Origin of the sequence: Shewanella xiamenensis, from assembly GCF_014647135.1 — a bacterium.
Classification (GTDB): Bacteria; Pseudomonadota; Gammaproteobacteria; order Enterobacterales; family Shewanellaceae; genus Shewanella; species Shewanella xiamenensis.
Window position 1 is genome coordinate 1 of sequence record NZ_BMOP01000015.1, and the last position, 57,671, is coordinate 57,671.

Annotated in this window: 45 protein-coding genes (1 of these 45 running past the window's edge); 16 read left to right on the top strand and 29 right to left on the bottom strand. The window is 45.7% G+C overall.

Going from position 1 to position 57,671, the window contains the following annotated elements; translation table 11 throughout:
- The first annotated feature begins 446 nt into the window (after positions 1 to 446).
- Complete coding sequence (locus IEY09_RS13400) at positions 447 to 1,259, top strand: hypothetical protein (RefSeq protein WP_188871431.1); 813 nt, start codon at positions 447 to 449, stop codon at positions 1,257 to 1,259.
- Positions 1,260 to 1,542: 283 nt separating this feature from the next.
- Here IEY09_RS13400 and dnaJ read toward each other — a convergent pair whose 3' ends face one another.
- Positions 1,543 to 2,676, bottom strand: coding sequence for a molecular chaperone DnaJ (gene dnaJ, locus IEY09_RS13405; protein WP_047533953.1), 1,134 nt, complete (start codon positions 2,674 to 2,676; stop codon positions 1,543 to 1,545).
- A 109-nt stretch (positions 2,677 to 2,785) separates the two neighbouring features.
- A complete protein-coding gene (dnaK, locus tag IEY09_RS13410; protein WP_047533951.1) occupies positions 2,786 to 4,705 on the bottom strand; it encodes a molecular chaperone DnaK in 1,920 nt (639 codons plus the stop codon).
- A 308-nt stretch (positions 4,706 to 5,013) separates the two neighbouring features.
- On the opposite strand from dnaK, the gene IEY09_RS13415 reads away from it, so the two are divergent.
- From IEY09_RS13415 to IEY09_RS13425, 3 genes are all read left to right on the top strand, one after another.
- Positions 5,014 to 5,934, top strand: coding sequence for a DMT family transporter (locus IEY09_RS13415; RefSeq protein WP_047533950.1), 921 nt, complete (start codon positions 5,014 to 5,016; stop codon positions 5,932 to 5,934).
- Positions 5,935 to 6,057: 123 nt separating this feature from the next.
- Complete coding sequence (gene ybaK, locus IEY09_RS13420) at positions 6,058 to 6,534, top strand: Cys-tRNA(Pro) deacylase (protein WP_047533948.1); 477 nt, start codon at positions 6,058 to 6,060, stop codon at positions 6,532 to 6,534.
- Between the two features lie 110 nt (positions 6,535 to 6,644).
- The gene (locus IEY09_RS13425) at positions 6,645 to 6,947 is read left to right on the top strand and encodes a hypothetical protein (protein ID WP_037414983.1); all 303 of its coding nucleotides are present in this window, start codon (positions 6,645 to 6,647) and stop codon (positions 6,945 to 6,947) included.
- A 57-nt stretch (positions 6,948 to 7,004) separates the two neighbouring features.
- Here IEY09_RS13425 and IEY09_RS13430 read toward each other — a convergent pair whose 3' ends face one another.
- From IEY09_RS13430 to IEY09_RS13450, 5 genes are all read right to left on the bottom strand, one after another.
- A complete protein-coding gene (locus tag IEY09_RS13430; RefSeq protein WP_188871433.1) occupies positions 7,005 to 8,282 on the bottom strand; it encodes a glutamate-5-semialdehyde dehydrogenase in 1,278 nt (425 codons plus the stop codon).
- 12 nt (positions 8,283 to 8,294) lie between these two features.
- Positions 8,295 to 9,413: a glutamate 5-kinase gene (gene proB / locus IEY09_RS13435; RefSeq protein WP_188871435.1), complete on the bottom strand. Its 1,119-nt coding sequence runs from the start codon at positions 9,411 to 9,413 to the stop codon at positions 8,295 to 8,297.
- A gap of 177 nt (positions 9,414 to 9,590) precedes the next feature.
- Positions 9,591 to 10,880 (bottom strand): NCS2 family permease, encoded by a 1,290-nt coding sequence (locus tag IEY09_RS13440; protein ID WP_037414991.1) that lies wholly within the window; start codon positions 10,878 to 10,880, stop codon positions 9,591 to 9,593.
- Between the two features lie 408 nt (positions 10,881 to 11,288).
- Positions 11,289 to 13,463 carry a TonB-dependent siderophore receptor gene (locus IEY09_RS13445; protein WP_188871437.1) on the bottom strand — a complete coding sequence of 725 codons (2,175 nt, stop codon included), beginning with the start codon at positions 13,461 to 13,463 and terminating at the stop codon, positions 11,289 to 11,291.
- A 919-nt stretch (positions 13,464 to 14,382) separates the two neighbouring features.
- Positions 14,383 to 15,921 (bottom strand): M17 family metallopeptidase, encoded by a 1,539-nt coding sequence (locus IEY09_RS13450; RefSeq protein ID WP_188871439.1) that lies wholly within the window; start codon positions 15,919 to 15,921, stop codon positions 14,383 to 14,385.
- 218 nt (positions 15,922 to 16,139) lie between these two features.
- Here IEY09_RS13450 and IEY09_RS13455 point away from each other — a divergent pair, with 218 nt between their 5' ends.
- Positions 16,140 to 17,603 carry an aminoacyl-histidine dipeptidase gene (locus IEY09_RS13455; protein ID WP_188871441.1) on the top strand — a complete coding sequence of 488 codons (1,464 nt, stop codon included), beginning with the start codon at positions 16,140 to 16,142 and terminating at the stop codon, positions 17,601 to 17,603.
- A gap of 169 nt (positions 17,604 to 17,772) precedes the next feature.
- Here IEY09_RS13455 and dinB read toward each other — a convergent pair whose 3' ends face one another.
- The 17 genes from dinB to IEY09_RS13540 form a co-directional block, all read right to left on the bottom strand.
- Positions 17,773 to 18,852: a DNA polymerase IV gene (dinB, locus tag IEY09_RS13460; RefSeq protein WP_188871443.1), complete on the bottom strand. Its 1,080-nt coding sequence runs from the start codon at positions 18,850 to 18,852 to the stop codon at positions 17,773 to 17,775.
- A gap of 172 nt (positions 18,853 to 19,024) precedes the next feature.
- Positions 19,025 to 21,028 (bottom strand): methyl-accepting chemotaxis protein, encoded by a 2,004-nt coding sequence (locus IEY09_RS13465; protein ID WP_188871445.1) that lies wholly within the window; start codon positions 21,026 to 21,028, stop codon positions 19,025 to 19,027.
- 299 nt (positions 21,029 to 21,327) lie between these two features.
- Positions 21,328 to 21,795: a bacterioferritin gene (gene bfr / locus IEY09_RS13470; protein ID WP_011071356.1), complete on the bottom strand. Its 468-nt coding sequence runs from the start codon at positions 21,793 to 21,795 to the stop codon at positions 21,328 to 21,330.
- Positions 21,796 to 21,804: 9 nt separating this feature from the next.
- Entirely contained in the window at positions 21,805 to 22,278 is a 474-nt protein-coding gene (bfr, locus tag IEY09_RS13475; protein ID WP_099456871.1) for a bacterioferritin, read from the bottom strand.
- Positions 22,279 to 22,516: 238 nt separating this feature from the next.
- On the bottom strand, positions 22,517 to 22,741 hold the full coding sequence (nqrM, locus tag IEY09_RS13480; protein WP_011071354.1) for a (Na+)-NQR maturation NqrM: 225 nt from the start codon (positions 22,739 to 22,741) through the stop codon (positions 22,517 to 22,519).
- 11 nt (positions 22,742 to 22,752) lie between these two features.
- Positions 22,753 to 23,811, bottom strand: a complete 1,059-nt coding sequence (locus IEY09_RS13485; RefSeq protein WP_037415060.1) for an FAD:protein FMN transferase — start codon at positions 23,809 to 23,811, stop codon at positions 22,753 to 22,755.
- A gap of 98 nt (positions 23,812 to 23,909) precedes the next feature.
- The gene (nqrF, locus tag IEY09_RS13490; protein WP_037427058.1) at positions 23,910 to 25,166 is read right to left on the bottom strand and encodes an NADH:ubiquinone reductase (Na(+)-transporting) subunit F; all 1,257 of its coding nucleotides are present in this window, start codon (positions 25,164 to 25,166) and stop codon (positions 23,910 to 23,912) included.
- A 46-nt stretch (positions 25,167 to 25,212) separates the two neighbouring features.
- A complete protein-coding gene (nqrE, locus tag IEY09_RS13495) occupies positions 25,213 to 25,821 on the bottom strand; it encodes an NADH:ubiquinone reductase (Na(+)-transporting) subunit E (protein WP_006080469.1) in 609 nt (202 codons plus the stop codon).
- Between the two features lie 5 nt (positions 25,822 to 25,826).
- Positions 25,827 to 26,459: an NADH:ubiquinone reductase (Na(+)-transporting) subunit D gene (locus IEY09_RS13500; protein WP_037415013.1), complete on the bottom strand. Its 633-nt coding sequence runs from the start codon at positions 26,457 to 26,459 to the stop codon at positions 25,827 to 25,829.
- Entirely contained in the window at positions 26,459 to 27,247 is a 789-nt protein-coding gene (locus IEY09_RS13505) for a Na(+)-translocating NADH-quinone reductase subunit C (RefSeq protein ID WP_037415022.1), read from the bottom strand. The genes IEY09_RS13500 and IEY09_RS13505 overlap by 1 nt, the downstream gene beginning before the upstream one ends.
- Positions 27,240 to 28,439 (bottom strand): NADH:ubiquinone reductase (Na(+)-transporting) subunit B, encoded by a 1,200-nt coding sequence (locus IEY09_RS13510; protein ID WP_099456873.1) that lies wholly within the window; start codon positions 28,437 to 28,439, stop codon positions 27,240 to 27,242. The genes IEY09_RS13505 and IEY09_RS13510 overlap by 8 nt, the downstream gene beginning before the upstream one ends.
- Entirely contained in the window at positions 28,439 to 29,773 is a 1,335-nt protein-coding gene (locus tag IEY09_RS13515) for a Na(+)-translocating NADH-quinone reductase subunit A (RefSeq protein ID WP_037415063.1), read from the bottom strand. Before IEY09_RS13515 ends, IEY09_RS13510 begins: the two co-directional genes overlap by 1 nt.
- A gap of 403 nt (positions 29,774 to 30,176) precedes the next feature.
- On the bottom strand, positions 30,177 to 32,228 hold the full coding sequence (locus IEY09_RS13520; protein WP_188871447.1) for a TonB-dependent receptor domain-containing protein: 2,052 nt from the start codon (positions 32,226 to 32,228) through the stop codon (positions 30,177 to 30,179).
- A gap of 130 nt (positions 32,229 to 32,358) precedes the next feature.
- Positions 32,359 to 32,868 (bottom strand): S-ribosylhomocysteine lyase, encoded by a 510-nt coding sequence (gene luxS, locus IEY09_RS13525; RefSeq protein ID WP_037415025.1) that lies wholly within the window; start codon positions 32,866 to 32,868, stop codon positions 32,359 to 32,361.
- 155 nt (positions 32,869 to 33,023) lie between these two features.
- Positions 33,024 to 34,130, bottom strand: a complete 1,107-nt coding sequence (locus IEY09_RS13530) for a TRAP transporter substrate-binding protein (protein WP_188871449.1) — start codon at positions 34,128 to 34,130, stop codon at positions 33,024 to 33,026.
- Between the two features lie 212 nt (positions 34,131 to 34,342).
- Entirely contained in the window at positions 34,343 to 34,663 is a 321-nt protein-coding gene (locus IEY09_RS13535; RefSeq protein WP_188871451.1) for a BolA family protein, read from the bottom strand.
- Between the two features lie 134 nt (positions 34,664 to 34,797).
- Complete coding sequence (locus tag IEY09_RS13540; RefSeq protein ID WP_188871453.1) at positions 34,798 to 35,460, bottom strand: alpha-ketoglutarate-dependent dioxygenase AlkB family protein; 663 nt, start codon at positions 35,458 to 35,460, stop codon at positions 34,798 to 34,800.
- 259 nt (positions 35,461 to 35,719) lie between these two features.
- Between IEY09_RS13540 and IEY09_RS13545 the strand changes: the two genes are divergently transcribed.
- Together IEY09_RS13545 and IEY09_RS13550 are read left to right on the top strand one after the other, a co-directional pair.
- Positions 35,720 to 36,853: a methyltransferase gene (locus IEY09_RS13545; protein WP_188871505.1), complete on the top strand. Its 1,134-nt coding sequence runs from the start codon at positions 35,720 to 35,722 to the stop codon at positions 36,851 to 36,853.
- 211 nt (positions 36,854 to 37,064) lie between these two features.
- The gene (locus tag IEY09_RS13550) at positions 37,065 to 40,217 is read left to right on the top strand and encodes a DUF2339 domain-containing protein (protein ID WP_188871455.1); all 3,153 of its coding nucleotides are present in this window, start codon (positions 37,065 to 37,067) and stop codon (positions 40,215 to 40,217) included.
- Positions 40,218 to 40,295: 78 nt separating this feature from the next.
- Here the strand turns inward: IEY09_RS13550 and IEY09_RS13555 are convergent, their stop codons facing one another.
- Positions 40,296 to 41,588: an O-acetylhomoserine aminocarboxypropyltransferase/cysteine synthase family protein gene (locus IEY09_RS13555; protein ID WP_188871457.1), complete on the bottom strand. Its 1,293-nt coding sequence runs from the start codon at positions 41,586 to 41,588 to the stop codon at positions 40,296 to 40,298.
- 593 nt (positions 41,589 to 42,181) lie between these two features.
- On the opposite strand from IEY09_RS13555, the gene IEY09_RS13560 reads away from it, so the two are divergent.
- Positions 42,182 to 42,580, top strand: coding sequence for a GreA/GreB family elongation factor (locus tag IEY09_RS13560; RefSeq protein WP_188871459.1), 399 nt, complete (start codon positions 42,182 to 42,184; stop codon positions 42,578 to 42,580).
- Between the two features lie 531 nt (positions 42,581 to 43,111).
- On the opposite strand, the gene IEY09_RS13565 is transcribed toward IEY09_RS13560, so the two are convergent.
- Entirely contained in the window at positions 43,112 to 43,891 is a 780-nt protein-coding gene (locus tag IEY09_RS13565; protein ID WP_188871461.1) for an AraC family transcriptional regulator, read from the bottom strand.
- Between the two features lie 186 nt (positions 43,892 to 44,077).
- On the opposite strand from IEY09_RS13565, the gene IEY09_RS13570 reads away from it, so the two are divergent.
- Together IEY09_RS13570 and IEY09_RS13575 are read left to right on the top strand one after the other, a co-directional pair.
- Positions 44,078 to 44,968, top strand: coding sequence for a DMT family transporter (locus IEY09_RS13570; protein ID WP_188871462.1), 891 nt, complete (start codon positions 44,078 to 44,080; stop codon positions 44,966 to 44,968).
- Positions 44,969 to 45,102: 134 nt separating this feature from the next.
- On the top strand, positions 45,103 to 46,734 hold the full coding sequence (locus IEY09_RS13575) for a methyl-accepting chemotaxis protein (protein WP_188871463.1): 1,632 nt from the start codon (positions 45,103 to 45,105) through the stop codon (positions 46,732 to 46,734).
- Between the two features lie 94 nt (positions 46,735 to 46,828).
- Here the strand turns inward: IEY09_RS13575 and IEY09_RS13580 are convergent, their stop codons facing one another.
- Entirely contained in the window at positions 46,829 to 47,668 is an 840-nt protein-coding gene (locus IEY09_RS13580; protein WP_037415047.1) for an FAD:protein FMN transferase, read from the bottom strand.
- A 562-nt stretch (positions 47,669 to 48,230) separates the two neighbouring features.
- On the opposite strand from IEY09_RS13580, the gene IEY09_RS13585 reads away from it, so the two are divergent.
- The 3 genes from IEY09_RS13585 (at position 48,231) to IEY09_RS13595 (ending at position 51,230) form a co-directional block, all read left to right on the top strand.
- Positions 48,231 to 49,568 (top strand): Na+/H+ antiporter NhaC family protein, encoded by a 1,338-nt coding sequence (locus IEY09_RS13585; protein WP_188871464.1) that lies wholly within the window; start codon positions 48,231 to 48,233, stop codon positions 49,566 to 49,568.
- A 190-nt stretch (positions 49,569 to 49,758) separates the two neighbouring features.
- On the top strand, positions 49,759 to 50,454 hold the full coding sequence (locus IEY09_RS13590; protein WP_037415052.1) for a hypothetical protein: 696 nt from the start codon (positions 49,759 to 49,761) through the stop codon (positions 50,452 to 50,454).
- Between the two features lie 11 nt (positions 50,455 to 50,465).
- Positions 50,466 to 51,230, top strand: coding sequence for a 23S rRNA pseudouridine(2604) synthase RluF (locus IEY09_RS13595; RefSeq protein ID WP_188871465.1), 765 nt, complete (start codon positions 50,466 to 50,468; stop codon positions 51,228 to 51,230).
- Positions 51,231 to 51,880: 650 nt separating this feature from the next.
- On the opposite strand, the gene IEY09_RS13600 is transcribed toward IEY09_RS13595, so the two are convergent.
- Positions 51,881 to 52,501 carry a LysE family translocator gene (locus IEY09_RS13600; RefSeq protein WP_037427088.1) on the bottom strand — a complete coding sequence of 207 codons (621 nt, stop codon included), beginning with the start codon at positions 52,499 to 52,501 and terminating at the stop codon, positions 51,881 to 51,883.
- 86 nt (positions 52,502 to 52,587) lie between these two features.
- Entirely contained in the window at positions 52,588 to 54,138 is a 1,551-nt protein-coding gene (locus IEY09_RS13605; protein WP_229777918.1) for a S10 family peptidase, read from the bottom strand.
- Between the two features lie 203 nt (positions 54,139 to 54,341).
- On the opposite strand from IEY09_RS13605, the gene IEY09_RS13610 reads away from it, so the two are divergent.
- The 3 genes from IEY09_RS13610 to ccoG all read left to right on the top strand — a co-directional run.
- Positions 54,342 to 54,887 (top strand): thioredoxin family protein, encoded by a 546-nt coding sequence (locus tag IEY09_RS13610; protein ID WP_037427092.1) that lies wholly within the window; start codon positions 54,342 to 54,344, stop codon positions 54,885 to 54,887.
- A 503-nt stretch (positions 54,888 to 55,390) separates the two neighbouring features.
- The gene (locus IEY09_RS13615; RefSeq protein WP_188871467.1) at positions 55,391 to 56,857 is read left to right on the top strand and encodes a sigma-54 interaction domain-containing protein; all 1,467 of its coding nucleotides are present in this window, start codon (positions 55,391 to 55,393) and stop codon (positions 56,855 to 56,857) included.
- Between the two features lie 159 nt (positions 56,858 to 57,016).
- Positions 57,017 to 57,671, top strand: the 5' end (the start) of a protein-coding gene (ccoG, locus tag IEY09_RS13620) for a cytochrome c oxidase accessory protein CcoG (protein WP_055647028.1). 779 nt of this gene lie beyond the right edge of the window; 655 of the gene's 1,434 nt are visible here — the first part of the coding sequence; its start codon is at positions 57,017 to 57,019; its stop codon lies off the right edge, out of view.

Here is a 57,671-nt window from a genome sequence, read left to right on the forward strand (position 1 = left end):
TATCTAAACCGATTGTAGTAATCTTCATAGGTGGACCCGTCCTCTTTCTGATGAGTTTTAGCGACTACATCGTGGCCCATTGCGAGGCCGATTTAAAGTGGATGGGTCCATTCCATTATCCATGACCGGACTCACGCAATTTATTCCAACGCCATTCAGCAACTTCGCAGGGGAAGGTGAACACCCGTGATTGCAGCGTTAGCCATTAATCCCAAAAGAGTTCAGCCAGTCCAATCTTTGCACTTAAATATGGGCTGTTGCAGAAAAAATTTAAAACAAGCATTTCTCTTCTTTAGGTTTAACGCACAACCTCAGTTTGATTTGGCATTAAAGAATAATAAAATCTCTTTACATTCAATAGATAGGAAATATAGCATTATATTAATCAATAAGTTAAACGGTAGGCTTTATCGAGTATGCCGTTCAATAAGCGGTTAGGCTCATATATGGAATTAGATATAACCTTTGCCTGTAAATGCAGTGCGTTTCTTGATGAAGTTGTGTATTGCGATGGCCCAGATATTTCAGCCGCTACTGACGAAGAAAGTCTTCGCGAGTATTGGAAAACATTTATTTGTGATGGTTGTGGCCAAGAATATGATGCTCATATAGTATCCAAGATGTCAGAAACAAACGTTTTTATACCTAATATTATTGATTTAACATTTGATATTCTTGACCACTTAGAACAGGAAGAAGTCACCGCAGAAATTGAAAGTACGCAACAGCTCGATATATATAGAAAGGTTTCTGCTGACGTCATTGCACTGCTTCGTTACCCGCATCACCAAGAGCATAAAGCAACCCTCAATAACATGCTTTTCGCACAAGTAGTAACAGCAATTGAAGCCTATCTCGCAAGCTCCTTCATCTCAACAGTTGTTAATTCCGACCAACTAATCAGAAGGTTAGTAGAAACGGATCCTGAGCTTGCAAAGAGGCAGTTTTCATTGAAGGAAATTTTCACACAATGGGAAGACCTTAAATTCCTAGTTGCACGCTACCTCAAAGACCTTATCTTTCATGATATAAAGAAAATAAAGCCGATGTACTTTTCTGTGCTAGACATTGATTTTGGTAATGTCGCATGGCTTTTCAAGGCAATCCTCATTAGACATGATTGCATACATAGAAATGGCTTCGATAAAGATGGAAATCAGCATCAAATTGAGTCAGATACAATCATCGAATTAGTAAAGCAGTGTACGCATCTTGTTTCTCAGATTGAGGAGCACCTGAGTGCTAGGAAAGAAGTCTAACTAAAAGACCGGACAGGCATAACATTTATCAGGTATACGCAGGACTTAAAAGGAATTAAGCACTGTCATGGAAGTGACCGTTGACGGCATGGATGCCGTCGTCGAGCCCTCAGGGATGAGTTCATGGCGAGTCACTGAAATGACAGTGCTTAATTGATTGCAGCGGACAGAGTTTGAAATTTGAGCATGCAATCAAGCATAAAAAAGCCCCGCTAGTGCTAAACACTGCGAGGCTTTATTTATCTAGTGCGCAGCTAACATAACAGCTGCGCCACCCACCTAATTAGCTATTTAGGTCTTGGAAAAACTTCTTCACGCCATCGAAAAAGCCTTCAGCTTTTGGGCTGTGCTTCTTTGATTCGCCGGTTAATGTCGCTTCAAACTCGCGCAGTAGTTCTTTCTGACGCTCGTTTAGATTGACTGGCGTTTCCATCACCACTTTGCAGAGCAAGTCGCCAACGGCATGGCTGCGAACCGATTTAACCCCTTTGCCACGTAAACGGAACATACGGCCCGTTTGAGTTTCGGCTGGGATCTTCAGGCTGACTTTGCCATCCAGTGTTGGCACTTCAATCTCACCACCGAGCGCCGCTTTACTGAATGAAATTGGCACTTCGCAGTAGAGGTTGTTGCCATCACGAACAAAGATGGCATGTTCACGCACACTGACCTGAACGTATAAATCGCCCGCTGGGGCGCCAAACTCGCCCGCTTCACCTTCACCCGCTAAACGAATACGGTCGCCAGTGTCGACACCTGCTGGGATCTTAACTGACAATGTCTTCGTTTTTTCGACACGGCCATCGCCATGGCACTTAGTACAAGGATCTTTAATGATCTTGCCGCGACCATGGCAGGTTGGACAAGGCTGTTGCACGGTAAAGAAACCCTGGCGCATTTGCACTTGGCCTTGACCATGACAGGTTGTACAGGTGGTCGCCGACGTGCCTTTTTTCGCACCGCTGCCGTCACACACATCACAGCTGGCTAAGGTTGGAATACGCAGTTCTTTGGTGAGGCCTTTTACGGCTTCTTCCAGTGATAACTCTAGGTTGTAACGTAAATCTGAGCCGCGGGCTGCTTGGCGTTGACCGCCACGACGTCCACCGCCGAAAATATCGCCAAAGACATCACCGAAAATATCACCGAAATCTCCCGCGCCGCCGTAGCCACCACCACCGCCGCGATTGGGATCCACACCCGCATGACCAAATTGGTCATAGGCCGCTTTTTTGTTAGCATCGGTAAGGATTTCGTAGGCTTCTTTGACTTCTTTGAAGCTCGCTTCGGCAGTTTTATCGCCAGGGTTGCGGTCGGGGTGAAACTTCATCGCCAAACGCTTGTAGGCTTTTTTAATTTCACGTTCGCTGGCGTCACGACCAACGCCTAATACTTCGTAATAATCTCGCTTTGACATAATCTCATGCTTCTCAGCTTAAGTTGAACGAACGGGCGTTAGGGTTTCCCCGTAACGCCCGCCTAGAAATTAACTATTTGAAATCAATCAATTTGATTGAAAGCAAATGTTATTTCTTGTCGTCTTTCACTTCTTCAAATTCAGCATCGACAACGTCATCGGCAGTCGCGTTAGACTGTTTAGCAGCACCTTCTTGTGCGCCACCTTGAGTTTGAGCTTTAGCCTGAGCGATTTCCATCAGCTTAGCAGACGCTTCAATCAGCGCTTGAGTCGCTTTTTCAATGGCTTCTTTGTCGTTGCCTTTTACAGCAGTTTCAACCGCGCTCATTGCCGCTTCAATCTTAGCTTTGTCTTCGCTTGGCAGTGCATCGCCCGCTTCTTCAACTTGTTTCTTAGTTGCGTGAACTAAGCCGTCAGCTTGGTTGCGAGATTGCACTAACTCTTCAAACTTCTTGTCTTCTTCAGCGTGGGCTTCAGCATCACGTACCATTTGCGCCACTTCTTCTTCGCTTAAGCCTGAAGAAGCTTTGATGGTGATGTTTTGTTTCTTACCGGTTTTCTTGTCGGTGGCAGAAACATGCAGAATACCGTCAGCGTCGATATCGAACATCACTTCGATTTGTGGCATGCCACGTGGTGCTGGCTCAATACCGTCTAAGTTAAATTGACCTAATGACTTGTTCGCGCTCGCTTGCTTACGCTCACCTTGCAGTACGTGAATGGTTACTGCACTTTGGTTGTCATCGGCTGTTGAGAACACTTGCTGTGCCTTAGTCGGAATAGTAGTGTTTTTCTCAATCAGCTTGGTCATTACGCTGCCCATGGTTTCGATACCCAGAGACAGTGGTGTTACGTCTAACAGCAGAACGTCTTTCACGTCGCCTGACAGTACGCCCGCTTGAATCGCAGCACCTACGGCTACGGCTTCGTCTGGGTTTACGTCTTTACGAGGTTCTTTACCGAAGAAGTTAGAAACCGCTTCTTGAACCTTAGGCATACGGGTTTGACCGCCCACTAAAATCACTTCGTTAATGTCTGATACTGATAAGTCAGCGTCAGCCAGTGCCACTTTTAATGGCTCTAAGGTACGAATGATTAAGTCTTCAACCAGTGACTCTAACTTAGCACGGGTGATTTTCACCACTAAGTGCTTAGGACCTGTTGCATCGGCAGTGATGTATGGCAGGTTCACTTCAGTTTGGTTGGTGCTTGAAAGCTCAATCTTCGCCTTTTCAGCCGCTTCTTTCAGACGTTGCATTGCTAATGGATCTTTACGCAGATCTAAGCCTTGCTCTTTCTTGAATTCGTCAGCTAAGTAGTTGATTAAACGGTTGTCAAAGTCTTCACCACCTAAGTGAGTGTCACCGTTAGTCGCTAATACTTCGAAGGTTTGGTCGCCGTCGTTGCTGTCGATTTCGATGATAGAGATATCGAATGTACCACCACCTAAGTCGTACACTGCAACGATGTTGTCGCCTTGCTTCTTGTCGATACCGTAGGCCAGAGCAGCAGCCGTTGGTTCGTTGATAATACGTTTAACTTCAAGACCTGCGATGCGGCCAGCATCTTTAGTGGCTTGACGTTGTGAATCGTTAAAGTATGCAGGAACGGTAATTACCGCTTCTGTCACTTCTTCACCTAAGAAGTCTTCTGCTGTTTTCTTCATCTTTTTCAAGATTTCAGCAGAAACTTGTGGTGGAGCCATTTTGTTGCCACGTGATTCAACCCAAGCATCACCGTTGTCGGCTTGGATGATTTTGAATGGCATGATGTTCACGTCACGTTGAACTTCGTCATCTTTAAAGCGACGACCGATCAAACGCTTGATCGCGAAGAATGTGTTATTTGGGTTTGTTACAGCTTGGCGTTTTGCTGGCTGGCCCACAATAGTCTCATCGTCGGTGTAGGCGATGATAGACGGGGTTGTGCGATCGCCTTCAGCATTTTCTAATACGCGTGCTTTGCCACCATCGAGGACAGCTACACAAGAGTTTGTTGTGCCTAAGTCGATACCAATAATTTTACCCATGAGGTCCTCCGAAAAATTTCTGTCAAACTAAATTAATAAGTTGGTTTTGATATGGGGCCGGACGCATTTTTTTCAAGTCCACGGTGCCTATTAACTATCATCACCGCTGGCCACTTTCTTTGCCTTAACACCTATATTGGGACAGGGAATTTAATTACAAGGGCCATACAAAAAATTTTCTGATTTATCTTTTCGAAAAACTCAGCTGTATAAAATATTCAAAACGGTAAAATCCGCTTGCATATCAACAATAGCTGTTATTCAATCTGCGCACATTGAGTGGCGGTTTAAGTGCATAAGGTAAGAGTGTGAAATCTTCAAATTTGGCGTATGTGTACGGCATGGGTGCGGTATTCCTCTGGTCGACGGTGGCAACCGCCTTTAAAATTGCCCTTGGATTTTACACACCACTACAACTGGTATTTGTGGCGGTACTCACCTCTATCGTCGCTCTAGGCGCCATTCTCGCTTGGCAAAAAAAGCTACCGCTACTTAAAGCGCAGCTGTTGCGTCGCCCGACTTTTTATCTGATCACTGGGCTGATTAATCCCTTTCTTTATTATGTGGTGCTGTTTAAAGCCTATTCACTATTACCCGCCCAGCAGGCACTGTCACTTAATTACACGTGGGCGGTATTGCTACCGCTGTTAGCTGCGCCACTGCTAAAACAACATTTGCGTAAGAGCGATATGATTGCGGCACTGATTGCCTACTCTGGGGTATTTATTATTGCCACCGGCGGCGATATCAGCGGTTTTCGCTTCGATAGCCCCCTTGGCATTGGGCTGGCGCTGACTAGCACCCTGCTCTGGTGCCTATATTGGATTGTGAACACCAAAGATCAAGGCGACCCCGTCGTCAGCCTACTGTTGAGCTTTTTAATCGGTTTACCCTTTATTACCATCACGCTGTTACTTACCGATACGCTCCCTAGCTTTAGCATTAAAGCCGTAATGGCGGGGATGTATGTCGGCTTATTTGAAATGGGGATTACCTTTGTACTCTGGTTAATGGCGCTTAAAACTGCGACTCGTACCGCCAATATCAGCACCTTAGTATTTTTATCGCCGGTGATGTCCATTGGTTTTATTGCTTGGATTTTGCAAGAAACCATCGCCACCGCAACCTACATTGGCCTAGGCTTTATTTTAAGCGGCATGATGTTGCAGCAATTATTCCCGCGCTATCTGGAGCGCAAAACCAAACTCAATACCAAACTTGCGGACTAAGCAACGGATAAGGTGCCTTACTCGGGTATAGATAATTTATGCCCGAGCTAACATTTTAAACGCCAATAAAGAGCTACTATGGCGGACTTTTATTGCCCCAGAAATTGACGCAAGGAGTAAAGCATGACACCTGCCGTACAAATGGCAAAGAAAGCCAAAATCCCCTTTGAAATCTTAGAATACAGCCACGACCCACACTGCGCCGCCTACGGCGAAGAAGCCGCCAATGTGTTAGGCCTCGCTCCCGCGCAGGTATTTAAAACCTTACTGGTCGCGATCGATAAAGCTCATCCGCCGCTTGCAGTTGCGCTCGTTCCAGTTGATCATCAACTCAATTTAAAAGCCGTAGCCAAATGTTTAGGCCAGAAAAAACTGCAAATGGCCGATGCGGATTTAGCGCAAAAGTCTTCCGGCTATTTGGTTGGAGGGATCAGCCCGTTAGCGCAAAAGAAGCAACTGCCAACGCTGATTGATGAAAGTGCGAAGCAATTTGACAAAATCTATGTCAGTGCTGGTCGCCGTGGGCTTGAGATATGTCTCGCTGCAAATGACTTAGCGAAGTTGTGCCGCGGATCATTTGCCGATATTAAAACCCTATAACTTAAACTCGGTCTAGAAAATTCTTTTACACGCTATCCATAAAATCATTGAAAAGCCCCCCTTAACCGTCTATAAATTAAACAATCGGTTAAGTGACTAAGGATAGTCATATGGAAAAATCAACCCATTGGAATCAAGAAGATGGCATAACCCCTATCGGTTGGGTTGCCATGCTGGTGTGTATCGCCCTTTTTATCTACGAGCATTTTTGGGGGAATGGTTTTACCACCATGGTTGTGATGCTCTATTGCAGTTTTTTACTTCCGTCGGTATTACTGACTCGCAAAGTGCAAGAGAAGTATTTTCTCTATACCTTGGAATATATCCGGCCCTTTCGAAAATTCACCACAGTGATGTCAATCGCTTTTGTATGTTTATGGCTGATTGCCACCTATACCCCACTTATCCACTAAGATAAAGATTTACCACTAAAAAGCCGCTTTCAGCGGCTTTTTAGTGTACCAATCAGGCTATGAACGACTCGTATAATCGCCCCACGCTAACCACTTATAGGTGGTTAGCGCCTCAAGCCCCATTGGACCACGGGCATGGAGCTTTTGCGTACTTACAGCCACCTCGGCACCTAGGCCAAATTGGCCGCCATCGGTAAAGCGGGTACTGGCATTTACATACACAGCGGCCGAATTAACCTCATTCATAAAATACGTTGCAGCATGGATATCATCGGTCAGAATCGCCTCAGAGTGCCCACTGGAATAGGTACGGATATGGGCAATTGCTGCATCAATATCACTCACCACTTTAATGCCTAAGGTCAAAGATAACCATTCGGTCGCAAAGCTTTGCTCCGTTGCCGGGGAAATATCAAACCCCAACCCATCGAGCAGTGTATAGCTTTGTTCGCACACCGAAAAACGCACACCTAAACGATGTAAGTATTCGGCAATTTGTGGCACAAAGCGCTCGGCAACAGCGTTATCCACCAGCAAGGTATCCAGAGCGTTGCATACCGTTGGGCGCTGCACTTTTGCGTTGGCAATCACCTCAAGAGCCCGCTCAAGATCGGCATGTTTATCGACATACAGATGGCAGATCCCAATGCCACCTAAAATCACCGGAATTGTAGCTTGCTCGGCACAAAGGCGCTGTAAGGCTTGCCCGCCACGGGGAACAATCATATCGACATATTGGTCGAGCTTGAGTAGCCCTGTGACTAAGGCCCTATCGGAAGAATCAATCAATTGCACCGCATCGACAGGCAACCCTTGGCTTGCAATCGCTCCACGGATCACTTCACTAATCAGTTTGTTGGATTCGAGAGTCTCTTTTCCGCCACGTAAAATCACCGTATTACCGGTTTTAAGTGCCAACACCGCAATATCGACCGTCACATTCGGCCGTGCCTCATAGATAACCCCAATCACGCCAAGCGGTACGCGGCGGCGCGTGAGCCTTAAGCCATTGTCCAACACTCGGCTACCGAACTCTTCGCCAACGGGATCGGCAAGGCGAACCACATCGCTAATGTCACCGATAATCCCCGCTAGGCGCGACTCGGTTAGTAATAGACGGTCGATCATCGCATCACTCAAGCCATCAGCCTTTGCGGCTACAACGTCTTTGGCGTTCGCCGCAAGAATAGCCTGAGTGTTCTGCGTCAGGGCCTCGGCAATCACCTCGAGTAAATCCGCTTTCTGTGCGGCGCTAAGATTTGCTAAGGCATAGCTGGCTTGCTTAGCTTGACTACCCAGTTGTTGTAAATATTGCGCTTGATTAGTTTGACTCAAAACAGACCTCGCTTATAAGACGACCATGTCGTTGCGGTGCACTATTGCGTCACCATAATCGTAACCGAGTACAGACTCGATTTCGTCGGAATGTTTACCCGCAATCAACCCTAGCGCCTCACCACAGTAACGGGTTATGCCTCTGGCAATAATTTTGCCATTTTGGTCAACTAATTGCAGAGTTGCACCCCGTTCAAACTCTCCTTTGACGCCAATAATGCCCTTAGATAACAGGCTACGACCTTTTTCGGTCACTGCTTTAACCGCCCCAGCATCGAGTACCAGTGAACCTTGGGCCGCAGGCCCCGCTAAAATCCACTGTTTGCGGCTTTCTAATGGGTTTTCGATGGCGCTAAAATGGGTGCCAATGGATTCTTTGGCAACAACTTTCTTAATCACATCAGGATGATGACCTGAGGCAATCACCACTTCAATTCCCGCGCGGCGAGCTATATCGGCCGCTTCGAGCTTAGTCGACATCCCCCCGGTGCCTAACCCCGAGACCGAACCACCCGCTAACAGGCGCAAACTGTCATCAATTTTCTCAACCTGCGAAATCAGTTTGGCATTGGGATTGGTGCGTGGATCGGCATCGAATAAGCCCTTTTGATCCGTCAACAAAATCAACAGATCAGCATCACACAGCAATGCTGCGCGCGCTGACAAGTTGTCGTTGTCACCCACTTTGATTTCGTTAGTTGCAACCGCATCATTTTCATTGATGATGGGGATAATATTGTGTGCCAGCAAGGCATTAAGCGTATCGCGGGCATTCAAATAGCGCTCTCTATCGTGTAGGTCTGCACGGGTCAGCAGCAATTGCCCCACATGCAAACCGTAGATGCTAAAGAGTTGCGCCCAAGCAAGAATAAGCTGACTCTGCCCGACAGCGGCTAATAACTGTTTGTTAGCCATAGTATCGGGCAATACCGGGTATTGGAGATGTTCGCGTCCTGCGGCAATTGCCCCAGAAGTACATAATACGACTTCGACCCCTGATCTCATCAGTGCGGCCATTTGACGAGCAAGCTCAACCATATGGGCTTTATCTAGCTGTTTACTGCCAGAAGTCAGCACACTCGTCCCCAACTTCACCACCACGCGGCGATACGCTATCTCACTTAAGTTCATTATTCATTTGTAGAAAATAACCGGACAATCCTTATACCTAATCCGCTAGATAATTGGTAGTCAGAGGGCTGGATGCGGGTAGAAATTTTCAATTCTGCTTGGGATCGCGCATTAAAAAGGGCCATCGATTAGATGACCCTCAAAAAATATCCCTTAAACGGCAACTCGTTCTAAGTATCAGCCGTAAATAAATTTCGCAATAAACATCGCAGCGAGCACCAGCACACCGATATTTAAATCGCTAAACCGACCCGTTAACAGTTTGATGGCCGCATAGGAAATAATTCCCAGTGCAATCCCCGTCGCAATCGAGAAGGTCAGCGGCATCAGGATACACACTACGACTACTGGCGCAGCCTCAGTTAAGTCTTCCCATTCAACGTGAACCAACCCTGACATCATCAGAATAGCCACATAGAACAGCGTACCTGCCGTGGCATAGGCGGGGATCATCCCTGCTAAAGGCGATAAAAATAATGCCAAGATAAACAGCAAACCAACCACGACCGCCGTTAAGCCAGTTCGACCGCCCGCACTCACCCCAGCGGTACTTTCGATATAACTGGTGGTGGTAGAAGTCCCTAAGGCTGCACCTGCAATCGTCGCTAAACTGTCAGCGGTTAAGGCACGATTTAATCGAGGTAAACGGCCCTTTTCATCGAGAAAGCCACCACGCTGAGCAACCGCAACCAAGGTGCCTGAAGTATCAAATAAATCCACAAATAAGAAGGCAAACACCACTGAGAGCATCGTTACTTCAAACACTTGGGATAAATCCATCGCCATAAACGTGGGCGCAATTGAAGGCGGCATAGAGACGATGCCGTTGTAATGTACATCGCCAAATACCAATCCAAGCCCAGTAATGATCAGGATACTTAAAATCACCGCTGACTTCATGCCACGCTGCACCATAGCGATAATGAGGAAGAAGCCCAATACAGCCATCACCGCCGGAAACGCAGTAATATCGCCCATGGTCACTAATGTTGCAGGGCTTGCCACCACAATACCTGCACTCTTAAGGCCGATCAGCGCTAAGAACAGACCAATACCCGCAGCAATACCAATACGCAGCGACATAGGAATACTGTTAACAATCCACTCGCGAATACGCACTAAAGATAGGATCAGAAAGCAGATCCCCGATAAGAAAACCGCACCGAGTGCCGTTTCCCAGCTGTAGCCCATCTCACCCACCACAGTGTAGGTAAAAAAGGCATTGAGTCCCATACCTGGGGCGAGCGCGATAGGATAATTCGCCATCAGCCCCATCACGATACAACCTACGGCCGCAGCTAAACAGGTAGCCACAAACACGGCGCCATGATCCATACCCGCATCGGCTAACATCATGGGATTCACAAAAATGATGTAGGCCATCGTCATAAATGTTGTCAAACCTGCTATCGCTTCCTGCTTGAGGCTCGTTTGATTTTGTTTCAGTTTGAACAGCTTTTCTAACATGGAACTGGGTTCCTTTTATTTTTAAGTAGGTAGGGTCTAAAAATGTAAACACTATGTAGCAGTGTTTTTCGCAGGGGATTATAGGGAGTTTGTGCTGGTCAGGCCAGAAAATTGATAGGGATTTTATTGATAGAAATCGCTAAACAGAACAAAAAACCACCGCACTTAATTTATATTAAAGCTCACTATAAATAGGGATTAGCATACCAGTCTTGATCTAGGAAAACTCAAACGTCGTTCAGGATTAACAGAACATTGTTTTTAAAGCGAAATAATCACAAAACAGTACAATGGTTTTCCCATACAGGCATATTAGGCTGCATCTGCGCAGCCAATGGGATTGAAGTCGATAGCAAAAAGCCAGCGCCCTTAAGGGCACCGGCTTTTTGAGTTCAACGGGAAAAATGCTTAAAAGCGATAGTTAAAGCTGACGGTAAAGTTACGTGGAGCACCGTAGTGATACACACTGTAAGCTTCTGGCAAATAATTAGAGGTTGACATATAAGCGTAATATTTCTCATCCAGCAAATTCTCTACGTTAAACTGCAAATCCATGTTTTCAGCCAGATCGTAGCGCGCCATTAGATTCACCAAAGAATAGGCATCCTGCGTGATAGTGACATTGCCACCTGTAGAATAACTGTCACTTTGCCAATTCACCCCACCACCTATGGTTAACTCAGGCAATAAGTCCACAAATTGATAGGTGGTAAACAGTTTAAATTGCTTCTGCGGACTGGTAGTTGCGACTCGCTTACCCTCTGCATCTTCGGCATTAAATTGCGAGTAACCCGCAGAGATATTCCAGCCATCGGCAGGCTCACCAACGACTTCTAACTCAAAACCCTTACTCTTAGTGCCTTGTGCAGCCTCATAGTAATTCACGGGTTGACCACCGATAACAATCGTTCCGGCTAAGGTTGCCAAGTTATCTTGGTCAATTTGGAACAAGGCCACTGTGGTATGTAAGCGATCGTCAAGATAGGAACTCTTCAAACCTAATTCGTAGGCTTTGCCCTCTAATGGGTCTAAGTATTCTTGATTGGCATCGAAATAATTCTGCGGATTAAAAATCCCGGTATAGCTGGCGTAAATCCGGTGCTCTTTATTGATATCGTATAAAGCGCCAACATAGGGCACAAACACACCATCATCGCCAAAGTTAGTATCGGTACCATAGCTCACGCCTTCACGGTTCCAGCTTGAAATACGTCCACCGGCAATCAGTTTAAAATCATCGGTAATGGTCAAGCGGGTCGCCGCGTAGAAACCTTTTTGCTCGGTATCCATATTGAGCTGACGGTTCGCGTTGCTCGACCATTCAGGCTCAGCAAACTGATTTTGTTGCCATTCGTAGAAGTTATCGACCACTTGTGAGTCCCAACCCGTCATATTGTCACGGATAGGCTCATAGGTATCAGCGTAGGATTTTTGCTTACTATACAAAGCCCCCGTCACAAACTCATGGGTTTGACCAAAGAGGTCATAGTCGCCCTTAAGCTGCACATCAAAGTTATTCGAGTTACTTTCACCATGGCTGTGATAACGCTGACCACTAAGCCCCGCCCCCGTGTCTTTATCGAGTAAACCCGACATGTAAATCATCTTAGTGGTGGTTTCGTATTCCATGCGGTTGTAGTTAGCCACCAATTGCCAGCCATTGCTAAAGTAATGATTTAGGTTAGCAAAGTAGTTAATGTTTTTAGTTTCCCAGCGGCTCCAATCGGCGGCTGTAGTGGTCGATGTATCCCAATCTGTGGCAGAACCATCGCTAAAGACGGCGGGCAACGCGCCCCACATCGCCCCTTTAGGATCGTTGTGGTTATAGCTACCACCGACACGCAGTAAAGTGTTGGCGGTGATATCGCTATCGACAACACCATAGAGAATGGTTTTACGGTCTTGATATAGATCTTGATAGGAATCGCTATTCACATACTTAGCGACCAAACGGCCACGCACACTGCCGTCGTCATTCAGACCATTAGACACATCCGCGGTGACTTGTTTTTTATCCCAACTTCCAGTTGCGACATCCACATAACCTTTAAGATCAGAACTGTCAGCATGCTTACGCACTAAGTTAATCGAGGCAGAAGGATCGCCAGCGCCGGTTAATAATCCGGTAGCACCACGAACGACTTCAACGCGCTCGTAGATAGACACATCTGATACCGTTTCGCCAGCATCGCCGCCTAAACTCCAAGATAAAGGCACGCCATCAATTTGATAATTTTGCACGGTAAAACCGCGGGCCGAAAAACCGTTACGCACATTGTCGGTTTTTGAAGATGATAAACCCACAGTGTTGTTGACCACATCGACCACAGTATTTAACGCCTGATCTTCAATTCGATCTGCCGTCATGATGCTGACCGACTGAGGCGTTTCTCGTAATGTGAGTCCTAGACCTGTCGCGGTATCAATATTGCGACTCACAGTGTATTTACCCATCACTGTGATTTTTTCGATATTTTGATCTTGTGCCTCTGTTTTAGAAGAGGTTTGTTCTTCGGCCATCAATACCAAAGGATTCAAAGCTAGGGTTACTGCAGCAGCAAGTGGAAGTAGATTAAAACGCATAGTCGTTCAGCAAGTTTCGTCAAGGCGCGCATACGGTAACACCATTGATAACGATTTGCATTTGTATTTATGTGGCAAATGTAACAAATTCATCATTCTTAAGTCGTACAAAAAGATGAATAGATTAATGACAAGGTTTTATGTTTTAAAAACAACTAATTAAATTAACTATTGCGAAGAGTACTCATCGCAAGATGGCCGCAAAAAATTTTACGTTTATGGGAAGGAATGAGAGTCATTGCGTCATAACGACAGAAAAAAGCTAAAAAAAAGCCTGCTCAATGAGCAGGCAAGACATGTTTCAAGCGTCCCTTTCGGGGAAGTACATTACCGCGCTAGCGGGAAAAACCTGGCATACCCATGCAAAAACACCGATATGCTACTTGAGTCTAAACACGCCCAAAAAAGGCGATACAAAGGTTGATGGATGATGGAAACTAGATTTAAAGGGATAGTTAGCCCTTAAAGCTCATAGCGAATAAACCGCCACGCAAAACATCAGTGTTAAACCAAGTATTTTGCCAATAAAAATGGTTGTTGCCTGTATAAGACATAGTCAATTACTCCTAAGTAAAGTTGAGATTAAGTACTCTAGTAAAGCTTGGCTCGGTTCCTTGGAACTAGAGATTCTCAAATCCGTTGAGACGACTTGTCACTCGGGTCCTTGGAGAAGGGTATCCATCCTGGATAGACTAGAGGGGAAAGGCTTAATGCCCTGTCCACGAAAACCATTATATGTTTTCGTAGTTTTATTACAAGCTTTTTTTGTATTTATTTTGATTAAGGCTTTTTAATGTAATTAAATTACACAAACTATCAAAAATATTGGCGACCTGCATCACATAAAAACAGAAATAACCCTGTAACCACCTAATAAATAAGATATTACAGAATTATTTCTATTTGTTACGTTATTTCGTTAACGATTGATCAGATATTGATACAAACTAACCAAGGGGCTGGCTGTGGGTTTACCGTAGAGCGGATCGCCCTCAGTTGCACTGCCAGCAATATCTAAGTGTGTATAAGCTAAAGGAATAGCGGCATTAACACCGTGTTCAAACAGACCTGACGCCTTAAGTAGAAAGGCTGCAGGATATTGATGCCCGCGGGCAGTTACTGAAGACGGCGCATTGTTTGAAGATAAAATATCAGCCGCCCCAGACACTTCGCGGATCTTGGCAAAATCCTCACGGCGTAATGTGGAAACCTCAAAGGGTTCGCCCCAGTGGCTCGCTTGTGACGCAAGTGTCTGCGCGCACAGTGCACCACTGGCGACCGCATTTTCAACCGCCGCGGGATAATTACCGTAGCAGCGCACCACATGTCCCGTGAGCGTCGCAACCGAAAACAGCTCAGGCTTAACAGCCGTTACCGCTTTAATACGCAGATGACTGAGCAAATCAGCCAGCACTAAACGACCTTCAGCGTCGGTATTACCAATGCGTACCCGCACGCCCCCATGGCTGGTGATAATTTCATCGGTGACAAAGGCTTCGCTGCCAATGCTATTACGAACTAAACCCAGTTCGGCAATCACCCGGATCCCTTTAGGCTTAAGCATAGACAAGGTTTTAAATAACCCAGCAACAGCAGCGGCGCCGCCTTTATCGCGGCTCATGCCTGCCATTGCGCCGCCGACTTTCAGATCGGCACCGCCCGTATCGTAGACCACGCCTTTGCCAGCAAATAAGAAGGTACGAGTAATCTCACCTTCGGGCAGATATTCGAGTTTCACCACCCGCGGTTGATGCCGACCAACCGCAAAGGAAGAACGCGCCACCGCACTTAACAGCGGATAATCTCGCTCGAGAATATCCCGATCTTCCACCACTGCGGTTTTAATCACACTGCCTTTAAAGGCTTGCAAACAATATTCAGCAAAGGCCTTCGCCGACATACGCTCAGGTTCAGTGCCACATAAATCCCGCGCTAATACGCGGCCTGCTTCTAATGCGTTGAGCAAATGACTCTTTTCAGATGATAACGACAATAAACCTATCGCTTCAAAGGCCGGCGTTAAGCCTGTCGCCTCACGTAACTCTAAGGTTTGCCATAATTCTTGACCACAGGCCAACGCCGCGACTTCGGTCGCAAAACCAAACTTAGGGGTTGCTGATGGAACAACATAAAGCAGCGGACGCTTAGCCCCCGCGTCTTTGGCGATAGCAATCGCGGCTCTTGCCGCATCGCCATAAATACGCACATCGGCATAATCATCAGTCACTTGAGTGACGGGCGCTATGATTAAACGGCCACCGGCTAAACCGGGGGCAAACAGTAACGTCGGGCTCTTACCAACCCGCTTATCGACCTTAGCACCGTGCTCGGCCAACAAACTGATCTCATCAATTCCGATAGAAACGAGATCAGGTGTGACCACCACAACCGCATCCCAACCTTCGCCATCAAAAATGGAATTTTCTGCTTGTACATCAATAAAGTTAACTTGAAACATGACCCATCCTTTTTCATTATTGTGCCAGCATTATTCCCGCTATAACGCTTAATTACCAATCAAAAAATCGCTTTGCCACTATCGAAAATACAGAGGGTGGCAACTTTCGCTGCCACAAACGCACACGGAGTTATCGAGATGATTAATCGCCCGAGCAGAATGTGTTAGGATTAGCCAAAATTTGCCCCATACCCACAAGACCTGATGAGGGACCTTCTGTGACAGCGTTAAGTCAGTTATACCCACAGCCTTTATGGCAATGGTTCGAACAAATCTGTGCGATTCCCCACCCTTCCAAATATGAACAAGCACTCAGCCAACACATCCAAGCCTGGGCTAAGAGTAAGCAACTCGATGTCGTGGAAGATGCTGTCGGTAATTTAATCATTCGCAAACCCGCAACGGCCGGAATGGAAGATCGCAAAGTCGTCGTGATCCAAGCCCATATCGATATGGTGCCGCAAAAGAATGCCGACAAAGTGCATGACTTTACCAAAGATCCTATCGAAGCCTATGTTGACGGTGACTGGGTAAAAGCCAAAGGCACTACCTTAGGCGCCGACAATGGTATTGGCATGGCGTCGGCCTTAGCGATTTTAGGTAGCGACGACATCAAACACGGCCCACTCGAAGTACTGCTCACCATTGACGAAGAAGCGGGCATGACAGGCGCCTTCGGCCTGCAAGCGGGTATGCTGGATGCTGAAATCCTGATCAACACCGACTCAGAGCAAGAAGGTGAAATCTACATGGGCTGCGCTGGCGGCGTCGATGCCCAGATCACTCTACCTATGGTATGGCAAGCCTCGGAGCAAAGTTACGCATCATTTAGCCTGCATTTATCGGGCTTAAAAGGCGGTCACTCCGGGGTTAACATTCATTTAGGTCGTGGTAACGCCAACAAGCTTCTCGCGCGTTTTCTGTTTGAAAGTGCCGATGAGTTAGCCCTAGAGTTAACCCAATTTACCGGTGGTTCACTGCGCAATGCTATCCCCCGTGAAGCCAATATCAGCTTTATGTTACCTCCAGAAAATGTCGATGCACTGAATGAAAAAGTACGTGCTTTTGAAGCCTTAGTCCGCGCCGAGCTGGCAATTGCCGATCCAGACATGCGTTTAGTCTTGAGCGAAATCCCAACACCAAAACGCGTGATGAGCGAAAACAGCCAAAATACGCTGATCGACCTGCTGCATGTATGCCCTAATGGCGTGATGCGTATGAGCGATGAAGTCGTGGGCGTAACTGAAACCTCACTCAACGTTGGCGTGATTAGCACTAACGATGAAGAAGTTAGCATTCTGTGCTTAATTCGCTCGCTCATCGATTCAGGCCGCAGCCAAGTTGAAGGCATGCTCAATGCACTGACCAACCTCGCAGGCGCTGAAATTGAATTCAGTGGCGCTTACCCAGGTTGGAAGCCAGATAACAGCTCACCCGTAATGGCAATTGTGCGTAAAACCTACGAGTCTATCTACCATAAAGAACCAGTTATCATGGTGATCCACGCGGGTCTTGAATGCGGTCTGTTCAAGAAGCCTTATCCAGAAATGGACATGGTGTCGATTGGCCCTACCATCCGTTATCCGCACGGCCCAGATGAAATGGTCAATATCACCACCGTTGGTCAGTACTGGGATCTACTATTAGCCGTGCTAGAGCGCATTCCCGCTAAAGGTGAATAGTCGCTACAGATGAATAGTCACTAAGCAGACTTAAATGACAAAGGCCGCAGAGAGTTCACCAATGCGGTCTTTTTGTACCTTTTATTTATGCACTGCGTAAGGCTTATTATCGCGTTAACTAAGTTAGGTTTGATTAGCGCTGAGCGAGATCCGCCCAGTAAGATTGATATTAAAATACCAAATCCAACTGCTTAGTCTCGCGAGCCATGATTGGCTGAAGCGTATCTTTACTCTCGGCGAGTCCAACAGAAATCCCGAGTAATCGAATTCCACGGCCCTCTTGCCTTGCCATTGCTTGGCTCAGTAACTCATAAAACATCACTATGGATACCTCGTCACTGCGATGCTCGATTGTGGTCTGTTTAAAGTCACTGAATTTAAGCTTCACCACCTGCTTATGGATTTGTCGATCCTTGGCACTACGACTTAGGCGAGTTGATAACTCATGTATTAATCCCGGCATTACCTGCTGGCACTGCTCGAGGCTGTAAATATCCTGCGCCAACGTAGTTTCAATGCCGACGGATTTACGCTCGCGACTCACTGATAACCCACGCTCATCAATCCCATGGGATCTTTCAATTAATACAGCACCAAATTTGCCAAAACGAGTAATAAGGTCTTGTTTTGGGTAAGTTTGTATATCACCACAAGTATTTAACCCCAAAGAGGAAAGTTTTTCTGCGGTGACTTTCCCCACACCGGGGATCTTGCGTAGGGATAAAGTTTTAATAAACTCAGGAACCTTATCGGGCGAAATAACATACAAACCATTAGGTTTATTTAAGTCAGAGGCCACCTTGGCGAGGAATTTAACAGGAGCAACGCCAGCCGAAGCAGTAAGCCCTGTTTCGGCCAAAATATCATGGCGAATCGCTTCAGCAATCAGAGTTGCAGAGCCCTTAAACAGCTTGCAATCGCTAACATCTAAGTAGGCTTCATCGAGGGAGAGGGGTTCAATCAATTCAGTGTATCGAGAGAAGATAGCGCGAATTTGTTGCGATACATCCTTATAGACCTGCATTCGACCGGGGACAAGAATTAAGTCTGGGCACAGTTTAAGCGCATAAGCCGTTGCCATAGCGGAGCGCACACCAAATCGGCGCGCTTCGTAATTACAGGTGCTGATAACCCCTCGCCGCTCACGGCTCCCACCAACGGCCAGCGGTTTACCACGGTATTCGGGAAAGTCTCGCATTTCCACCGCAGCAAAGTAGCAATCCATATCAACATGAATGATTTTTCGCACAAAAGGTTCCTCCAACACTCAAAATACTGTATATAAAAACAGTAATCAAGTATCTAGGACATATTTACGCAGTCGCGAAGTTCAACTATCGACTCAAGCATCCTTATCCAAGCATAACATTCCCAAAAACCAAAGGAGCGCTAAGGCTCCTTTGGTTTTAAAACAACAGCGTTTAAATTTTAAATTGACCAATATTACGTGTCAGTTCTCGAGTTGCTTGCTCAAATCCTTGTAGACTTTGGGAGAGATCTTGGCTTGACAATAGGGATTGATCGGATAAACCACGCACGCTCACCACGTTTTGCGCCACTTCATCGGCAACCACTGCCTGCTGGCCTATCGCCACAGTAATTTCCACCGTTTGCTGCTGGATAGACGTAATCGCACTGGCGATGTCGCTGAGGGCTTGCTCGACTTGCGTGGTTAAGTCTTGCCCTACTCTTGCCTGCTCAACCCCTGATTCCATCACTTGTTCAGCCTGAAGCGCACTTTGTTGCAGGGTTTGGATAATGCCTTGAATATTGGCGGTAGAATCTTGGGTACGCAAAGCCAGCGTGCGCACTTCGTCAGCAACAACGGCGAAGCCTCGACCTTGATCACCCGCCCGCGCCGCCTCGATGGCCGCGTTCAATGCCAGCAAGTTAGTTTGGTCGGCAATATTGCGGATCACGCTCAAGACTTCACCAATTTGCTCTGAGCTGCTTCGTAGCCGCTTAATCACATTAGCCGCTTCGATGACTTGAACCGATAATGCCTTCATCCCTTCGGTCGCACGGGACACGATTTGCGTACCACCAAGGGCCTGAGTCTGTGCCTTTTCGGCAAAATCATTTGCGCGTTGAGCACTTATCGCCATTTCTTGGCTCGTCTGCGCCATTTGAGTTGCTGCCGTGGCGACAGAATCGATTTGTTGTTTTTGCGATGACACCGACGAGACAGCTAAATCACACACTTGGCGCGCATCCATCACTCCAGTGCCGACCTCTTGGGTTAAGCTACGGGTATGCAGCAACATTTGCTGAACCTTTTCAGCAAAACGATTGAAAGCATCACCCAGTTTACCTAGCTCATCTTCCCGTTCCATTAAAATGCGTTGGGATAAGTCACTGTCACCCTCGGCAATATCTTCCATCGCATCGAGTAATTTGCTGAGCTGGCGTCTAAAGGGCAATAACATCAACCAAACAGTAATCCCCACTAACAGCATGATCCCTAATGCAACAAAACAGGCAATCCAAAAGGCTTTGGTAACAGGCGCTTCAATTACTTCATGGGGCAACATAAAGGCTAAATGCCATTTCTGCTTAGGATAATCACCGCCTACAGTCACAAAGGTCACTCGCTGTGATACGCCATTAAAACTGACCTCGGCAAACCCCTGAGGCTCGCGCTGCATTTGTTGCATTAATGCTGTAAAACCGGAGGTATCTTTAAATTGGCTATCAACCTGATTAGTAAGTGAGCCCGGCGGGAATTTATCCGAGAATCCAGGGAAATACACAAGCTTACCTTCATCCGTCATCAGGAAGGCTTGGCCATAGTTGCGGTATTTAATCGGTGCTAACAGGTTTTTACCAATGGTATCGATCAGAATATCCATACCACCAATGCCAATAAGTTCGCCATTAGCACTATAGACTGGGGTTTTAACCGTTGCAGAAATAGAACCATCGTTGGCATCGACCGCAGGATCGCCTACAAACAGGCCACGTTGATCAATCGCCTCCTGCCACCAAGGACGCTTATTGGTGTAATAATCAGGATCGCCATCGAAACGGCCATTAAGGTCAAAATACTCAAAGGTGTTTGCCGAACCAAAGAATACTGATTTCACATCGCTATCACGGTCGGAAAACGAGCGAAAATAACGAATAATATCTTGATATTGCTGATCCTGCGCCAGATTACTGCCTCGAGCATGATACTGACTAAACCAGTTGATAAGCCCAGGCTCGGCAAATACCGAGTGGATTACTTGCCCCTTGGCAACAAAGTAACCACTGATCTCATTGGCTTTTAAGGCTACAAGTGCCGAAATGTCGGCATCCACCTGCTTACGTGTATTATTACTTTCTTTATTCACGAGCAAAGCGGCAACTAAAGTAAGCAGTACAGCGAGGGCACCGACGATAGTTACCACTAACTGCAAACTTAGAGAACGTTTTATATATCTCATTCATCTTCCCGTCTGGTTAACCAACCACTTAACATAAAAGCCTGCAAAAACAGCCTCACACGGTAACAATTTTTACCCGCCAACAACAGCCAAAATGATGAGAAAAAACGTAAACAAGTATTTGTAAAGAATAGACATTAATGAAATAACAGGAATCGCTAAACAATCCACCTCAAACAGAACATCTCATTACTACAGCGAATTTTTACAGAGTGTTAGACTAAATACTCAAAATCCCAAAACAAAGGCCAGTCATAAAATGACTGGCCTTTGTGCTTGAGCCGCGCAATCGGATATTGTTACATCTTAGTTTGCAGATAATTCGCTAAACCAATGCGGTCAATTAAACCGAGCTGTTTCTCTAACCAATACATATGGTCGGATTCGGTATCATCGAGTAGCACTTCTAAGATCTCACGGGTTTGATAATCTTTTTTCTGCTCACATAACGCGATGACTTTACGTAAATCATCGGCCACCTTGTATTCATAGGCGAGATCGTTACGCAGCATCTCTTCAACATTGGAGCCGATGTTGAGTGCTTCCCGCGCGGCCACATTTGGCACGCCTTCAAGGAATAAAATACGCTGTACTAATTTGGCCGCATGGCCTTTTTCATCATCCGACTCGTGGGCAATGCGCTCATAGAGTTCGTTTAGTCCCCAGTCTTCGTACATATGGGCATGCACAAAATACTGATCCATCGCCGATAACTCTCCGGTTAGGAGTCGATTTAACGCATCGATGACGTCTTTATCACCTTTCATATTCAGCTCCTATGACTCACTAATTTGCGATTGAAGATAGTTTTGAATGCCGGTTAAGCTAATCAGCTCCTGCTGTGCCTCGAGCCAATCTAAATGCTCTTCTTCATCTTCAAGAATATCTTCGAGCAGATCGCGACTCACATAATCCTGCTCAACTTCGCAGAGTGTAATGGCATCCCGCAACAGCGTTAGTTGTTCCTGCACCATGGCTAAATCGCAATCGAGCATCTCTTGAGTGTGCTCGCCAATACGCAGTTTTTCGAGCTGTTGTAGATTCGGTAATCCCTCTAAAAATAATACCCGCTCAATAAGCTTATCGGCGTGCTTCATATCTTGGATGGATTTCTTGTATTCGACGTGGTTTAGCTTCTCCAGCCCCCAATGCTTGAACATTCTGGCGTGGAGAAAATATTGATTAATGGCCGTTAACTCACAGGTAAGCACCCGATTGAGTTGTCCCACCACTTTTGGATGACCTTTCATAAGTTACGATCCTTGATATGAGTGAAAGATTGATCTAAATCAAGCTTCTAGCCTAGTACAGTTTTCAAGCTAACTCAAATTTTCTTTATTTTTCACAAACTTAAAGATAAAAAGCATTCTCATTATCGCTTAGATTAGCCTGCTATCCTCCTCATAAATCAAGGATTAATGTTAACGATGCTAAATTTGAGGCAAAAAAATAGCCTCCAGAGGAGGCTATTTTAGTTGAAGCGGATAATTAAATGATCCGGTCTTTGGTTAACTTCGCTCGGCGCGCTTCTTCAGCGGCCATACGACGCTTACGCTTGTCGCAGGGATCATCACAATCGCAGGCTTTTTCAATCCCTAATACACCTAAACCGCCACAGCTTCCTTCCACGGCTTTGCGCTTGATGAGATAACCTATCGACATAAGCAAAAAGAACAGTAATAAAATCACAAATGCCGCGATAAAAGTGCTCATGTTAACTCCAACTACTTAAGGAAAGGCTTGAAGGCGTCACTGTAGTAGACTTTAAATCCTTCGCCTTGCTTTTCTATTAGCATTATCGCCAAGTGTTCTTTCTTGGCAAGCTCCAATGACGCTTCTGTGCCTAAAACCATCATCGCCGTCGCAAAACCATCGGCCGTCATACATTCTTTATGCAAAACGGTCACAGATGCTAACTTATGATTGATAGGCAAACCGGTACGCGGATCGATTATATGGGTAAAACGTTGACCTTCTTCCTCATAATAATTGCGGTAATCCCCCGACGTCGCCATGGCCATAGTGCCCGGTTCTATCACCTGCTGTACCGCCATGCCCTCATCGGTCGGCTTCTCTATGGCGACACGCCACGAACTGCCATCGCCTTTGGTGCCTTTAATGCTCAGCTCGCCACCAATTTCAACTAAGTAACCCGTTGCGTGATATTTATCTAAAATAGTAGCCACTTTATCAACGCCAAAGCCCTTGGCGATAGATGACAAATCCACGTACAAATGGGCGTTATGCTTGCTTAAGCGATTGCCTTCGATAGAAAGCTCACTGATACCCGTTTTAGCCTTAGCTGCATCAATCTCGGCTTGAGTCGGCACTTTGGTTGGGCGCTTATCGGGGCCAAATCCCCATAAGTTCACCAGCGGCCCTAAGGTAATGTCTAAGGCTTTGTCTGTCACGTGATACAAACGCATGCCTTCTTTAACCACTTTGACAGTATCCGGCGACACTTCGACACTTTGCTCAAGCGGTAACTGGTTGAAACGGGACAATTCTGAATTAGGTCGATAGGTCGACATCTGGTTATTGACTTGCTCTAGGGCTAAGTCAATTTCGGCCTGCAATAGCTGGGCCGTGGGCATTTGCTCATTAGGAACCACTTTAATGTGGTAGGTCGTGCCCATTGTGCTGCCCGCAAGGGAGATAACCTCATCCTGTTTGCTACAGGCTGAAATAAAAAAGGCTAGACCTACAAGGACCAGCCAGTTCACTGAATGCTTTAACACTGAGGTTTTTAACACAGGGGTTTTTAACGCTAGGGTTTTAAACATAGTGACTAACAACTCTTTTGGATGCCCTTTAATGCAAAAGTTGCAGATGAGAGCTTTACTCCACATCTGCAACTCTTCTCACCTTGGGCTAATTCACATTAGCCGCCGAAGTCATCCAACAGGATGTTTTCGTCTTCGACACCAAGATTTTTCAACATACCGATCACGGCCGCGTTCATCATTGGAGGTCCACACATGTAGAACTCACAATCTTCTGGCGCTTCATGGTCTTTCAGGTAGTTTTCATACAATACGTTATGGATGAAACCTGTGTAACCATCCCAGTTGTCCTCAGGTTGAGGATCGGACAGGGCCACATGCCATACGAAGTTGTCGTTTTCAGCCGCTAAGCCGTCAAAGTCTTCCACGTAGAACATTTCACGCTTAGAACGTGCACCGTACCAGAAGCTCATCTTACGCTTAGACTTCAGACGCTTCAGTTGGTCGAAAATGTGTGAACGCATTGGTGCCATACCCGCACCACCACCGATAAACACCATTTCTGCATTGGTATCTTTCGCGAAGAATTCACCGAATGGACCAGAAATAGTCACTTTATCGCCAGCCTTTAGGCTCCAAATGTAAGATGACATCTTACCGCATGGTAAGCTCAAGTTACGTGGAGGTGGCGTTGCGATACGCACGTTTAACATGATGATGCCGAACTCTTCTGGGTAGTTAGCCATTGAGTAAGCACGGATCGTTTCTTCGTCAACTTTAGATTCAAGATTGAAGAAACCAAAGTGCTCCCAGTCACCACGGTATTTTGCTGGTACGTCGAAATCAGCATATTTAACATGGTGTGCTGGCGCTTCGATCTGGATGTAACCACCCGCACGGAACGGAACAGATTCACCATCAGGAATTTGCAGCTTCAGTTCTTTAATGAAGGTCGCCTTGTTATCGTTAGAGATAACAGTACATTCCCACTTCTTGATACCGAAGATTTCTTCGTCAAGCTCGATTTCCATGTCGTTCTTAACGTTCACCTGGCAAGACAGACGACAACCTTTACGGGCGTCACCCTTGCTGATGTGGTCCAATTCTGTTGGCAGAATATCACCGCCGCCTGACTTAACCACTACGCGACATTGGCCACAAGAACCACCGCCACCACAGGCGCTCGACACGAAGATACCGTTGTTCGCCAGCACGCCTAATAGCTTGCCACCAGCACCGGTTGTAATCGCTTTTTCAGGATCGTCGTTGATGCCGATCGTGATGTCACCGCTAGACACTAGCTTAGATTTAGCAAATAAAATCACTAACACTAAGACTAGGACGATAGCAGTAAACATACTCACACCGAGGTAAACCTCAAGCGGAGTAGATTTAAAAATACCAAGAATATCCATTAACTTATCCTTAGAAGGTCCAATTCAAGAAGCCGTTTGGTGTCTCTTACAGAGACACACCAGAAAACGACATGAAACCTAAGGCCATTAAACCAGCGGTGATAAAGGTAATACCTAAACCACGCAGGCCATTGGGCACATCGGCATACTTCAGCTTCTCACGGATACCGGCCATCAATACGATAGCTAATGCCCAACCTACTCCAGAGCCGAAACCAAACACCACACTTTCGCCCAGTTTGTAGTCACGCTCAACCATGAATGATACCGCACCGAAAATCGCACAGTTCACAGTGATCAGAGGTAAGAAGATACCTAACGCGTTGTACAAAGGAGGAAAGTACTTATCCAGTGCCATTTCCAGAATTTGAACTAAAGCCGCAATCACACCGATAAAGGTAATGAATTTCAAGAAGCTTAAGTCAGCTTCAGGTGCACCAGCCCAAGCCAGTGCGCCAGGCGCTAACAGCCCTTGGTAAATAACTTGGTTAGCAGGAACAGAGATAGTTAACACTACAACTACCGCAATCCCTAGGCCCATCGCGGTAGTCACTTTCTTTGATACCGCTAAGAAAGTACACATACCTAAGAAGAAGGCCAGTGCCATGTTTTCAATGAAAACAGAGCGAATTAACAGGCTAATATAATGTTCCATCTCAATTACCCTTTTGCTTCAACTTGCTCTGGCTTATAGGTACGAATAATCCAAATCAGCATACCGATTAGGAAGAACGCACTTGGCGGCAGTAATAGCAAACCATTTGGTTGATACCAACCACCATCAGAGATCTTGTGCAGGATTTCAACACCGAACAGAGAACCGTTACCAAACAGTTCACGCACGAAGCCAACGGCTAACAGAATCGCACCGTAACCTAAACCGTTACCGATACCATCCATAAAGCTCATCATTGGTGGTGTTTTCATCGCATAGGCTTCAGCGCGTCCCATTACGATACAGTTCGTAATGATAAGACCCACGAATACCGATAACTGCTTAGAAATCTGATAAGCATAAGCCTGCAGCAATTGGTCAACCACAATTACCAGAGAGGCAATAATAGTCATCTGTACGATAATACGTACGCTGCTAGGAATATGATTACGGATCATTGAGATAAACAGGTTCGAAAACGCTGTTACCGCAGTTAATGCCAACGCCATTACCAGTGCAGTTTCGAGCTTGCTCGTTACCGCTAACGCACTACATACACCAAGGACTTGTAATGCAATCGGGTTGTTGTTGACGATAGGTCCAGTCAGAACCTGTTTCAGTTCTTTAGCGTCAGACATTAGCTGAGACCTCCATTGCGTGCTTTTTCAATGAAACTCGCAAAACCTTCTTTACCTAACCAGAACGTCAGAGAGTGTTGAACACCGTTACTGGTCAGAGTCGCGCCGGATAATGCATCTACACCGTATTCAGTGCTAGCAACAGCGGGGTTTTTGGTTACGCTGATCGCAATATTACCTTGCGCATCAAATAACTTTTTACCATGCCATTTCGCTTTCCACTGAGCGTTTTGGACTTCACCACCCAGACCAGGGGTTTCGCCTTGCTCGTAGTAAACTAAGCTTTGAATCGTGTTCAGATCAGCATCTAACGCGAGGAAAGCATACATAGTCGACCACAGGCCATAACCATGGATAGGCAGGATCACACTGGTTAGCTTACCTTGATCGTCGCGAACCAGATAAACCACTGCATCTTCTGAAACACGCTTAACTGAAGCGATATCGTTTTCAGGTACAAATGAGGTTTTCACATCGCGAGACGCTTTGCGTTGATCAAATGTATTGGCGTCAACACCTTCAACCCAATCACCGGTTTTTAAGTTAACTAACTTAGCTTCGATATGCTTACCGTAAGTTTCCAAAATTTGCGCTTTGGTCACTTTACCGGCTTTAGTGTCAATCAGACCTGCAGCTTCCAGAATGTACTTTTGCTTATCAAGCAGTTTGTTTTCTGCTTGAGTTGGGCGCAGTAATACTGCCGCAGTCGACACAAATATCGCACAAATTAGACATAAGCCAACGACGATAAATAGCGTTCTTCCGAACGAATCTCTATTACTAGCCACGAGCAATCCTCCGCTTGATATTTGCCTGAACCACGAAGTGGTCGAACAATGGCGCGAACAAGTTAGCAAACAGAATCGCTAACATCATGCCTTCTGGGAACGCAGGGTTAATCACGCGGATAAACACAGCCATTGCACCAATCAAGATACCGTATGCCCATTTAGCTTGGTTAGTGAATGACGCAGACACTGGGTCAGTCGCCATAAACATCATGCCAAATGCAAAACCACCTAACACTAAGTGCCAGTACCAAGGCATTGCAAACATTGGGTTAGTGTCGCTACCCACAACGTTCAGCAGCGTAGAAATGGCAATCATACCCAGCATTACACCACCCACGATGCGCCATGATGCGATACGGGTATAGATGATGACCAAACCACCTAAAAGAATCGCTAGCGTAGACACTTCACCGACAGAACCTGGAATGAAACCGAAGAACGCATCCCACCAGTTTTGGTTGAAGGCATAATCAAAATTGCCCGCAGCAGCTTGACTCAGTGCAGTCGCACCAGAGTAACCGTCAGCCACAACCCATGTAGTGTCACCAGACATGTTCAATGGGTAAGCGAAGAACAGGAATGCACGACCGGCAAGCGCTGGGTTTAAGAAGTTACGCCCTGTACCACCGAACACTTCCTTAGCCACAACCACACCGAAGGTGATACCTAGTGCCACCATCCATAATGGAATCGTTGCTGGCAAAGTTAAGGCGAACAGGATAGAGGTAACGAAGAAACCCTCGTTAACTTCATGACCGCGGATAGAGGCAAACAACACTTCCCAAATACCACCGACAGCAAACGTCACTGCGTAGATAGGTAGGAAGAAACAGGCGCCATACCACATTAATGCTGGCCAACCAGAGTTTGCTGTCAGTTCAGTACCGAACATGCCAAACAAGCTCACTTGCCATACATCTGGGGTCGCAAAACCGGCAATTAATGCGAGTTGTGCTTGTAAACCTACGTTGTACATACCGACGAACATCGCGGGAAATGCACAGGCCCAAACCGTAATCATCATACGTTTTAGGTCAAGGTTATCGCGAACATGGGTTTTTCCCTTGTTCACTTTACCTGGCGTATAAAAAATGGTGTATGCCGCTTCGAATAGGGCATAAAACTTTTCGTATTTACCGCCTTTCTCGAAGTCGGGTTCAATACGTTCGAAAAAATCTTTCAAGCTCATTAGCCTTCCCTCTCGATCGTATCTAAACAGTCACGCAGATATGAACCGTAGTCATATTTGCCTGGACATACGAACGTACACAGTGCGAGATCTTCTTCATCTAACTCTAACGCGCCTAGGGTAGCCGCACCGTCAAAGTCACCCGAAATCAGGTCACGCAGTAACATTGTAGGAAGAATATCCAGAGGCATTACACGCTCAAAGTTACCGATTGGCACCATTGCACGGTCCGAGCCACCAGTGCTCGTTGTCATATTGAACAAACGAGAAGAGCTTAAGTGACCAAGGAATGCGCGAGTGATAGAGAACTTGTTGGCGCCAGGCAATACCCAACCCAAAAATTCTTTTTCAGTACCTTCTTCAAGCAGACTGACCTGCATATGGTAACGGCCTAAATATCCTTGAGGACCAACTGCAGTACGGCCATTCAGCACAGAGCCTGAAATGAAACGCACGTTACCATCTAAGGTTTCGCCAGCAGTCAACTCAGTCATGCTTGCACCTAAAACAGTGCGAACCAAACGTGGCTTAGCTGCTTTAGGACCGGCAATTGCAACCACACGTTCGGTATTCAGTTGACCCGTCGTAAATAGCTGACCAATGGCTATTACATCTTGGTAACCGACATGCCAAACAGTACGTTTTGCAGAAGCTGGAAGTAGGAAATGGATATGAGTACCAACAAGACCTGCAGGGTGAACACCGGCAAATTCTTCAACTTGGGCATTAGCAGCAGGAATATCGGCGCCAGGCGCTTTGCAAAGGTAAACTTTACCTTCGGTTAGTCTTGCTAAGACTTTAAGACCATTAGCAAAATCTTCTTTATGCTCGCGGATCACCACAACGGGATCGGCAGCATGGGGTTGCGTATCAATGGCGGTTACAAATATACCCGCAGCAGAAGAATCTACGGCTGGCACTTTGCTGAAAGGACGAGTACGCAATGCAGTCCATAAACCTGACTCAATCAGGTTGTCACGGACCAGTTGCGAGTCAAGCGTATCAAGAGCAGTGGCGTCATACTTAGCAAAGGAAACGCTTTCGTTACCTTCCACTTGAATAACAACAGACTGCAGCACACGCTGGGCGCCCCGGTTAATGTCTAATATAGTACCACTGGCTAAAGCCGTATATTTTACGCCAGGATTTTTCTTATCTTCGAAAATCACCTGACCTTTTTGTACTTTATCGCCCACTTTGATCTTCATCGTTGGACGTAAGCCAATATACTCTTCACCCAAAGTAGCTACATGTTTAATGGCTGGGCCATTATGGATAACTTGCTCTGGTCCGCCTGCTATAGGCAGTTCCAATCCTTTCTTAATTGTAATCATATCCACAAGCACTACGTTTTGAAGGAAAGACAATGCGCCGCGTTCCTGCTAAATACGTAGGTTTTAAACAAAACCTACTGCATTGAGCTAGCGCAGATTTATCACAGAAATGCGATCGCAATCACGCTGGTCGCGCGCATTTTACCCCAATTGCCGTGCCATCGCCACGAAAATTATAGGTGTTTTCAAACCTAAAATAAGGATTTAAAAGAATCATGCACTACAGCGTTCACCTTCCGACCGAGTGAGGGCTCAGAAAGAGAGAGTATTACGGTCACTAAATACTATAACATTAATTTTAAAAGAATTAATTTAGCAAAAGGTCGATATATCAAGATAACCAGAAATATAAATACCTTTTCGCTTTCTTACTGAACAATCGTCAAACAAGATTTAACTCAGTTTAGAAACGCCATTGATAGCCCAAATAGCTGATCCGTCCATTTTCTACTCGAATTCCGCTATTTGATGCTGAGGTTACCAAGGACTCATCAAGTAGATTTTCGACCCGAACATACAATCGATGGTGCTTATCAATATCGTAATTAGCCGCTATATCGGCACGCCATTGACCGTCAACACGCTGCAACTCACTACCATACTGACTGAAATCACGCTCAGATTGATAAGCAGCGACAAGGTTTAATTGATATTGAGCGTATTCAATCCCCGCGCTCAATTGCAATTGATGCTCGGGTAACCAAGCCAGTTTGCCGCCCTCCAGGACGCAGCCTTGGATATCGGTGCAGGTGCTCGTCTGATATTCAGCGCTAAGATACTGATAACTTAAGCCTAAGGGCAATTCAAATTCACCCAGCATCCACTGATAACCTAGGCCGAGTTCAATCCCATAGCTGAGCACATCAGGAATATTCTCTTGGGTGAGTAGACGAGTATCAACACACATGGAATAGCTATCACAATCAACATGCAGATTATCAAATTCTTGCACATAGGCGCGCAAATCGGCCTTAATCCCCTCGCTCGCATATTGGGCGCTAACTTGATAATGGAGTGACTCCTGTGCTTCCTGAGTAAGATTGCCTGCACTCGCGGCTGCCCACGCTCGGCGGATATCAGTACTAAAGCGCCAATCGCCAGCATCATACAGTACACCAAATTGTGGCATCCAATCGCTATCGGAAAAGTCAGCCTCATCAAGCCCAGCAAAGACTAAGCTAATCTCACGATTGACACTGACATGCTCGTAAGTAAGCCCTAACTTGATTTGCATACCTTGCCAACGCCATAAAGAGTCGATTGCCGACGTCAGCGCAGTGGCATCATCGGTGTAGGCTAACACCGCATTAGACTCATCACGCACTATACTTCTGTCCGCTTGCCACAAAGCCGTTTGATCACCGAAACGCATTTCGGCTTTATCGGTATGATAACGAGCACTATAGGTAATTTGATGCTCTCCATATTGGTTTATCGCCTGAGTCTGAGCACCAAACGCACTGTAATCATTATCTTGTACCAACATATTGATATCGGCACCATTAACACTGGGATTTCGGTCAAAGGCGGCAATGTCGTAAAGCGTTCCCAAGCCAATATTTTGCCCATTAAACGCGCCAAGCTGATCCAGTTGTTGTGAATATGATTGATAGTAAAAGTCGCTAATCACTCGACTGTCACCCAAATCCACTTGATGTGATAACTGGTATTTATGCTGCCTCCCTTGGTGGTTATCTTGTGCTGTAGCGGAATATAGCTGTAATGGATCTTGCTGCCAGTCGGCAGCCGTTATCCCAAGCAATGAGCGATAACTATCGTCATCGATAAATTGATAGGTAAATTCAGTTTGCTGTGGACTGCGAGCACCAAGCAAGCTCGTGGCGTTGACCTTAAATAAGATATCCGTTTTTTTTCTGTCAGCATCACTGCCGTTTAAAAAATTCGCATCGCCTTGTTGTTTTAAATAATTGGCGGCAAATAAGGCTCCGTATTCTTTTTGCTTAACGCCCCAACGCAGGCCAGCATTTACATCGGAATCTGTTGTCCCCTCAATTTGAACACTGCCGGATTGCGGGCGCTCAATAATGTTAAGGCTTTGGTAATCCACAACCCCAAACGCTCCCTGACCACCAACAGCCATATTGGCCAGTGGTGTAGTCGTCACACTTTGCTGTAATAAAAGATGGGGTAAGAGTTGCAGTTGAGGGGCTGAGTAAGGCGCAGGTGAGAAATACACCCGATCTTGCATTACAGCGACACCTTGGCTGGCAGAACGCATACTGATATTGGCGGAATTGCCACTATGGTCGGCTCGAAGCAAGGTTAAGCTATTAAGATTGCTTAATTGCATCGCATCATCGCTGGAATGGTACTGATCATTGAGCTTGGCTAAATCGAGCGTTTGAGAATAAAGGGGATTTGCATTGAGTGAGTTAGCGTAAATACAGGAAACCGCCAGCGCGGTCAGCGACATGACAAAATAGCGACTTGGCATACCAAGCTCCCAAAATTTTTGTTAGCGTACGGCGTTTGTTGTTATTTTGTAAAATAGCGGAATTAGTTCGAAAAAAAAAGCGACTAATGTCGCTTTCTTGACGCTTTCGCGTTAAGCCCATATTTGCGGCTTAGAGTTTACCTAAAATCTCATCACTGAGTTTTAAATCATCGTTGCGGTTAACACTCACACCAGCAGCGATAATATTGCGTGCAATTTCCTGTGCTTGCTCCAAAGAGTGCATCTCGTAGGTACCGCATTGATATTCGTTCAGCTCAGGAATTTCAGATTGTTCAACGACTTTCAGCACATCTTCCATAGAAGCAAGCCAAGCATCAGCCACTTGATGTTCAGTGGGCACACCAATCAGGCTCATATAAAACCCAGTGCGACAGCCCATTGGCGAAATATCAATAATTTCCACATCATTGCCATTTAGATGGTCACGCATAAAGCCTGCAAATAAATGTTCCAAAGTGTGAATACCACGCTCGCTAAGGATATCTTTATTCGGCGCGCAAAAACGTAGATCAAATACTGTGATCGCATCACCTTTGGGGGTAGTCATATGTTTGGCGACACGCACAGCAGGTGCATTCATTCGAGTATGGTCAACAGTAAAGCTATCAAGTAATGGCATAGGGATCTCCAAATTATCAGGGCGATACAACGCCACTGTCGCTATCTATTTATATGAGTGCAAGCATAACACCAAACAGTAACAAGTTAACGCAAGATGAAATCATCTCATATCAGTAAGGTGCTAATATGAACATTTTGGGTAAATAGCCATCATTAATGCTGTCGTTGTTGGCTGTAGGCATCTTCAGAAATCTTATGGTATTCACGCACGCCTTGCTCATAAGCATGATAAGCCCTATAGACTTTGTCCATCATGGGATCTTGTTGCGCCTGCTCTGCAATCACCTGTTGTGAGATCCGTTCAAGTTCAGTTAACACCGCAGACGGAAACGCCTTAAGCTCTACCCCTTCCTCTTTTACGAGAGTTTCAAGTGCACTGACATTACGCGTGGTGTATTCATCCAACATATCTTGATTAATGGCACGCGCAGCCGTCTTAACGATGGCTTGCAAATCTTTAGGCAGATTCTCAAAAGCGTCCTTGTTAATTAAAAACTCCATATTGGAACCTGGTTCATGCCAACCGGGATAGTAATAATATTTAGCCACTTTATGTAAGCCAAAGGCGAGATCATTCACAGGCCCAACCCACTCAGCCGCATCGATTGAACCAGTTTGCAGAGCACCATAGAGTTCTCTTCCTGGCATATTGACGGGCACAGCACCGGCACGTTTGAGCACCTCACCACCGAGTCCTGGCATGCGGATCTTCAATCCTTTAAAGTCAGCTATCGTATTAATGGGTTTATTAAACCAACCACCCATTTGCATTCCCGTATTGCCACCAGCCAGAGGGATAATGCCAAAGGGACGATAGACTTCCTCCCACAGCGCCATACCACCACCATAATGTAACCAGCCGTTCATCTCTTGTGCTGTCATCCCAAAGGGAATTGAAGAAAAAAACTGGGAGGCGGGGGCTTTGCCCTTCCAATAATAGGAGGCTGCATGCGCCATCTGGATTTTACCTTGGCTAACGCCATCGAATACCGCAAAGGCAGGCATTAATTCTCCCGCGCCGTAGACGCTAATGTGCAATCGGCCGTGGGACATCTCATCGACAAGCGTGGCAAAACGCTCAGGGGCCATGCCTAACCCAGGAAAATTTTTTGGCCAAGAAGTGGCTAAACGCCATTCAATCACCTCTTTAACAGGAGGTCCTTCAGCAACGGAAATAGACTCCGCATGTTGAGATGAGGGATTACAGCCAGTCACGCCAAAAAACAATACCGCAAATAACAGCCCCCCCAAATAACGCATCACACACTCCCCGCAACAAAAACTGTTAACCACATGAAAAATAGCACTCTTTTTGTAGAAAATAGGCGCTTAACTCGATAAATAGAACATATTGTTAACACAGAATATTCGACAGGGGAACCTAAGAATGAGACCAATTTGACTTAAAACAAAAAGCCACTTTAATAAAGTGGCTTTTTGTTTTAAGCATGACCCGTCCTAAATAGCGATAATTAGCCGCGACAATTGGGGGTTTTAGGCACCTCGCCGTTCGTCGCCCATTCACTTTGAGTAAAGGTATGAATAGAAAGCGCGTGGACACCATTAGCTAACTCATCGGCTAAACAGTTGTTCACTAAGCGATGACGGGCAAGCAAACGGAGCCCTTCAAATTCATCGCTGACCACCACAACTTTAAAGTGAGTCTCTGAATTAGGAGGTACATGATGACGATGGCTTTCGTTTAGCACTTCTAAATAGGTTGGTGAGAAGCTCTCAGTTAACTTCTGATTGATGGTCTCAGCCACGGTGCTCTGCACTTGGGTATTGGACATATTCAACTCTCAATATGGGTAAATCCAGTGGCCGCAGAGTACTGCTTCAAGTATAAAAGATCAAATTTCAGCGCCCGTTTTGCAACTTAAAACCTAACAAATCCGACAACATTTTGAATTCAATAACCTTTCAATTATCCATGATAATTAACGATAAGTTGCCTAAATGTATAGTTCCAACGAGGCTCTGTGACCTTTAGGCGCTTAGGTACACTGTGCAACCAGTCACGTTGCATAGGCCAGTGCATAATTAATAAATCACCACTATGTAAACTAATCGTGTATTTAAGCTTGCTATGTTTATGTTTCATCACAAAATCACGAGTCGCACCTAAGCTGATGGAGGCAATATCGCTGCCGTGGGCAATTTCAGGTTCATCATCACTATGGGCCCCCATACAATCTTGGCCATCGGCGTAACGGTTAACTAACACCCCATTACTGCCAAGGCTAAAATCTCGCTGCAATTTATCGCGTAATTTTTGCAGATACTGAGGCCAAGGCAAGGCGCGAATAAATAGCCCCGAATACATATAGTCACATCCCAAATCGCCATACCAAACCTGCTGGCGAGGGATCGAATGATATCGTCCAAACACTTGAATTTGCGGGCGAGTAAGCGGATATGATTGCGCCTCATTAATCAACGCATTTTGCTGCGCCTTACCTAGATAATCCCGCACTAAGGTGATAGGTGGTTCGAGTTGTCCAATATCGAGGCTTTCGATGGCAAGCACATCATCAGGTGTATCCAAAGGACAATCCTCAAATTCGAATCCTAATTCAGCTTGTTTCATACCCCCACCTTATTCACAGTTCGCTCTTTCGACAATCAGCCTAACGCCAATGATAGTAGTGTTTTACGTAGGTTTGCGCAGCGTTGCGAGTCAACAGTGTATCCAGCCTCAGTCTGAGGATTCAAATTTGACCAGTAAACTTGGCTGCCATGGTACGGCATCAAAGACATACTTCAAGGTATACAAACTAAGGCAAACATCGCAAGCGGCCATGAAATCTGCGATAATCAGCGCCTTATTTTTATTGGCACAACACAACATGACGACACAATTTTCAGTAGCAGGAATAGAACTCGAACTATTTCGCTATCCCGCATCGCAGGAATCGAATCTTCAAGCGTGGGATGCCGCAGACGAGCATTTAATCAATAGTTTGATTGAAGGTGAACAACCAGCTGTGCCAACGGCCATTATTAACGATAGTTTTGGTGCCTTAAGTTGCGCCCTCTCGCGTATCAATCCCAACTGGCCGCTTCGCGTTGAAACCGATGCCAGAACCAGTTTTTTAGGTGCCGAACAAAATCATCATCGCAATCAATTGCCGATGGATAACCTGCAATGGTTTACCAGTCGCGACACCTTGCCTCAAGATGTCGCCTTAGTGTTGATGAAATTACCGAAGAATCTCACCTACTTTGCCCACCAGCTCATGCGCCTGTCGCAGGTATTACCCGCTGGCTGTCGCGTCTTAGTTGGCGCAAAAGCCAAATCAATCAACGCGAGTTTACTGGCATTATTTGCTAAACACTTGGGGCCAGCGAGCGCCAGCCTTGCTTGGAAGAAAACCCGCGTGATCACTTGTATTAGTGATGGTAAGCCAAGAACACTGCCAAATGAAATCATTTGGGATATTCCAGAGTTTAACCTGAAAATCAGCAATTTAAGCAATGTCTTTGCCGCCAACAAGCTCGATATTGGCGCACGAATTATGCTCGATAATCTGCCAAAAGGTGAATTTAACACGGTTGTCGACCTTGGCTGTGGTAATGGCGTGCTCGGACTTCGTGCCGCCCAATTATATCCCAATGCCGATATCCATTTTATCGATGACTCCGAAATGGCTGTTGCCTCGGCAAAGGCCAATTGGACAACCAATCAACTCCCCGAAGGCAAAGGACATTTTCATTGGGATGATTGCATGAGCCACTTTCCCGATAATGTAGAGCCTGATTTAGTGCTGTGTAATCCGCCCTTCCATCAAGGTGAGGCCATTACCGATCATATTGCTTGGCAAATGTTTTTAGATGCCCGTCGTCGGTTAAAAAATGGTGGGATTTTACATATAGTGGGCAATCGTCACTTGGCTTATCATGTGAAATTACAACGCTTATTTAAAAACTGCACCACCGTTGCCTCAAATGGCAAATTTGTCATCCTGCAAGCCCAAAAATAGTCCTTTCTACACCGCGAAACTGGCGCTAGCGATTAGCGCTGTTTTCGCAAAATTAGCTCAGATGCTCATCATCAGAATTTTCTGAACAGCGGCTTTTAACTAGCCGCCGCCCGAAGTTGTCAGTACAATCCGCGAAAGCAAATACATAAAACTAAACGACTTAGACTTTTATGTACCTGATTTATATGGATAGCGTATTTAGGATACTGATATGCCGTTAAAGGATGACGTAGAGCAACTCAAGGCAGAATTGACGCAATTAACGTTGCAGCACCTCGCGCAGCAATCTTCACTTGACCGCCAACTAGCTGAGTTCTCAGCCAAACTTGATACCTTAAGCTTAAAGCTTGAACAGCAAAATAATGGTTTCATTCACACGAGCAGCATAACTGAGCAATCTGCTGCCGAGTCATCCCCGATTGCGTTCACAACAGATGCCCACGCAATGGCGAGCCATGCCGCTCTGCAGTCCGAAACGGTTTCACATCCTATTGAGTCACAAGCCCCTGCCACGTCACCTTGGCAGGATGATCCATGGCTGCGCCAAACTAACCCGCGCTCTCGCGAGCAACATGATTCGCCACAAGCCACTGATTTCGAGCTGATAAAGCAAACTAGGGTAGAACTAGGTGTTCAAGCAACAAGCCAAGTTGAAGCCCAAGTAGAAGCCTTTTTATCGCAAGGCGTTGCCGCAATAATGGCGCCCTTTGTGGCCATAAAAGAACAGCTAAAAGGCTTCTATCAACATTATCAAGCGAAGGGCTTGGGGCCAGTATTTTTAATGACTGTCGCCGGCATTATTACCCTCACCCTAGGTTTTGGTTATCTGCTGCAATATTCCATCAATCACTGGTTTTCTGAACTCGGTAAAGCATTACTCGGTTTTGGCTGTGCAAATGCGATTATCGCTGGCGGCATTTTTATCCGTCAAAAACGCCAAGGTATGGCCGACTTTGGCTCTGGAATCGTTGGATTAGGGCTGATCTTAAACTACCTATGCGCTTATTTTATTGGCCCCTATTTTGAGATTATTCCCAACGGCGCCAGCTTTATTCTATTGCTATTGATTACCTTAGCGGGCTATGGCCTTTCAATGCGCCTCGATGCCAAAGTCATTGCGGTCATCGCCTTAATTGGTGGCTCAACGGCACCAATGATGCTGTTATCCCAAAGCTATGCGCCGCTGCTATATATTCCCTACTTACTGCTGATTGGTACTGGGGCATTAGCACAAAGCCGCAAATTGCAGTGGCCATTACTGCTTGAAATGACCGCCTTATTACATATCGCTTGTATTGAAGCCTTCAGCGATTTTGTCGATTTACCACTCCAGCAATGGCACGGCGAAGCTGTGCTGGCCGTTGTGAGTCTTAACGCGCTCTTTTATCTCTATGGGCTAGCTGGGCTTATCGTTAACTCATCGACAACATCACTAAGCCATAGGGTATTGGCACTGCCGATTGCGTTATTGGCTTTTGTGATCTTTGAACTGACACAATTTACTGAGTTTGCAGGGGAAATATTTGTCGCTAACGCACTAGTCTGCGTAGGGCTATACCTCAAACTTAACAATCGGCTCGCTAAATCCCAATCTAGCCTCTTGCTAGTGCTTGGCGGAAGCTTTGCCGCCTTTGCGGCACTTTATCTGGTAAGCCATGATTTCTTAGGATTAGTATTGCTACTCGAGGCAATATTACTGTTGTGGATTGGGCTCAACGAAAAACTGATTTCAGTGCGCGCCGAAGCCTATGTCTTGCTAGTGATGGGGCTGGCGCTCAATGCCTACAGCCTACTCTCGGGCTTGACCTTACTCGAACTCGGCGGCTTATTGCCAGTGGGTGCCCTTGGCTTCCCCCTTATCGCATTAGCCTTAAGTGCTGGCGGATTGTTATTTACAATCAATCAATTAAAAACTAATGAATCAACTCTCTCCACCTTAGAAGGACAACTCTGTTATCTGCTAAAAGAAAGCCTCAGCGGGTTTTATGTCGCGACGCTATTGATTACAGCTTATCTTGTTAGCAGTGATTACTACCTCGCCATTGTGCCACTCCTTAGCCTGTTACTCTTATATTTAAGTAGCAAAGACAAACTGGTGGTCGGTGAGTTTGCCGCCTGGCTATTGCTACTACCATTGTTATTCGCTGTAATCGAAGGCGTTACCCTCTCCGGCAGCATGAGTTTTAGTGCACAGCCACTGATGGCCAAACTCGCGCGGATTGAATTGTTCGCTGCCCTATTGTTGGGTCATTATTGGTATCGTAGATACTATCCAGAATCCTTATTCGCTCAGGCCGCTAAACAGATACAAATCGGCTGTTATCTTCTTTTACCACTGCTTTTATTACCTAAAGTCATCCGCAGTTATTGGGAGTTTACCGCAGCCGCATTCTGGCTTAGCAGCCTATTCAGCCTTGGACTTGCCTATGTGGTTAGACACAAAGCCCTTGAGATTGAAACTAAAATTCTGACCTGGCTTGCCATACTCACCACAGCGAGCTTATGTCTGATTGAAGTCTGGCAAGGGTTTATTGCGCTGCTGATTGGCATGCTTGTTATGGGATTTGTACTCATTCGTTATCGCACTCTCCCCGACAGGTGGCGGCTACTATTAACCCTTCAATGGCAACTGAGTCCCTATTACTTTGCACTGCCGCTGACTGTACTTGTCTATGGATTAAATCGCACTGATGTGGTGGCTTGGTCGATGACGGCTTTAGCGCTCAGTGGCTACTTTGCACTATTACTCCAAAGAGGGGCTAACCATACGGGTGAAAAGACCAGCTTATTCGGTCACATTGCCAGTGAAATCCAAGCCGCAGTGCGCTCAAGCTACAGTCTTGCCTACGGTCTTTGCCTTGGCTTAGCGTTGCTGCCTATCCTGCTGCATTTTGAGATATCGTTGAGAGTAGATTTGAATAATGCGTTACTGATCCTCTGCGAATTTACCGCCTTAGCATTGCTTGCCACGCTGATATTACGCCGCGGCGTTGCTATCCGTTTACATCGACGCTTCTTACCGCTGCAATGGTTGAAATGGGGTTGGCATGGGTTACTTGCGCTCAGTTATCTCACCTGGAGTTATGTATTTGATAACATGATTGCCGCGCCGCTCAGTGCGATTTTATTAGTGGTGCATGGCAGTGTCTTGATGTTTATCAGCTTAAAACCCCAACATACGGATATGATCCGCCTCGCCGCAGGACTCTTTACCTTAGCCACGCTCAAGGTGTTATTACTGGATATGGCGTCCTTCGAACTGGTGCAAAAAGTGATCGCCTTTATGTTAATTGGAGTCATTTTACTGAGCGTATCTTACTTCTATCAAAAAGCGCGTAACCGCCTTCAAGAAGCAAATGAGTAAGAGACGTTTATCCTTCAAACGCAAAAGGCCGCTTCTGCTAGCGGCCTTTTTCAAACACATACGATGATATGACAAACTTTACATCAAAGCTTTTTCCAGCGCCTGCGAAACATCGGCGATAATATCGTCGATATGTTCAATGCCGACGGAAATACGAATGAGATCTTCAGACACCCCAGCTCTAGCAAGTTCATTCGCATCGAGTTGTCTGTGAGTAGTGCTGGCAGGATGACAGGCTAACGATTTCGCATCACCAATGTTCACTAAGCGCAAAACCATCTTCAGGCCGTCGATAAACTTGCCACCCGCAATTTTCCCTTCCTCAGGTGTAGCCGCTTTAATGCCAAAACTGATGATCCCAGACGCTTTACCGCCAGTGATTTTTTCGCAATTCTCACGGAAAGGGCTACTTGGTAGCGCACCATAATTAACCCAACTTACCGAAGGATGCAGTATCAAATACTCGGCTAACGCGAGCGCATTAGCACAGTGACGTTCCATACGCAGACTCAGCGTTTCAAGTCCTTGTAACAACAGGAATGCACTGTGGGGTGAAAGTGCCGCCCCCGTATTACGCAGCGGCACCACACGGCAACGTCCGATAAAGGCCGCGGGGCCAAAGGCTTCGGTGTAGACCACACCGTGGTAGGAAGGATCGGCCTGATTTAGCAAGGAAAAACGTTCTTTATTCGCCACCCAATCGAATTTACCCGAATCAATAATCACACCGCCAATGGTTGTACCATGGCCGCCAATGTATTTAGTGAGGGAATGAATAACGATATCGGCACCATGCTCAAATGGACGACATAGGACTGGCGTGGCGACAGTGTTATCGACAATTAAAGGCACACCATGTTTATGGGCAATCTCGGCTAAACGTTTAAGGTCGACAATATTACCGGCGGGGTTACCGATAGACTCACAAAATAACGCCTTGGTTTTGGCATCGATTAAAGCTTCAAGTCCTTCAAAATCATCAAAGGCCGCCATCCGCACTTCGACTCCTTGGCGCGGAAGCGTATGGGCAAACAAATTGTAAGTACCGCCATAGAGCTGGCTGGTGCTGACGATATTATCGCCAACCTGAGTTAGAGCTTGAATCGCATAGGTAATAGCCGCCATGCCAGACGCCACAGCAAGCGCACCGATCCCGCCTTCAATGGCGGCAAGACGCTGCTCAAGTACGCTGGTCGTTGGGTTCATAATCCGCGTATAAATATTGCCAGCGACTTTTAAGTCAAATAAATCAGCACCATGCTGGGTATCATCGAAGGTATAGGACGTCGTTTGATAAATAGGTACCGCAGCAGCTTTAGTCGTTGCCTCAGACTCATATCCGTGGTGTAACGCCAGTGATTCAAGTTTCATTTTTGCTTCCTTCCCCTGAAAAATTCCCAACCATTGCGCCTAAGCCAACACAAACATTGGGGGCACTTTGCGAAAATAGACACTAAAACCGCACAAGATTTGTGCACTGCACCCAAGCTACCAGACGGCCATCTAGAAGTCTAAACATTTTTATACATAGTGCTTTAAAATTTAACAGCTGCAATTAAAGAACAAGTATTTTGAGTAAAATAAGTTTTACCCAGTTATCCGTTATTATATTGTTATTAATATGACAATCATTTTCAGGCTTGCTTTATTTTTTTAGTTGGCCTATGGTATGGACAGTTTATTAGTCATTAATCATTAACCCTGTTAGATGATTAATTTAATCTTAAATTTATATGGAGATGTAGCCTGTGTTAAAAAATGCATTTTCATTACTCAGACTTAAGTCAGCTTGGTTAACTCTGAATACACTTGATTATTTATCCCGCGCGGCACGCCTGTCTCTTAAATTCCCAGTTTAAGCCGAGTGCTACTCGCACTCGGCATCTGATTACCCACATTTCAATTTATTGCTCCTATTTTTATGCTGGGGCTTAGCTGTTATCTAGCTCATATTTGGGGTAGCTATGTTTTATTCTTTTTTTAGTAATCTATTTCAGTCTTTTATGTTGAAAACAGAAACCTATTACTTGCAAAACAGTTTTAATGCCTCATTACGCCCCACCGCACTGGCGGCGGTGATAGCAAAGCTCGATCAACTTAAAAGTGAAGAAACCCTAGATAAAGTAACCGTTGGGCGTGAAGTGCTCCTCGTTAATCAACAGGATCAGCAGGAGTATCGTATAGAACTGGTATACCCACCTAGACACAAACCAAGAGCGGGTCACTACTCTGTCATTTCCGATTTAGGTGTGAGCTTACTGGGCCGTACCAAAGGTGAATATGCTGAGGTAAATATTTTAGGTAAACCTGTGCTGTTTATGGTGAAGGATATTTCCCTTAGCAAGAGACAACCTAAAAATTAACGGAAAAAAAATAACAACTTTAGAATAAAGCATGTTCAAATTTCAGTGGCAACATGCTTTTAGGTCGCTATTTGCGGCGGCATCTAGCACAGGCATAAAAATATATTGGAGGATACGATTTTGAAGTTATTTACTGGCCGCGAAATGAATTAATAGCAGAGAGCTAACACTTACTCCTCTTAAAAACTTACTAAGTATGGCAGCGCTTATGTAGAAACCATAAAGAGGTCAAAGTGTTTTATCTCGCTCAGAATGCTTTAAATTATTCAAATTTATCGATAGATTAATTTGAACTAACTGTCGGTGAGAATGCGGCGCTACACTCGATAGTTTGACTTTACTTAATCTCATTTTAGTTAGGAGTATTTTCCATGAGTAAAGAAAAAGCGAAAAAACCGCCGATGAAAACCTTAAAAGAGAAGCGACAGGATAAGCGGAATCGCCAAAAAGCCTCCGATTAATGCCTGTTATAAAAATCCCTTAAATCCTCTCTTTTATGACATAGGGTGCGGCAATAGCCGCGCCCTATTTTTATGCCAGCTGGCGGCGATATTGCTCGGGTGAGTATTGAGCATATTTTTTAAACATCACAATATAGGGTGAAGTTTGGTTATAGCCCAATGTCAGGGCAACTTCTTTGATTGATAAGCCTTCACGTAGCAATTGCAACGAATAAATAAACTTATGCCGCTGACGCAATTCAGTAAAACTCATTCCAAGGCGGTCTTGGCAACGCCGAGCGAGTGTGCGTTCTGTGGTATGTAATTCACTCGCCCAGCTTTTAAGACTTATTTGACTGGCTGGCTCGAGTTCAAGTTGCTGCAAAATAGGTTGCAACAGTTTATCGGTACTCGAAGGCAAAAATTGTGGCTGCGCCTGACCTAAGATTAACTGGTCAATTAACACCTCAACCAAACGTTTATCCGCATCCGTTTGTGCAACACGCACCTGTCGCTGGCGGAGATCGTTCACTATTGCCTGCGCTATCGGCGTCACCACAAGTAAACAAGTTTCATCAGGAAAAACCTGCGCCCGACTGGCAACAATATTCAATGAGCAGTAATGGATACTGCGGCGGGTGTAACTCTCATGCTCTACGCCTGCTGGCACCCAAATCGCATATTGGGATGGCGACAAAAATCGTTGTCCAGCCGCATGCAACTCCATAATGCCACCGCTGATCAGCTGTAATTGCCCCCAAATGTGGCTATGTTTTGGTGTAATGGTATTGGGCAGAAAGGCTTCATAGTTGAAGAAAATATCTGCCACTGGCGCTTGCTCAGAATTAAGTGGATGGTAAATAGGGTGCATCGTACTCCTAAAACTCGACTTTACATCCAATCAAAACATCGATTGATGCGGTGGTTGTCTATTGAGGAACTGACATTGTCTTTTAAGCAATATTTATATCATAAAAGACCAGCAATAATAGCGACTATCTATGACAGCACGTTTGCCACTTGGCATCGGCTCGTTTCCCCCAATGAAGACTGACCTATGTTGTATTTATTTCCACTACTCGCCGTAATGATTTGGGCGGGTAACGCCATTGTTAACAAACTTTCCTTTGGAATTATCGCCCCTGAAGCCATTGCCTTTTATCGCTGGTTTTTTGCCATGCTTGTGCTTACCCCTTTTATGCTCAAACCCGTCTTGAAAAAACGTAGAACAATCATTCCTCTGCTACCGAAATTAGCAACCTTAGCCGCCTTAGGAATGGTATTAAATCAGGGCCTTGCCTATTTTGCCGCCGCGACAACAACCGCCACCAATATGGCATTAATCAACTCGATAGTACCTATGATAAGCCTGTTTTTGGCGGTACCTTTACTCAAGCAAAAGCTCTCGCCATTAGTTTTTGCTGGCAGCCTAATCTCACTGCTGGGCTTAGTGTTTATGCTAAGCCACGGGGATATGGCTAATCTGGCGATAGGGGTTACTGAGGGGGATTTATTATTACTTATCAGTGCGTTTGTTTACGCCCTTTATGGGGTACTGCTAAAACGCTGGCAGCTACCGATATCGACGTGGGAATCAGTGTATATTCAGGGCATTATCGCTGTGTTGATGTTAACTCCGCTGCTGTTTAGTGCACCAAGCGTCACGATTAGCAGCCAAGCTGCACCACTTATTGTGTACGCCGCCCTTGGTGCATCACTCATCGCCCCTTGGGCGTGGATTAATGGCATTAGCAAATTGGGCGCCGAACGCACCAGTATTTTCTTCAATCTAATGCCAATTCTGGCGGCTATATTTGCGGCGATAATCTTAAATGAGACCTTAGCCGTTTATCACTACCTTGGCGGTTCAATGGTTATCTTGGGGGTAATGTTAGTGCAGATAAAGCCCAAACCTAAAATATCAGCCCTAAGCGCCTGTGCTGATTAAATCGACTCAATAGCCCCATATCAGTGGGGCTTTCCTACGATGATTCTCCTTAATTTTCTGTTGTTACTGCAAACCACAAAATAGCGACTAAGCTATTTAATAAGCAATTTTGTCAGTACGTTATGGAGTACCCTATGTTTAATAGTATTCGAGTAAAGTTTTCGCTGATGTTTGCCATTATGGCGACCGCCTTGATCGTTATGGCAATTACTGATGCTATGCAAAGCCGCTCAACCCTTAAGCAAATGCAGGAGTTTAGTCAGTTATTTAATCCTGCGATTTCAGCCATTCTCAACGCTGACCGCGATCTCTACCAAGCACAGCTAAGTGAAGAAGTGTTACTCAGATCCGATCTGGGTAGTGACAGCCGTAAAAGCGAAATAGATAACTGGCAAGAGAATGTCGATCAGGCCCGCGATCGAATGGGGGAGTTTAAAAAACTCTTGCAGGATCATACCCAAGTATTGCAATCCACCAATGGCTTTGAAGCACAGTTTTCGCTCTGGTATCAAGCCTCATCTGACGTGATAAATGCAGTAAAAAATAGTCAGTTCGACCTAGCAAGACAACTACACGAAAGCAAATCCAAAAAAGAGTTTAAAGCCCTAAGAAACATCTACAATGCCGCAGGTGAAGCCGCCGACAATCGCGTTAAAGAACTGGATTTACAAGCCACCGAGCAGGCTACAGCCCAAACTCAAATGTCAGTTACGATAGCTACGCTTGTCGCTATTGTCGCCCTCGTGATTGCCTACTTTGGCCCTAAGATTATTGTCAACGCGATTCAAGACATTACTAATAGAATTAATGACATAGTCGATGGCGATGGCAACTTAACCCAACGAATTCCTATCACTCGCCAAGATGAAATTGGCGAACTGGCCAATGCTTTTAACTTGTTCGTTGCCCAGCTGCAACAGATGGTAATCGCCATTATCAGTCAAACCAAAGATGTGAGCCATACCGTTGAAAACCTAGCGACTAAATCAGCTACCACCATAGGGATCAGCCACGAGCAGGAACAATTTGTCGACACCATAGTTACAGCCGTAAATGAAATGAGTGCCGCGGTAAGGGAAGTGGCCAGCAACGCCCTGCATACTGCTACCGAAATCACTAAGGTCAATGATCAGACTATTGAGGGGAAAAAAATCCTGACGCAATCGGTGCATCATATTCAGCAATTGTCTGAATCGGTTAAAAATGCAGTCGCTGTTATCGAAAAGCTCTCCGTCAACTCCGCTAACATTGCCTCGGTACTGGATGTGATCCGCTCAATTGCGGAGCAAACTAATCTGCTCGCTCTTAATGCTGCCATTGAGGCTGCTCGTGCTGGTGAACAAGGGCGTGGTTTTGCGGTGGTCGCCGATGAAGTACGTACTCTGGCGAGTCGTACCGAAACGTCGACTCAAGATATTCAGAGCATGATCGAAGAATTACAGCGGGGCGTTAATGATGCGGTGAAGAGTATTGAATCAGGCGCCAGCCTCACCCATTCGACGGTTACCCTTGCCAGTCAGACACAAGATGCCTTAGATCAGATCCTAAATTCCACTTCTAAAGTCAGTGAGATGTCGACTCAAACCGCGACCGCAACAGAAGAACAAACCCACGTCACTGAGGAAATCAATCGTAACTTGACTGAACTGTCTGATAAAACAAGATATTGCAATATGGTGATCCAAGAAACACAGCAAATAGTGGTCAATACCCGAGCCATTTGTAGCAATCTACAAAAAGAAGTCTCGCGCTTTAAAGTCGCTTAAAGAGAGGCATTTGAGATACTAGCCAAGCCTAAAAGGATTGGCCAGTTTTTATTTAAAACAATGGCTTGGTACCGAGCATGTTTAAATATAACGGTTAACAGACTAACTGGCCGCCGAGCTGATTAATTTTATCTTTTGCAGCTTTAGCTGAAAGATAACCAGCCACCTTAGTTAGTGCATCTGCACGCCATGCGAAAGGCGCTTGAACGCTAACAACACGCTCATTAGACGCATCAAAGCTCATCATATCGACATTACCTGTCGGCAGTAATAATGCTGGACAACCTAGGCTCAATTGCTGCGAAACTCGTGAGCTTGCCAGAGCCATATTGCGGACTGTTATCTTCTGGCTTAATCCATTTGAGCCTCGACAAAGCACATCCAAGGAGGCAGAACCAAATACTCGCAAGTCCCCTCCCGCATTGACCCAACCACCAGAAACCCCTGCACGACGTAACTCACTTACTGCCATATCAACCGCATACCCCTTGGCGATACCGTCAAAAGTAACAATTAATGGCCGAGCTAACCGCGCTTGGTTCCCTTTAATTTCAATATCTTGCCAATCGCCCTGCAAAAGTAGCGGCATACCAAGGTAGCAAGGTAACGCCCCGCGAGACATCATTTCACCACCAATGGTGCAATTAAATAAGTTGTCGCTAGCTTTACCAAACCACTTGGCTAATTTAAATACCCTTAGACTATCTTGGCTTAGGGTGACCCAATGGCCAGGCTGACGGTTTAGAAGATTTAACTCACTATCTTGCTGATGAAAACTTAATAAACGTCCAATTTGTGCAATGCGAGAAAAAGCCGCAGTAATCGCAGCTTGAATGGCTTGCTCATCGAGTGTTGGTTGGCTGGGTTCTTCAACTACCGATTCGACTGCAATTTCAATTAACGTGCCCAGTAATGGCTTAGCTCTTCGTATCACGATGCTGCTGGCTATGTGAGGTGTGGATGAAGGATCACCGTTTTACCGCATCTGGTTACTAACAGCAAGAGTGGCATTAGTATGTTATGCGAAAAGATACCCGCAAAATTAAAATGTTAAAAACTAACATAACTCCTCACACTCTCAGCACGTAGTACTTTGTCAAAAACAACAGAAAACCCAATAACACCGAATCGTACACCAACTTAAGATCCACTAAACTGTATCAGCGGTGGAGGAAGAAATAGCCCTCTATTGCTATATTACTGAGTAATTCACATTTAGCATTGGCTAACAACAACCAGTAAATCATTAACAAAATAGTTTTAATATACTGTTTATTAAGATAAAAAATTAAGACGAACCACGATTTAAACCTCTTTTTAACGAACAGATTACAACGGAAGTAAAAACATCTAGACGTCTAGATTGACAGTAAATTGGCAATCCAATATGCTTGGCACCAAGTTGCTAGGATATGATGCCAAGGCGACATAGATTTAGAGCGAGTTTGACTGCCAAGGAGCACGCAGACAACCCGCCGAGTAAAAGAGAAATTACATTGAGTCAATCAACCCAAACCACTGCACCGAGTAACACAGCATCATTTGTTGCCCTGTTACCCTTATTCGTTTTTTTAAGTCTGTTTATTGGCGCAGGCGTCTATTTCCAAAGCCAAGGTGTGGACTTTGCTTTCTATCAATTACCGAGTGTGATTGCTATTCTGCCGGCCATTATTCTGGCTTTGGTGCTATCAAAGCAAAAATTAAATCAAGCCATTGATACCTTTATTGGTGGAATTGGCCATAGCAATATTATTGCCATGTGTTTAATTTACTTGCTGGCTGGCGGCTTTGCGGCGGTAGCGAAAGCCACTGGCGGTGTCGATGCAACCGTAGCCTTAGGTTTATCTCTTATTCCCTCAAACCTATTACTGCCAGGCTTTTTTGTGATTGCCGCCTTTATTGCAACGGCCATGGGTACCTCTATGGGCACGATCGCCGCCGTGGCACCTATAGCCTTAGGCGTTGCCGATCAGGCACAAATTGATTATGCCCTGATGGCCGGCGCCGTGATGTCTGGCGCACTGTTTGGTGATAACCTCTCAATTATTTCGGATACCACGATTGCGGCCACTCGAACTCAAGGCTGTGATATGAAAGATAAATTCCGCGAGAACCTGATTTTTGCTATCCCAGCTTCACTGCTGACCTTTGTTGCCTTTGTCATCGCAGGACAAGGACAAGCCGATCTAGCCGCTCAAGATATCGACTTTATTAAGGTGATACCTTACCTGACGATTCTAGTATTAGCAGTTGCAGGACTAAACGTATTTGTCGTCTTAACCTTAGGCATACTGCTTGCGGGTGCCACAGGCTTGCTAACGATGGACTATGGCGTAATCCAATTTGGTAAGGATATCTACGCGGGCTTTAGCAATATGCAGGAAATTTTTATCCTGTCGATGTTAGTCGGTGGTTTAGCCGCGCTGATGCAGCAACAAGGTGGTTTAGCCTTTGTGAGCAAACAGATTGAAAAGCTCATCACCCGTTTCTCAAAAGCCCAAGGCGAAGCCTCATGCCGCGCGGCCGAATTAGGGATGGCGGGAATTGTAGCCGTGACCAATAGCTGCGTTGCTAACAATACGGTATCGATTGTTGTCACTGGTGACATTGCGAAAGATCTCGCAGAAAAACACGGCGTAACACCTAAACGAGCTGCCAGTGTACTCGATATTTTTGCCTGTATTATCCAAGGGTTAATACCCTATGGTGCACAAGCGCTGTTAATCGCCTCGACATTTAGCATCACACCGCTAGCAGCCGTGTCCCATGCATGGTATTGCATGATCCTCGCAGCAGTAGCCATTGCAATTGTCATTTTCCGTAAACGCCACTGATGTAGTTAAGTATCACAAGGTTTATTGAAAGCAACACAAAACAAAGGGAGCCACTTGACTGGCTCCCTTTGTTTTAAAGGTTAAATGCAGCGCTATTTAGAATACTTGCCTTCATGAAGGGATTCAGGCAAGTTACACCCGATTATTCAACCTTGCCCCTTAACCCACACCACTATTCATTAAAAGCCAAATGAATCCAAGACAGCGTGAACCCAGTTTTTACGATTTACATCGCCTAATCACTTGGTTGATTGTGGGAGCCGCACTGCTCAGTGCGATAGGAGTGATGGTTGCTCTGTATGGACAATACCAAACCATGGGCGTTAGCGCCCTATTTATCCGCGCCGATTTTTTAGGGGACTATACCCACTCGCCCCTTGCCTATGTGTTTAATTTAGGATTATTGGCCGCAGGGATTTGCATGCTGATCTCTATGGCTGGGCTGTACTTACTCAAGCTCGATAGCTTTAGCCAATATATTGCACTCACAGGTGTTTGGGTTGGCACTTCGGTGATTTTGATGGGCATTTTTCCGATTAACTTTTTAACCATGCATAGACTGGTTTCCACTAGCTATCTCTTAAGCACGCTCACCTTGCATGCCTTAGTGATTATTGCCGGAGTCGTTCCTAAACTTATCTGCCCAAGGCCATTGTTTTACTTGAGTTTATTAAGTTTTATCAGCGCTATTAGCCTGAGTTTACAACTGGATTGGAGCCAACTGGATTTTCCGCCCTGTGATATAGACAATCATTTCTGTTTGGTTAGTACCAATATGTGGCTGCAAACGAACCTCAATATTATTTGGTGCTTAAGCCTTGCATTTGCGATGCGTCGTTTATCCAAAATCCTGTATTATCGCGCCCAAGTCCATCACCCGTTTTAACTTAATCATTTATGCGTCTAGCTAAATACCTTGCCCAATGTGGCATCAGTTCACGCCGAGAGGCCTGCCGCTTAATCGAGGCTGGACGCATTACGCGAAATGGTAAGATTGCCACACATCACGACCCAGTCCAGCTCGATGCAGATGGTCAATGCCTTGATAGTATTTGCTTGGATGCAAAACCTGTATTAGGCAGCGAAACTCCTACCTATTGGCTATTCAATAAGGCCGTAGGTACAGATTGCCGTTTACTCAAAGACGATAAATCCAGCTTGATCCACTTACTGCCGCCAACACCAAGACTCTACCCCGTCGGCAGATTAGATAAGGATTCCCGCGGATTATTGCTGCTCACTAACGATGGCGAACTCACCCACAAACTGATGCACCCCAGTTTTGCCCACAGTAAAACCTACCATGTGCAGCTAGAGAGGGCCTTCACCGATGAGTTTATTAAGCTAATGGCCAGCGGCGTAAAGTACAAAGAGGTAGATACTCTCCCCTGTAAAGTTCGTAGGCTTAGTGAAGATAAATTTGAAATAGTGCTGATCCAAGGCTTAAATCGGCAAATTCGGCGGATGTCCAGCGCCTTAGGTTATAAGGTTATCGATTTACAGCGAGTGGCCTTAATGACACTCAGCCTTGAAACAGTAAGCGAAGATAATTGTACAGAAAGCAAAGCAGCAACAAACACACTAAACAGTCTACCAGAGGGAGAAATGCGACCGCTAACACCCACTGAAATTACAACGCTAAAAGCCGCACTAGCGATATAGTCAGATGAAGTGTGGTAACGAATCTCAGACCAATGTGACGTTACGCCCCATAAACCATTTATTCAGCTAAAAGATTTTACACTGTGCAGCGCTAACGAGGTAACCTGAGCTCGGGATAAGTAGAGCCGCTGAATAGGCATCTTTTCGGGCCTCTGTGCGTTGCTCTGTCTAACCATAGCTCGCGATGCCGTACGACTGAGCGCCTTGATATACGCAAAAATCTGCGCACTCAGTCAGAAAGAAAAGATTTTTCCTTTCAAAAAAATCATTTATAGCATTGATTTAGTTTGTTAAATTTAGATTTTTTCGACACTCGTTACCCCGAGTTCAGGTAAGGTAAATTATTATGCTTTCAACATGTGAGTGGTTTATTGTGAATTTGGGTGATGCGCTTATTTCACAATCAACATTAAGCGCACATCAATATCACCTAACCAAAGTTTATCAACAAGCTGGTAGCCCTGAGAATCTGCTGGCAGTATTTAAATATGAATCCCAAGATCTCCATTGCCACATAAAGCTATTTCTTACTTCGGAATTTCAAGAATTAGCAATGTTAGATGGCGCCGTAAGATGCGTGAAACCTAATTTTAGCGGTACTAGCTATTTGGCGGGCAATCCGAGTTATATGCTCAAAAAATAGTGAACAACTACACATAGAGGCTATACAGCACCCGTATTGCCAGCAGAATCAATACCACACCAGAAAGTTTATCAATCAAGCCCGCTTTTTCCCGCAACTTAGGCAATATACTAGAATGGGATAACACTAACGCAATTAAGGTGTACCAGAGCCCATCAACTACCAGTGGTGTTAGTACGATAAGTGCTTGACCAGTAAAACTATCTGCAACCATCACAAATTGGCTAAACAGCGCTAAAAAGAACAGCATAATCTTAGGATTGAACAGGGAAATCGCGATACCATCGCGCGCCGCTGTAAGTGTATCCGTCGCCTCCCCCGCCGTAAGTTTTGCCTGCATGCCACCGTTTGAGCGTAATGCTTGGAGCCCCATCCATGCCAGATAGAGCGCGCCTAAAATCGCTATCCCATTAAAAACCAAAGGCGCATTTTTCAGCATTACCGCAAGACCAAGTAGCGTGACTAGCGCATAGACCCCTATGCCAATCGAGTGCGCCCAAGCACACACAATCCCTTTCCCGCGACCACCGCCTAAGGTATGACGCACGACCATCGCCAAACTCGGCCCAGGGGACATAGCGCCCAAGCAACAAATCGCCAATAGTCCCAACCAAGTACTAAAGCTCATTTTCACCCCTTTAAAGCATAAAAAGGCCCTCAAAAGGGCCTTCACAGGAGTGGCAGTTTAACACTGGCCTAGCAATACGGTCACTCTCATTTCACCCCGTTGGGATGATAAAAAGCGCGAATATCTTGCACCAGTTGCGCAAGCGATGCAGGCTCTACATACATCATATGACCCGCCTTGTAGTAATGCATAGTGACGCGGCTATTATCAATGCCGTTATCGGCAAAGGTATTTTCAGTCGCAAAGAAGGGCGTTGCGAAATCAAAATATCCGTTACCGACAAAAATACGCAAGTCTTTATTCTCGCGCTGCGCCTGTCCTAAATAGGGTGCCACATTCACATAATGCATTTGTTTACCGCTAATATTCCAGTTCCAGCCACGGTTAACATCGGTGGAAAGCACGTTGAAGGGGCGTGATAATTTAACCCCTAAATCCTCATACAGATATTGATGGATAGCCGCTGTATAAGCACCATCAATACCATATCCTGACGGGTCGTTATCGGTCGAGTCACCGCCACTGTCGTAATCTTTGCCAGTATAGCGACTGTCTAACCGCCCGATGGTCAAATCCTGATCCCTGAGCAATTCCTTGGTATAGCGGCTAGCGCTCACCCGTAAATTTACTCTGTCGAGGTAGGACTCACTCAGGCCCGTAAAACGCGCCAACTGTTTGCGTACAGCTTTATAATCACTTTGCGCTAAACGGCTGCCCTGTAATAGGGCTAAGGCGTAATCCTTAATAGCGAATTGACGCGCCTGTTCGACAAATGCTTCGAGCCCCAAGGCCTTATCGGCATCACTGACTTTATTGTGATAAAACGCAGTCGCCGCCATGGTCGGTAAAAAACCAATGTAGGGTTGGTTGTTACCCGGTTGATAGCGAGCGTGACTAAAGTCGAGAATCGATGAAATCAGCATCACGCCATTGACAGAGATATCGGTCCAGCCGCCTTGAAGTTCATCCACTAATGCCGCGGCTCGCGTCGTACCATAGCTTTCACCGGCAAGGTATTTGGGCGAATTCCAACGCTTATGTTCAATCAACCAACGGCGGATAAACTCGGCAATGGATTGGGCATCTTCTTTTACGCCCCAAAAATCGGTGCCTTTCTTCTCACCCAGGGCGCGGCTAAAACCTGTACCCACAGGATCGATAAACACTAAGTCAGATTCATTGAGTAATGAGTAATCGTTGGATTCAATCCGATAAGGCGCCGCACCATCATCTTTGGCATCAGCAGGCACAATCACACGTTTGGGCCCAAAGAGCCCCATGTGCAGCCAAAGCGAGGCTGAACCTGGGCCACCGTTAAAAATAAACGTGACCGGACGTTTACTGCTGTCCTGTACATCATCCCTTAAATAAGTAATAGAAAAAATACTGGCCTGAGGCTCACCCTTATCATCCTCTAAAATGGTCTCACCACTAATGGCTTGATAACTGATCTTCTGATTTTGAATCGTCATTTTATGCTTAGTGGTCACCACCTCTGGCACTAACTTATCCACTTTGGCTTCGCCTTTTTGAGCAGGCTCGGCATGGCCGACCATGGACACAGTAAATAACAAGGGCAGCAACATACTTGCCCATGTTAGCCCTGCGGGCGTTGACTTTTTATTTAGCACTCGCATCAATTATCCTTCCCTTCTGTAGTCATTATTTTGTGGTCTTTTTATTAGTGCACCAGCTTACAAAGACTGTGCTCTCGGCGCAAAAGCACAATTGCAACTGAATGCGTCAAAGGTTTAATCGGCTTTTAAAACATAAATTCACGCAGATTTAAGCTGTTAGCCGCTAAGATAGAATGGATTATCGGAAACTTATGTAGGCATCTATGGGCACTATCACTCTCATCAGTCTGGTCATTCTCGCATTACTTGTGGGCGCGATTGGTCTGTTAATCTGGCAACGTAGCAAAGGTAAGCGCATTCCACTGGCGGTGATTTTTGTGTTGGGATTTTTCGCCGTTGGCCTAGGCGGAATTATCGGTTTTGTGCATAAAGGCGAAGATTATCAAGCCTATCAAAAGCTACAGTGGCGCACGCTGGCCCCCGAAAAAATCGCCCCACTGGTCGCCCAAGGCTACACAGTGTTTGTGGATATCACCTCAGACTGGTGCAGCATTTGCCAAACCAATAAGGCTGAAGTCACCCATAGGGAGCAAGTGGTGAATGCACTGATGGCCGACAAGATTATTTTGATGCAGGGAAATTGGAGCGAAGCCGATTCCACCATCGCGAACTACATGCAACATGAAGGAGTACCGGGTACACCTTACAATAAGGTCTATGGTCCAAGGGCGCCTAACGGCATAGTACTACCGTCAAAACTCACCATCGATGCCGTGCTTAATGGCTTAGCTCAGGCTAAAGCCTTGTAATCTATTTTGCTTATTTGGCTTAATCTTCAAAAATGGAGTATTAGAGCGCAATAAAAAAGGCTGCATCGCAGCCTTTTTGCACACTTCAAATCAGTAGAAAGCAATTTTCCGGAAAGGTGGGCAGAAAATCACTCCGTACTCTCAACAGCCGTCTAACCCCAAAACACTATAAAAATAGTTTTATAACTAGCGAGTTACTTAAATAAATATCTTAGCGAAGTAATGCATATTCCCATATAAGGGTAAGCGCACTGGTCTATTTCAACCTTGCCAATAATATTTATGAAACATTTTTATAACAATTCAGCAATTTAAGCCAGCACTAAATAAAACTTTCTATTGATTAAAATATAAGCTTTTTATTATCAACAAGTTAATGGTCAGACCTCTAAGCTAGCCTCAAAACCATTCTATTCAAACATGACAAAGCAACTCGCGATATATCGCGACACGACTCAAGGGGTTATACTCTAGGCACTCATTCGTATTAAGGAATCAATGGAATGACATCAACACAGCCCGCCGCAATGCCCTTGGATAAACATTTTCTGCCAGAGAATCAGTTACTGCTCAATGCCGTGGGTGAAGGCATTTATGGGTTTGATTTAAATGGTAATGCTGTCTTTATCAATCCCGCCGCCGAGCGCATGACGGGCTGGAAGAATGAAGAATTACTCGGCAAAAATATCCATAATTGCCATCATCATAGCCATGCGGATGGCAGTCATTATCCCCAGGAAGATTGCCCCATCTACAACACCTTAAAGGATGGGATTGCAAGGGAAATTACCCACGATGTGTTTTGGCGTAAGGATGGCAGCAGCTTTCCCGTGTATTACAGCTCTACGCCCGTCTATCGGGACAACAAACTTATCGGTGTAGTCGCGATATTTCGTGACATCAGTATTCAAAAACAAACCGAGCAGTCGCTACGCCAAGCTTTAGCACAGGTTCAAGCTCTGTCGGAGCAACTAGCCAGCGAGAATCATTATCTCCAAGCCGAGTTAGCCGATAAGACTGGCGATGTGGATATTTCGGGCAGTAGCGCGGTGATCCGCCATATGATCCAGCAACTGCATATGGTGGCCAATACCGACAGTACCGTATTGATTTGTGGCGAGAATGGCACAGGCAAAGAGCTGGTTGCCCGCAACTTACATCAACTGAGTCGCCGCAAAGATAAGCCCATGATCAGCGTTAACTGCGCGGCATTTTCAGCCTCACTGTTAGAGAGTGAGTTGTTTGGCCATGAGAAAGGCGCCTTTACGGGTGCGACTCAACAGCGCAAGGGCCGCTTCGAACTCGCCCATCAAGGTACACTGTTTCTCGATGAGGTGGCCGAATTAAGTTTGGAGGCGCAATCTAAGTTACTGCGAGTGATCCAAGAGCAATCCTTTGAGCGACTCGGCGGCAGCGAAACCATCAAGGTCGATATTCGCTTAGTCGCCGCCAGTCATCATGATTTACTCAAACGCGTTGAACAGGGCTTATTTCGAATGGATCTCTATTACCGCTTGAATGTCTTCCCAATCCAAGTGCCACCGCTCAGGGCGAGACTGGAGGATATGCCCGAGCTTGTCAGCCATATACTGCACTCCCTTAACCGTAAGCTGGGTAAAAAAATCCGAGGGGTAAGTCAAAAAGGCCTAAAAAAATTAATGGCCTACAGCTGGCCTGGTAATGTACGCGAATTGCAGAATATCCTTGAGCGTGAGGCTATATTATCTCAAACGGATATTTTACATATCCATGCCATGCCCACGAATCACCTACAGACTCAAACCGCGGCTTCACCATTACAAACCTTGGCCGAGGCAGAAGCACAGCATATTGAGCAAACATTAAAACTGCTGAACTGGCGTATTTCGGGCGCAAACGGCGCAGCCAGTGTACTCGGCGTCCCGCCAAGTACCCTCAGATCGCGAATGAAGAAGCTCGGGATTACACGTCAAATCACTAATGATGAATAGTCTCAAAAACGCGATATATCGCCAATTGACGATATATCGCGACACACATAAAAACCAATCTAATTTAAATCAATAAATATCATATAGTTAAATGCAAATTATTTTGGCCTAACGCTTGCTATAGGGAGCCGAATCTTATTTAAGCCGTTAGGACAGCATATGCCCAAGAGTGACACCCAACACAGAGAGAACGCCAAACGTCCCTCTGCCGAGCAATTTATCCCGGTAAAAAATATCCAGGCGGAAGATAAGCCTGCACACAAAAGCAGTGGCCAGATTCATTTCCGAGAGCAGAAAGGCTATTTTCAGCGTCTCAGAACCACAATGAATAGCCTGTTAGTACTGCTGTTTTTTGCACTGCCGTTTATTTCATTTGATGGTCGGCAAGCGATACTGCTGGATGTGAGTCAGCAACAATTCTTCTTTTTTGGCCTCACGTTCTGGCCACAGGATTTCACCTTACTCGCTTGGGTGTTTATTGCCGCGGCTTTTGGCCTCTTTTTTATAACCGTGTTTTGGGGACGGGTCTGGTGCGGCTATCTTTGCCCACAAACCGCGTGGACCTTTATGTTTGTCTGGCTCGAAAGCCAAATTGAGGGTAACAGCAATAAACGTAAGTTGCTCGATAAGGCGCCATGGTCTGCGAGTAAACTCAGTAAAAGAACGCTCAAACACAGCCTGTGGGGATTAGCCGCCTTGATTACTGGCTGTGGATTTATCAGTTACTTCATCCCAGCCCGTGAACTCTACTTGGATATTTTTACCGGCAACGCCGGCTTTTGGACAACCTGCTGGGTATGGTTTTTCGCGATTT

Excerpts from the sequence above, each read along its gene's own strand:
- IEY09_RS13400 (WP_188871431.1), top strand. The coding sequence starts at position 447 with ATGGAATTAGATATAACCTTTGCCTGTAAATGCAGTGCGTTTCTTGAT.
- dnaJ (WP_047533953.1), bottom strand. The coding sequence starts at position 2,676 with ATGTCAAAGCGAGATTATTACGAAGTATTAGGCGTTGGTCGTGACGCC.
- dnaK (WP_047533951.1), bottom strand. The coding sequence starts at position 4,705 with ATGGGTAAAATTATTGGTATCGACTTAGGCACAACAAACTCTTGTGTA.
- ybaK (WP_047533948.1), top strand. The coding sequence starts at position 6,058 with ATGACACCTGCCGTACAAATGGCAAAGAAAGCCAAAATCCCCTTTGAA.
- IEY09_RS13425 (WP_037414983.1), top strand. The coding sequence starts at position 6,645 with ATGGAAAAATCAACCCATTGGAATCAAGAAGATGGCATAACCCCTATC.
- proB (WP_188871435.1), bottom strand. The coding sequence starts at position 9,413 with ATGAACTTAAGTGAGATAGCGTATCGCCGCGTGGTGGTGAAGTTGGGG.
- IEY09_RS13440 (WP_037414991.1), bottom strand. The coding sequence starts at position 10,880 with ATGTTAGAAAAGCTGTTCAAACTGAAACAAAATCAAACGAGCCTCAAG.
- IEY09_RS13445 (WP_188871437.1), bottom strand. The coding sequence starts at position 13,463 with ATGCGTTTTAATCTACTTCCACTTGCTGCTGCAGTAACCCTAGCTTTG.
- IEY09_RS13450 (WP_188871439.1), bottom strand. The coding sequence starts at position 15,921 with ATGTTTCAAGTTAACTTTATTGATGTACAAGCAGAAAATTCCATTTTT.
- IEY09_RS13465 (WP_188871445.1), bottom strand. The coding sequence starts at position 21,028 with ATGAGATATATAAAACGTTCTCTAAGTTTGCAGTTAGTGGTAACTATC.
- bfr (WP_011071356.1), bottom strand. The coding sequence starts at position 21,795 with ATGAAAGGTGATAAAGACGTCATCGATGCGTTAAATCGACTCCTAACC.
- bfr (WP_099456871.1), bottom strand. The coding sequence starts at position 22,278 with ATGAAAGGTCATCCAAAAGTGGTGGGACAACTCAATCGGGTGCTTACC.
- nqrM (WP_011071354.1), bottom strand. The coding sequence starts at position 22,741 with ATGAGCACTTTTATCGCGGCATTTGTGATTTTATTACTGTTCTTTTTG.
- IEY09_RS13485 (WP_037415060.1), bottom strand. The coding sequence starts at position 23,811 with ATGTTTAAAACCCTAGCGTTAAAAACCCCTGTGTTAAAAACCTCAGTG.
- nqrF (WP_037427058.1), bottom strand. The coding sequence starts at position 25,166 with ATGGATATTCTTGGTATTTTTAAATCTACTCCGCTTGAGGTTTACCTC.
- nqrE (WP_006080469.1), bottom strand. The coding sequence starts at position 25,821 with ATGGAACATTATATTAGCCTGTTAATTCGCTCTGTTTTCATTGAAAAC.
- IEY09_RS13500 (WP_037415013.1), bottom strand. The coding sequence starts at position 26,459 with ATGTCTGACGCTAAAGAACTGAAACAGGTTCTGACTGGACCTATCGTC.
- IEY09_RS13510 (WP_099456873.1), bottom strand. The coding sequence starts at position 28,439 with ATGAGCTTGAAAGATTTTTTCGAACGTATTGAACCCGACTTCGAGAAA.
- IEY09_RS13515 (WP_037415063.1), bottom strand. The coding sequence starts at position 29,773 with ATGATTACAATTAAGAAAGGATTGGAACTGCCTATAGCAGGCGGACCA.
- IEY09_RS13520 (WP_188871447.1), bottom strand. The coding sequence starts at position 32,228 with ATGCCAAGTCGCTATTTTGTCATGTCGCTGACCGCGCTGGCGGTTTCC.
- luxS (WP_037415025.1), bottom strand. The coding sequence starts at position 32,868 with ATGCCATTACTTGATAGCTTTACTGTTGACCATACTCGAATGAATGCA.
- IEY09_RS13530 (WP_188871449.1), bottom strand. The coding sequence starts at position 34,130 with ATGCGTTATTTGGGGGGGCTGTTATTTGCGGTATTGTTTTTTGGCGTG.
- IEY09_RS13535 (WP_188871451.1), bottom strand. The coding sequence starts at position 34,663 with ATGTCCAATACCCAAGTGCAGAGCACCGTGGCTGAGACCATCAATCAG.
- IEY09_RS13540 (WP_188871453.1), bottom strand. The coding sequence starts at position 35,460 with ATGAAACAAGCTGAATTAGGATTCGAATTTGAGGATTGTCCTTTGGAT.
- IEY09_RS13545 (WP_188871505.1), top strand. The coding sequence starts at position 35,720 with ATGACGACACAATTTTCAGTAGCAGGAATAGAACTCGAACTATTTCGC.
- IEY09_RS13550 (WP_188871455.1), top strand. The coding sequence starts at position 37,065 with ATGCCGTTAAAGGATGACGTAGAGCAACTCAAGGCAGAATTGACGCAA.
- IEY09_RS13555 (WP_188871457.1), bottom strand. The coding sequence starts at position 41,588 with ATGAAACTTGAATCACTGGCGTTACACCACGGATATGAGTCTGAGGCA.
- IEY09_RS13560 (WP_188871459.1), top strand. The coding sequence starts at position 42,182 with ATGTTTTATTCTTTTTTTAGTAATCTATTTCAGTCTTTTATGTTGAAA.
- IEY09_RS13565 (WP_188871461.1), bottom strand. The coding sequence starts at position 43,891 with ATGCACCCTATTTACCATCCACTTAATTCTGAGCAAGCGCCAGTGGCA.
- IEY09_RS13570 (WP_188871462.1), top strand. The coding sequence starts at position 44,078 with ATGTTGTATTTATTTCCACTACTCGCCGTAATGATTTGGGCGGGTAAC.
- IEY09_RS13575 (WP_188871463.1), top strand. The coding sequence starts at position 45,103 with ATGTTTAATAGTATTCGAGTAAAGTTTTCGCTGATGTTTGCCATTATG.
- IEY09_RS13590 (WP_037415052.1), top strand. The coding sequence starts at position 49,759 with ATGAATCCAAGACAGCGTGAACCCAGTTTTTACGATTTACATCGCCTA.
- IEY09_RS13595 (WP_188871465.1), top strand. The coding sequence starts at position 50,466 with ATGCGTCTAGCTAAATACCTTGCCCAATGTGGCATCAGTTCACGCCGA.
- IEY09_RS13600 (WP_037427088.1), bottom strand. The coding sequence starts at position 52,501 with ATGAGCTTTAGTACTTGGTTGGGACTATTGGCGATTTGTTGCTTGGGC.
- IEY09_RS13605 (WP_229777918.1), bottom strand. The coding sequence starts at position 54,138 with ATGCGAGTGCTAAATAAAAAGTCAACGCCCGCAGGGCTAACATGGGCA.
- IEY09_RS13610 (WP_037427092.1), top strand. The coding sequence starts at position 54,342 with ATGGGCACTATCACTCTCATCAGTCTGGTCATTCTCGCATTACTTGTG.
- IEY09_RS13615 (WP_188871467.1), top strand. The coding sequence starts at position 55,391 with ATGACATCAACACAGCCCGCCGCAATGCCCTTGGATAAACATTTTCTG.